Below are 56,825 nucleotides of genomic sequence, written 5' to 3' on the forward strand. Positions count from 1 at the left end.
TCCCCACGCGGTCTACCACGATAACTTCGTCAACAGAGCGCTGTCTGTCGGTTTCTCCGCTTAACCGAACACGGATGGACCTACGGGCTAACACTCGGTTAAATCAGTCCTGAAAGTCGCCTGTATCGAAAAGCGCGCTTTAGTCTAAAGTTGGATGCAGATTAATAGGAGGAGCACTGAACAACTACCCATCAATGGCTGAGCAGAAGGAATCCGATGATCTGTCTGATTTCTTGGACAGGAAGGGAGCCGAAAAGGTATTATTCGAAATTGGGGCCGGTGCAAAACGCTACAATGAGATTGACGAGGCTGTCAGGCTTAGCACGAGAACGCTTGCTAAGCGCCTCGACGAAGGAATAGAACTCGGTCTCTGGAGAGTAGAAACGTTTGACGAACACCCGAGTGAAGTTGTACAAGAAGAGCGAGTATCCCACGGAAGCGGAGATCATGAATCATCTTGGGTTGATCGACGAGAAGATCGGAACCACTCAGGTAATGACCGGACTGCAAGTCGATATACGATAACAGACCGAGGTCGGCGAGTGATGCAGAGAATGCAGGAATTAGGACTTACAGATGCGATAGTTAAGGCTCGGACTTGGGAGACTGAAGTCGAAGAATTGACTGGAGACTTGGTTGACTGGGTCGAGAAAAATGAAATCTGACCAACTAAGAAGCGGCCACGAATAGATCTATACTGGCGATACGAAGGCGTTGACGTCGCTATTACCGTTCACCGAAGGCTTCGGTGAAAATCTGTTCTTGCTCGTCGTCAAGATTTAACCGGAACTGGTACTGGTTATCTGCCCAGTTCGCCTTGATGATCGACCGGCGGAACTCCTCTGAGTGCTTCCGAGTGAGTCCAGCTAAGAGACCCGACGTCGTGCCACTCCCATTCGTTGAGAGTCCGTACTCCTCTTCCATCCGGCGAAGAATTTCCTCATTGCGAACCCAGTCGTCTTCGCTCCACAAGATCCGAAGGAAGGAATCCTGCTTCGCTGTCAACCGCTCGAAGAAATCAGACGGAACGTGCCCAGCCACCTCTTCGGAATGATCGGCTTCAGGTTCTTCGGGTTCTGGGGGCGTGATTACCCACTCCTGTAGCGCAAATTCGACAAGCGCATTCTGCCGCTCTTGGATCGCCGCCCTGTCGAATTGCTCGTACTCAACCAGTTCGCGTTGGACGCGGAGCGCTGACGACGCGTAGTCCTTCTCTCGTCCCTCGCCGGCGTGCTTCTTCTCGTCGAACGGTAGATTCCCGTACGAGCTATTCCAGTACCGACTGGCAATCGTCAGATTCCCCAATCGATGCACGTAGTCGTCGAACTCGTCCTCCAGATCAGCGGGAATATGCGCGTCGTCAAGTTGCCGCGCTAAGATGTGCTCAACCGAGAATTCACTCGAGAGAATCTGTGCGAGATTCTTGAGCACCTCCTCGCCGATCTCCTGTTCCAGTTGTTGGCTGTAATAATAGAGGAGGTATTTGATATCCTGGCTGGAGTTCGTCTGGTAGAATTCCGGGTCCCGGAGATTCCGCTCAAACCGTTCATCCGACGTATACCGATTCGTAATCGCGTCCAGTCGAGACACAATGTCCTCGTAGTCCAGCGATGGCTTAGTATGAATATCGTGAGCGAGGCGAACTAACCGGCCACGACCTGTATCGGCCCGGCGGCTATCAATCGCGTACATCCGGAACACGAGCGTCTCACACGCATCAATGATCGCAGTCAGCTTCTCATCCTCATCACCGAATCGCAGATACGACGCCATGAGCACGGGCAAGATATTCGCTAACCGACCGAGTTCCAAAAGCCGGCGCAACGACGCTTCAACCTCCGCGGAATGCTTGTCCGGCTCGAAGATAGCCGCGAACGCCGATGCTGCCTCTCGTAGATCCTGCACGTAGCTGTCGATCTCCTCTTGTACCGCCTCGTAATCACCAGCCCGGTATTGCTCCCGGAGGCGCGTCTTCAGCGTCTCGAAGCTCTGGAAATACGTATCGGAGTCGTATCCGTCGTACATCCCCCAGTGGAAGCGCTGGAAGCTGTCTTCGTCGAAGTCGCCGACACGCTCGTGCCCGGTCGAGAGAATGAACAACTCCCGGTAGATACTCCCGAACCGTTGCTTAATTTTAGTCTCAAGCGCTCCCGTCTCGCTTGACCGGTCATCCATGTACATGAGGAAGCTCTTCGTTTTGTCGAGCGTAGAGAGTGGCTTCCCCCGGTCGTTCAGGCTCTCGAAAATCGACGCTGCCTCAGCTTCCGCATCAATTTCAACGACATTAACGCGAACATCATACCGCAGCCGTTCTACCAAGTCACGAACCGACGTCTCTTCCGGGAGGTCCGCAAACTCGCTCTCGAAGTACTCGTAGGCCGCCCGGAGACGATTCTGCGACGGTGTCTCCGTCTCGATATCCGCGCTCCCGAACAGACAGTCCCGGAAATACTCCGTATCTTGATCCTGCGGGAGTAGTCGCGGTCGCTCGGTCACCGGAAAGACGAGATTGTCCTCTGCCAGCGTCTCCTCGACGACATCATCGTATTCGGAGGCCACATAGAGGAACAGTAGCGCGGATGTCAGCCGTTGTTGCCCATCGACGACGTCGAAGACCTCGAATCGGCGACCACGGTCGGTACGAAATTGTCTGTCCTGACTATCGAGAATTACGTTTCCGAAGAAGTGCGTCGTGTCTTCGGGCAGATACAGTAAGTCCTCGAAGAGGTCTTGAAGTTGTGATTGTTCCCATGAATAGCTTCGTTGGTACCCTGGGATGTCGAAGAGGCCGTCCTTGAACAGCGAATCCAAGGAAACGGTTCGTGTTTCCATACCCCATAATCAAATTGGGCCCTGTTGGTTGTTTGGCTTGAGGGAGTCCAGTAGGGATGATTCACCCCCTACACTGTTGATTGATCGCGTACGTATCTCGCGTATGAGCAATGAGCTCGGGGAGCAACTAAACGACCTCGACGTCGGGGATGCCATCACGGCCATCGTTGATGACTATCGATACGAAGGGACTGTCATTGAGACCGCCCGCCAGAAGTGCGAACTGAATCAGGGCTTTATGGAATCCGGATACCTCGCAGTCTATTTAGAACTCACCACCGCGACGATCGAGCAATACGACCTTTCAACTAATCACATCGTGATTAGCGCCGAGGAAGCCGTTCCTCGGTCTTGGGATCAGCCAGTAGCATCAGCACATAATCGAACAAATGAAGAGACAACAGCTCGACTGGGAGAGGTCACGACAATCGAGACTGGTGACAATAGCAACGACTCTGGGTGAGATACTCAAAATTACAGTCTCTAAGTAGAGAACAGGATTTTCGGAGGCCCATTCTCTCCAAACAGGTCACTCCTCCTCGAGCGCATATTCGTGGCCCGGCTTAGCGATCGTGAATACCCACACGATGAACAACGCGACGAGGAATCCAGGGAAGAAGCCCGCGAGATGCCCGACCATCGTACCAACATTCGTTCCAGGGAATAGACTGACGAGAGCGGTCCCGAACGTCAGGAGCGCGAACAGACTGGTGACAACGTACTCGCGTCGCTCCAGTGAGTCAACTGCGGGCGTCCGATAGAGGTGAATCCCGATGAGGGCAACCCCGACGGCGCCCAACATCCCGATGAGTATCGTGCTGAGGTCAGTTCCGAAGAGCTGGTTGATCGCCCAAGCGATGCTGCCTGCGTAGAGCAGGAGCGCGGTAATGAACGGCCATCGGAATTCGCTCACGCGGGTACAGTACGTCGTGAGTGCGAGTGGGAGATAGGCCGCCATCGCAGCGATCGGCTCACTGAAGCCGACGGCCTCGTAGCTGTGGAAGAGGGGTTGATGAATCAGGACGAATTGGAGGAACAGGTGACTGAACAACGGTACGACTAGGAGACTGAGGAGGAATATGCCGATATAGTGGGCTCGATAGCCGGCGGCAGTAAGGAGCAGGTATTCGAGACCGCCGATGAGGAAGAACCCGGCGAGATTGCTTCCGAGATGCTGCCAGGATCGGTGCGAGAGGTTCGACGTGTAAATCCCCCACAGGCCAGGGTTGGCGATGTCGTATTCGAACGTCGCGGGGTCCGTCGTGACAAAGATGATCGTCAGTATGAGCGCGGGTGCGACGAAGAGGAGGAGTATGTCTCTGCCGAACGATGGACTCCGGGAGGCGGCGATTTGTGGGAGCCGGAGTAATCGAACGGGTGCTGTACTGTCTGTCTGAGTCACTGTAGCTGAGTCGGACATCCAGGTGGATGAAGCGCAGGGAGTGAATTATAGGGTTGCGCGACTGTCGTTATGACGACAGGGACGATTCGGACGTCGCTACGCCGACATCAGGTATGTCTGACTTAGAATCCGACACGTCGTCACGACGACATTCGCCGAGTCCGTACCAGAAGGAGCAGGATCCGGCGATCATCGAAGTGTTCTCGGAGGCTGACCAGCCAGTCCTGACGACCAAGGAAATTGCCGACGAACTCGAGCACATCGGACTGAAGCAGACGCGGCGGCGACTGTACGACCTCGTTGATGAGGATATTCTGGAGACCCGGAAACCATCTCGGGACCGGATTTGGTGGCTGGTCGCCGAGGTCGAAGAGCCACTCACCGTTCGCTATCCATTATTTCGGCACGTCCGAAATCGGTTCGAGATCCTCATCACTGTTCTCGGTGCGGGATTCGGACTGGTTGGCGCGTTCGCCGTGATGCTCTTTCTCGGTCTCGACGCCCACGGAATGCAACCACCTCTTATCGCAAGGCAAGACATCCTCGTCGTTGGCCTCTATTCGATCGCATTGGGGGTCTCAGGGATGGTCGGCGGGATTATCGCAACTCTCATCTTGTTCATCGGCCAGCGGTACATGGCTGACTATCTACCGGACTGGCCCGGGTAAATCGTGTTCTCGAGGACCGGCAACGATGTGGTCTTCGTTATCACCGAGCCGTTTATTTTCGGTATGGCACGTCGCTGGTGAGGAGCGCGTCGATGTCGCAGTCGAGCCAATAGGCAGTCACGTGAGGAACGATGAGAAACACGAAGATTGCATCCGCTCCGATGATGGTGACGAGAGCGACGGGACTGTGGAGGCCGCCCCATCTGATCGATCCGTAGGTGACGAGTAAGGCGACGAGAGTACCGGCCACTAATGCGATATCGAAGGTTTCGACAGCCGCCGGAGACGGAGCAGTATCAACCTCCTCAGTGCTCCCGGAGGAGGGCTTCGTCGTCATAGTAACTCGGTCACGCAATTCCGAAGCTGACGCGTTGGAAGTCAGCGGTTTTCAGTTCCGATTGGCTCTTCCCTGCTTTGATCAAGGCGATCTAGTTCCCGTCAACGAAATGTTTCGCAACTGCTTCCTCGAGATGCGTCGGGGAGATGGCGGCTGCGCCTTGTTCGACCGCGTTCCGAGCGGCTTCGTCTACGATCGTCGTGAGTGCGGCTGCGGACGCCCCCTCAATTTCCTCTGCAAGTCGTGACAGTTCCGCCTCCGAGACGTGAACCGGACGCTCCTCAAGTTGCTGTTCGAGGATTGCGACTCTGGTCGGTTTGTTCGGGAGGGTGAACCGGAATTTGCGGTCGATCCGACCGTTGCGAACGGCTGCCGGATCAAGGTCATCAGGGCGGTTCGTGGTGCCGATGAACAGCGTATTGTTCTCGTGGCAGCGCTCGAGATACGCGAGCAACTCGGTGACGACCTTGTCGTCTTCCTGATGATTGTTGTCGCCACCGCGCCGCGGAACGAGCGTATCGAGCTCATCCGCGATAATCACCGCGTGACCGTGCTTCTCTCCGATTGTCGCTGCTTCGCGGAAGAGCCGCTGGACGTTATCCGTGCTCTCGTTGACCCAGCGGGACTTGAGGCGGCCAGCCGTCATCATAACGTACGGATAGCCGAGTTCACCCGCGAGGGCGACCGCTGAGTACGTCTTCCCGGTGCCCGGTGGGCCGGCGAACAGCAGATTCGGGACATCGACGCCAAACTGATCGTACTGCTCACGTTTCGGTCCAAGAGGACGGACGATTGAACGTCTGAGTTCGTCTTTGAGAGCACCCATCCCGCCGACATCGTCGAGCGTTCGCTCCGGTGCCGGCTGCCAGGGGAAGGACAGTTCGACGTCTGTCCCCGACAGGTTCTCGTCGGCCTTACCGACGCTAGTCGATTCATCTTCAGAGGTGGAGAACAGCGGTGAGCTCATGGTTAGACTGGGTAGATACCGCGGATCTTGACCTCCGGGCTGGCTCCGTGCGCTTGGAGGGTGTCGGCGACGTCGTCCTGGTGCCGGACCTCGGCGACGAGTTTCGTGATTCGCTCGACGCGCATCGGGACGTTGTACCGCCGGCGCAGGCGCTCAGCATACTCAGGGTCGCCCTCCTCGAGGCCGGGGTCGTGGACGGCGCGGTCTCGGAGCGCGAGGCGGATGACCGCAAGATCGCGGAAATCCGCTAGGCCGAGTTCTTTCGCTCGCCAGTCCTGTTGGTTGGCCTGGTCTCTGTCGTCGTCGCCATGCAGGAAGTCGTGGCAGTCGTGACAGACGCTCGTTCCGACGTCGGTCTCGTACTCCCAGTGGTGGTAGCCGAGATAGTCCTCGTCCAGTTGCGACACCGGGCGGTCACACAGCGGGCACGTGACCTCCCAGTCCCAGCCCCATGCCTCGGCGAGGGCCTGCGCTTCGTCACTGAATTCCCGCGTGTGCGGCAGCGTATCATCAACGACTCCGACGCGTAGCTGCTGCTCCCAATACGACTGGACGACCTCCCGAAGTTCGTCAGTCGGTGCCGCCGTTTTCCGAATCCCCGGAACGACGACAACTGACCAGCGACGAAGCGTCACCCGACAGTTGTCGCAGTCCGACTCGAACCGGACGAACGGCTCCGGGAGTCCTTCGTAGTACCGCTCAATAGACTCGCCGCATCCCGGACAGAGAACAGCACAATCACCGTCTTTGAAGCGCCCCTGTTCAATTGCGTCTTCGAGAACGATTCCGATATCAGATGTTCGGCTCGATGACGCTGGATCCCGATGCGTCTGTGACTTTGGTCCGTTGGATTCAAACGGACGCGAAGCGTGTTTGCTCATGGGTTTCTTGGTTGGTCCTGAGAAACCCAGTCCGGGTGTACCAGCACCCGGGCGTTTCCGAACGCCCCGTGGACCGGATTTCTCGGATGAGTCTAGTGGTTGAACTAGTATAAACGCAGGGAGTTTCGGCTTTCAGGAGTAGCGTGCGTTCTCAAAGCCATGCTCCTCCGATGCCGCGATCTTCAACTCGCTGGTGCCCCCCGCGATTTCCTGAGAGTGAAAATGATGGGACACCTCCCAGTGTTTCCTGAGAGAGGAACTAATAGCCACTCTACCTTCTGAAATCGAAACTAGCGGACCAACCATCGTTTCCTGAGAACCTGGCAGAACCCCCCGCTGTTTCCTGAGAGTACTCCCGCAACCCGTCACTCCTCACTCGGCGTCCTGAATCGTGCGATCGAGCTGTATCAGTGTCCGTTCCGGAACCCACTGACGGAACTCGACCGAACTCTCGTCGAAGTCAATTCGGACGCTCGGATCGGTGGGGATCATATCGGCGGTTCGGAAGTCAATTCGCGCTTGTGCAGTACTCCGATCTGTATCACTCCTGGAGAGCAGGTCGTCAACCACGTCGTCCCCGCGTACGTCTGCACGTCCCGAATCACCCCGTTCCTCGCCGGTGACGTCGATACGTTCTGTTCCGGCCCCGACGGATGTCACCGAGAGAGACAGCTGTTCATATGCCGCGACGGCGGCGTCCTCAAACCGCCCCCGAAATCCGTCGTCGCGGAGCGAGACGGAAGTCCACTCGGACAGGTCGGGGTGATCCCGGAGGGCCTGGACAGTTCCCGCGGCCAGGTCACCGTCGTCTGCCCGGACCGCGAGCAGATCCGTTCCCAGGTCGAAGGTGGCGACAGTCGTGACGCGTGCGTCCTCCGACACGGAGAGCTGTGCCTGCGTTCCGTCCTCCGGGATGCTACAGACGACGTACACGCGGTCGTGCAACTCTTCGACCGCGCGAACCTGGCCGCCGAACCCCCGGGAGTCAATGAGGTCGTCGAGTTCGGACGGAGAAACGTCTGTCAGCCCGGATAGCCGGAAGTAGTGAACCGTTTGTGGGGCGGCGTAGCGAGCCTGCGCGGCCGCTTGGCGGAGTTCGACCTGGGAGAGTTCGTTGAGGAACTGCTCGGCGTCATCATCGTCGTCGAGTTCAGCTGCGATGTCCGCCGCAGCTAGCGTCCGCCGGAGCGCAGCGCGAGAAGGAAGTTCCAACAGCAGTTCTAACGGCGTCACGTCGTCTGCTGGAGGAGCAACTGGAAAGGGCATATCTGGTATCTCTTCCCCACTGCACCTTATCGTTCTGATTTGGCTAGAACTGGTGTCTGTCACGGTCGGACACCTGATATAGAGGCCCGTTTCACGTCAGAACTACCCGATGACCGGCAGGAAACCGGGACGGAGGAATATTTCTGGGACGGATACCTAACCCCTCGCAATGCATCAGGACGAGATCGAGGTCTCTCTTACATCCTCCGAGCCCGCTGTAGATTATGATGCGGAGGTCTCCCTCCGGATTACGGCGTATTTTCGGGATGACGGGACTTTCGACGGGAACACGTTGGTCTTCCACTGCGACCCGATCGGCACGAACTACCGAACTTCGTTTCTCAAGATCACGTTCGACGACTGGTCGAAAGTGGTCGGCATACGCGACTTTCTCGCGGAGTGCTTCGCCGACGACATCACGAGCAGACGGACGCTGTCCGTGGAAGTCGAGGACGGCGTCTCCTCGATTACCCCGTTCAATGAACCGCCTAACGAACGGACCGGTCTGGAAGAGATCACTATCCAAGTGGAGAATGACCGAATCGAGTTCTACCGATCTGGGTCCGTATACCCATACATATTCACCTACGAAGAGAAGATCGACGGGGTACCTCAGGACCGGAACAACGCCGAGAAGCTCCTGAACTTCTTCGACGAGATCATCTCCCTTCACCCCGATTTCGACCTGGAGGGTGACGACTTGGAGAACCCGGAGGTCGGACCGCTGTTCAACCAGTACCGAGTGGAGAGTCTCCTCACCGAGTTAGTCTCTACCGACGACGACCTCTACAGTGACTATCAAAAGGCGGTCCGTGAGTTCGAAGACGGAGAGTACGCGGACTCGATTCGGGATCTCGGGCGAGCCGCGGAGATTCTGGTTGAAGTCATCTGCCTGGACGTTTATGACGAAGATAACTTGCCGGACAAGGTGGCGCGGAGATTGAATAAGCTGGACAAGAGCACGGACGGTCTTCCCTCGTTCATCGGCAAGACCATCTCGCCGCTATGGTGGCTGCGTAACAAGGTCGCCCACGCCAATACGTACGAACCCACCGAAGAAGACGCTCTCTACGCATTGCTTTGTTTCCAGATGGCGGTCGAAAAGCTGATTGACGAACACATCGACAACTGAGTCCGCTCAGCAGGCTTCTCGCGTACCACTTGAGTCCAACACGTAACGGTTACTCCAACGCGATGACCCGGTGTTCCGCATTTTTATATGGCTCGTCTGGATAGAGAGAAACAGCTAATGTCTCAACAGGAACAGAGTGACCGGGAAGAAGGCCGTCCTGATCTTCCTATCGAACGTGGTTTTCCGATTGAGCGCGTGAACGAGATCGCCGAGAAAGAGGGGCGGGCGAAGCAATGGTATCGCCCGACCTATACAATGCACAAATGGTGGGCACGCCGACCTGGCTGTCTCTTCCGCGCGATCTCTCTGTACTCTCTTCTGGACGAAAACACGACTGCGGACGAGGTTGAGGTATACGAACCGGGTGAGAATCAGCAACTCGGAGATAATGGATTGGACAAGGACGACCTCATTGAGGCTATTAATGACGTCGATATGGACGACCCAGAGCCGTTGTGGGACTTCTATTCAAAAGATGTCCGAATTAAGAATAAGAAAATTCTGGATCCGTTTATGGGGGGTGGAACCTCGCTAGGCGAGGCATCCCGTTTCGGCGTAGATTCAGTCGGTATTGACCTCAACCCTGTTGCGTGGTTCATTACTAAGAAGGAACTTGAAGCGGGCGAAACTGATGTCAAAGAACTTGAATCGGCATTTAAGCAGGTCAAACAAAACGTAGCTGACGAGATTCTTGATTATTACAGAACATCCTGTCCTGATGGCGAACATGATGCTGAGGTGATGTACAACTTTTGGGTAAAAGAGATAGACTGTCGTTCATGTGGAACTACCATCCCGCTGCACCAAGACTTCCGTATCGGAAAAGGAAGGTATGAAAACGATGGCAAATACAATGTCTTCTGCCCTGACTGTGAGTCTGTCATTCTAGTTGACGATTGGCGCGAAGAATGTTCATGTAAAGAATGTGGTTACGAGTTTGTACCAGAACAGGGCAATGTTGACTATGGCGATTATATATGTACGGAATGTGGGCAAAAATATTCAATAACTGACCAGATTCAAGAGGGAGATGAATACGATCGTCGTCTATACGCATTAGAATACTACTGCTCCCACTGTGACGAACAAGGAGCCTCGCGGGCAACAGTCAAGGGTTATAAATCGGTCACTGACGCTGATAAAGAACGGTACCAAATGGCAGCAGAGGAATGGGAGTCCTCTGAATCACTTCATGAACTCGTACCCGATAAACCGATTCGGCCTGGTTGGAAGACGGACGCGACTCAATTTGAGGGAACTATGCCGGGGAACGGTAATCTCCCACGTCATGGGATCAAGAAATGGACAGATATGTTTAATGATAGACAGCTTCTGTCCTTAGCCAAGATATTACAAGAGATTGACGATATAGAGGATCAGAATATCCGGGAATATTTACTCTTGACCCTCTCGGGAACCCTCCGAACAAATACCATGATGGTGGGATACGACTATTCCCGCAACGGCATTGTGAACCTCTTTAAATCGAACTCATTCGACCCACCACGCGTTCCATGCGAAGGGAACGTGTGGGGAACGAAATTTGGGCGAGGTACGTTCGAATCTATTTGGGATATGGTGAAGCGAGGTGTAGAATATGCAAATTCGCCAACAGAGCGATTCGTCAGAGATGGTGAGACGTATGAAACCGAGAAATTCAGCCAGCCAGTCGGACAAAACACGACTGTACATCAAGGAGATATGCGGCTTATGGAGGCTGAAGACGAATATGACGCAGTAATAACTGATCCACCATACTACAATAACATACTTTATTCTGAACTATCAGATTTCTTTTACGTATGGTTAAAGCCAATGCTGGAAGACGAATATGACTGCTTCGAAACAGACCACACACCCCGTGCCGAAAGTATCGTAGTCAATCCTGCTTCAAAAAAAGGCAGCGAAGAATTTGAATCGGAACTCAAACAGGCGTTTGCGCGTGTCAATACGGCACTAAAAGAGAATGGGACGGTGACCTTCACGTATCATCATAGTAACTCTGAATCGTGGGGAGAATTGCTTGAATCCCTTTGTGAAACAGGATTCGAGGTCACGGCGACGTACCCTATCAATTCTGACCTGAACAAATTCATGAAGGGTGAGGCAGTCGCGTTCGATATAGTCATCGTTGCCCGACCGACAGAGGTTCGACGACCGATCTCTTGGGACTCGCTCCGTCGCCGCATCGTGCGAACGGCCAGAGAAACCCGCGAAACGCTCGAAGAGAATCGGGAACTCGCAGGCGGAGACATCGGTGTCATTGAGATGGGGAAGTGCTTCCAGGAGTACTCCAAGCACCACGGCGAGGTTCACCGGGCCGGCGAGGTGATGTCGGCAAAGGATGTCGTCGATGAGATCTATGGCATCATCCAAGACAATGACCGCGGCGAGCAGGACGTCTATCGAGACCTACTCGAAGAGTCGAACCCAACGTACAACGACCTGAACAAGCACCTCAAGCGGTCAGACGCGTCGGAGGAACAGATGAAGGACATGCGGCTGTTCCGCACTGAGGGTGGCGACTTCGTCCTGTGCCAGTGGGATGACGAGACGCGGCAGGCGTACGTCCAGAGCAAGGTCGAAGAGGACAACGGCGACCTCACGACGCTCGACAAGGCGCACTTCCTCCGGTACCGCTTCGAGCAGGGGAAGTCCACCAGCGAATATCTCGAAGAGTGGGACATGGACGAACTCCGCGAACTCTGTGAGGGACTGGCCGAAGTGACTGGCGACGAGACGTACTTGAAGATGATCGGCGTCGATACCTCGCTGGCGGAATTTGGAGAGAAATAGCGCTTCGAAAGATCCCTATTGCCGCATAATCGTGTCCTGAAGGGACCCGGGTCGCGCCCCTGACATTCGTTCATACATCTCGACGGCCTGTGTCTCGGTCATGTTCGAGATCATGTCGGCTACGATGCGAGCCCGTGCAGGATCGTCGTCCTCGTCGGTGTTGCTCAACCGTTCACGATACGGTTCCAGTATCGCGGACGTATCGACCGAGTTCGGGGCCGCTTCGTCGTACAGCAGTTCAAACAGCTCGCCGATGACCTGAATTTGTCCTCTCTGCTGTCCTCGGAGAGTCGGATTACTGATGACGTAGTAGAAGGTCAACTGTTTTAGAATCTCGATTTCCTGTCGCAGCTCGGGGTCCACGTCCAGTGTCGGATTACCATCACTGTCGTGCTCTCCGAGTTCGACGTATTCTCTGTCGTCGGGATCATCTTCGGTCGCCTCGAGATACCAACTGATCATGGACGACGAGAACTCGTTCAGGAGGTTGCGTTCTGACTGGGTTCCCTCGTATGGCGTATAGAACTCTTCGACGACCGTCGCAAAGTCGCGGAGTTCTACGAAGAAGGAGAGGACGTCCTCGATCGACGCATCGATGTCGGTGTCGTCGTCGATGTACTGGCCGAAATCGTGGATTTTCATATCGTACGACTCGGCATATGATCGGAGCAAGTCGGTATGCTGCTCGATATCGTCGTCTTCACCAAAGTCGTCCGGGAGCTGATTGCGGAGTTCTCCCGCTTCTCGCAGCAATTGGTCGAAGGGCAGCAGTCCACTTCGGTAGAAATCCTCGACGTCATGAATCGCATACGTCAGGTCGTCCGCGTAGTCCATTATCTCGGCCTCAAGGACCTTGTTCCGGCCGTCGGCGGTCCCAGCTCGCGCAAACTCGAAGTACCCCTCTTCCGACGGATAGTATCCCCACTTGTCGTCTGTGTCTTCGTCCGTATTGGCGTCCGCCGCCCTCGACCAGGGATACTTCTGGATGGCGTTGAGGGTCGCCCTGGTCAGATCAATACCTTCGACACCCGAGCGATGTGATCCCAAGCGGGTCACGGCACGGAATGACTGTGCATTCCCCTCGAACCCCTGCGTCTCAGATTCATCCTGTTCCCCACTGGCGCGGTCTCCGTTGGTCCCCTCCTCTTCATCTCTTCCGTTATGATCTGTGTCTTCGCAGTTGTCCCCTTCTTCGTCTTCACCCGATTTTTCCCGTACTTTGTCGTCGAGGAGTTCTTCGATTTCGTGACCAAACGGGGGATGGCCGATATCGTGGGCTAAACACGCTGTTTCGACGATATCTGGGTCAAGAGCTGTCTCGACGACACCAGAGCTAGGATGCTTCTCGATGTTCTCGAATTCGTCTTCATAGAAGTCCGCGAGCAGTTCTGCGAGCCTTCGTCCGACCTGTGCGACCTTCAGGGAATGGGTTAATCGGTCGTGATAAAGGTACGACTCGCCCGCGCGAGCGACCTGCGTGACGTCCTTGAGCCGACGGAACTCTCGACTGTATAGGATCCGGTCCCTGTCTCGCTCGAAGGGACGCCTCTGATCTTCCGTATCACGGTCTACACTCTTTTCCGACTCTTTTTCTGGGTCGTACCCGGAACTCAAATCCTGATCGAGATCTGATGGGCGGCGATCACGAGGAAAGTCCGCTGTCATCTAAAACGATGCTATGCGGTCGCAGAAACGTCACTTGCGAGCTTATATTTGAAACCAGGAGTAGTCGAGATCATCCCCTCATCGATCATCGTCCGGAGAACCTGCTTCGCTTCTCTCCGGTCCTCAACGGAAGTTTCGTTGAGCAGATAGTCGATGCTCACAGCCTCGCTTCGATCAGAGAGCTTCTCGATGAATTCCGATCTAAGGTCTTCCTGTGAGATCTCTCTTTCTCTGGCACTCATCACATGCAGATTTCTGCCCGGCTATACTTATAATCTGCTACTATCCGGATCCTCAATCACTCTGTTACATCGGGATCGGCAGGGCACTGTTATCGGCACTGACCGCGACAGGATGTTTAGATGTCGCACATTCATAAGGCGATGCCACATCTTACCGGACAACATGAGTGCGGACGCAGTTTCTGAAACGACGATCGACGAGACTCTGACGCTCAGTCGGGAGCTCACGGAAGGGGACAGCCTCGTCAAGGGCCAAATCCGTCTCTACGATGTCGAGAGTGAGGCCGGCACGTTGGAGTCGGATGCGGACCGATTCTTTGACCGAACGCTCTTGACTGAAGGGCTGGGAGACTCGCTGAAACGCCTCCGTGACACCATTCAGGGCGAGGACAACACTCGCATCCACGAGATGTACGGCCCGTACGGGACGGGGAAGTCACACCAGATGGTGGCGATGTACCACTGCTTCGACTCTCCCGAAACCGTCGAAGAGTGGGCCGACGGCCGCATCGAAGGCCTCGACGGGACGCTCCCGCGCGACGCCCTCCCGGTCGTCGTCTCTCTCCAGAAGGAGCAGTACGAGCACCTGTGGGAGCCGCTTTTCGAGGCCCTCGACTACGACCTCGACGAGTCCGAATACGATGACGGTGGCTATCCCGACATCGACACGATCACTGACGCCGTTGGCGACCGCACGGTAGCATTCCTCGTTGACGAACTCGAGGACTGGTTTGGATCACTGGAGGGACGCCGAAAGAGCGCGAACAAGGGCTTCCTCCAAGCGCTCTTAGAAGCGACCTCACGCACGAATCTCTTCGCCATCATCTCTGTTCTGCGCGAGGGGTCGGACGTCCACGACATCCTGTCTCGCCAGGAGCGTGTCGAGGTCAATATGTCCAACCAGGTCGATATCCGAGAGGTCCTGCGTCACCGCCTCGTCGAACCCGGAACCATCGACCAATCGAAGATGCGCGGTCTGGTGGATGAGTACATCGAGGCCTACGCTGAGACCGACTACGTTGACCTCCCGGAGGGGCTGCGGGACGAGATGTACGACACGTACCCCTTCCACCCTGAACTCATTGACGCGCTCAAGACCCGGTACTTCGCCGAAACCGAGTCGGGCGCGACCCGGGGGATGCTCTATCTCTTCGCCAAGGTTCTCGTTGACCGTCACCAGCAGATCGACCTCATCACTCACGGTGAAGTTGACGCCGTCGAGTACAATGACGAACTCACCCGCATCAACGTCGAACACGCCCGCCCGGACCGCTGTTACGACGACATCGTCGAACGCCTCGCCGACGCGGACATCGACTACGGCCGCGACATCCTCAGCACGGTCCTCATCTACTCACTGACCCCCGGCCTCGACGAGGGCGCGACGACGTCGGACATCGTCGTCGGCACGTTCCACGCCGGCGACCGCGTCAACGACATTATCGTCGATCTGGAACGCCTACAGGGCGAGGTATACCACTTGTGGCAGTCCGACGACCGCTTCGTTATCCGGGAAGACGAGAACCCGCGGTCGCTGGTCAGGAACGCCGCCCGTGATGTCGAACCCGAGGATGCTATCGAACTCATTGGCGACGAGGTCGAGCGACTGTTCGGCTCCAGCTCGTACGCGGTCGGGTTCAACGAGGACGGTGAGCTGGAGAGCGTTCCCGACAGCCAGAACATCAAAGTCGTCGTGAAGAACGGGCCGTGGGACGCAGACAGCGTCGCAGAGATTATCAAAAACCAACCCGCTGGACGCCAGTGGCGCAACACGCTCGTCTTCGTTCAGCCGACGAACAATAAGACGATCTCGACGGCCGCCCAGCAGGAGAAGTTCTTGAACAAAGCCAAGGAGGTCATCGGGGCCCGGCTCCGGAAGGACGACCAGAACCTGAGCGAGGAGATCCGCGAGGAAATCGAGGGGCTTCAAGACGAGTACGAAGAGAATCTCCTCGACCGCCTGGAAGGCGCCTACGGCGAGGTCATCGACGGCGACGATCTACTCAACGAATTCGACCGTGCTGCTGAGATGACACTCGAGAACTTCGTCGCCGCGGAGGACGAACTCGACGCCGGGAACATCGCGGCGGCCGCCGAAGCGGATCCCTTCGACCTACAGCGTCACGCCTGGGACATCGTCCGCTCTCGACTCGAGGCCCGTTCCGAGACCTCCGTTGAGGATATTTACGAGCAGTATCTGATGGACCCGACGTATCCCATCCCGGGGAGCGTCCAAGCGGTCGGCAACGCTATCGAGGACGGGTTGGAAGACAAGCCAGTGCTGGCTCACGACGGCAGTCAGTTCAAACACGAACTCCGGAACCTGAACCGCGACACGACGCTCGTTCTGAAAGAGGACGTGGAACAGTGGTCGGTAGACGATATCACGTCCGCGCTCCAGCGCGAGTTCAGCGGCGGCACCACGGAGGTCGATATCGGGTCCTTCGAACTTGAGGTCCTCGGACGGACCGACGTCTGGATCACCGACGACGACCCGCACGATGCGATTATGCGGGCGGTCGGCCGGCTTGCAAACGAAGACCACTACGTCCTCGTGAGCGGGAACGAGATCGTTACCAAGGCGCGGTCCGACGCGAAGCTCCGCGACGTCTCCGACGCACGCGAAATTGGTGCCGCAGAAGTGGCGGAAGGTTTGGAAGAAACGGTTTCTGCTGCCGGAGAGGCGGACACCTCGCAGGTCCTCACCGCGATTCGGAACGACACCGAAGTGTACCTGCCACAGGACGGCACCGAAGGTGCGTTCCACGGAGCCGTGAACACGCTGCTATCGGATGGCTACAAGATCAAAACGGAGGGCGATTACGTCGGTTCGCTCGGGGATCGAGAACCGACGTCCGTCGTCGTTGTTCCGATGGTTCCGGACGACGTCGGTGAACGCATTCTAGCCTATATCAGCGATCTCGACGAGGAGGAGACGTTCCAGGTGGGCGAGATTCAGAAGGAGTGTGCCCCCGACCACGACGAGTCTGCGATTCAACACTTCCTTCTGGACAACCTTGGTGAGGAGGATCCCCACTACGTCGTGGGGGCGACCGGATCGGAAGATCCAGGTGATTGGTTCCCCGGAGCTGGCTTCCGTATCCCCCCGGAAACGGGATGGACGTTCGAATATCAGGGTGACAGTCCAGCGGAGCTCCGTAACGAGTGGCAGGATACACACGAGTCAGGATCGGTCGCTTACGGTTCCGTCTCGTTCACGACCGAAGGGGACAGCGGGGCGCCCGGTTCGGTTCAAGGCATCGCCGAGTTCCAGAAGGCCCATACGGACCTCCAGCTGGAACTTGGCCAGTCGCACGAAACGGTCGCTGATCTCCTTGAGAACATCCCCGAGTCCGCCTCCGGCATCGACGTTACGATCCAGTTCGAGTGACGCGAATATCTAAATACGAAAACGAGCCCATCATCATCCATGTCTGATTCGAACGATCTGCGGTCCGATCTCCCTATTGAGCGCGGCTTTCCGATCGAACAGGTGAATGACCTCGCGGACCGCGAAGGCCGCGCGAAGCTCCACTATCGACCGCTGACGACCATGCACAAGTGGTGGGCTCGACGGCTTGGCAGCGTCTTCCGGGCTATATCGCTGTATTCCCTCGTCTCGGATCCAGACCAAGTTACTGTCCGAGATCCGGATAAGGCGGACCACGACCTCGCCGAGTTCGGTGAGGTATCGGAGGTGGAAGCTGCGAAAGCTGAGCTCAAAGAGATGATCGAGAGGGTCGATCTGTCTGAACCGGATGCAATGTGGGATCTCTATGACAAGGACGTTCGCGTAGATGACGCCGACGTGCTGGATCCGTTCATGGGGGGCGGGACGAGTCTCCTCGAGGCGATTCGATTCGACGCCGACGTCACGGGCGTGGATCTGAACCCCGTAGCTTGGTTCATCACGAAGAAGGAACTCGAGGCAAACACAGTCGATCTCGAAGACCTTCGTAACGGATTTGAGAAAGTCGAGGCCGCCATCGCAGATAAACTCCAGTCGCAGTACGAGACGACCTGTCCAAACAACGGAGAACACATCGCTGATGTAGTCTACGCATTCTGGGTCAGAGAACTCGACTGCACGTCTTGTGGAGAGGTCGTCCCTCTGTTCAAGGATTATCGAGTCGCAAAGGGTCGTTACGAGGACGACGACCGGTACCACGTCTACTGCCCCGACTGCGGCAACGTCTTTCTCACAGACGATTACGAGACGGAGACGATCTGTTCTGATTGCGGTAATGAGTACGTGCCCGAGAACGGTCCTGTCTCGAGCGGCGGGCATTACGGCTGCCCCTCTTGCGGTCTGAAGTACTCCATCGTCGATGCGCTCGCCGACGGTCAGTCCTATGACGAGTCCCTCTATGCGCTCGAGTACTACTGTACGGAGTGTGAAGATGAAGGAAAGGATCGACCGGCGTACAAGGGATTCAAACCTGCGGCCGAGGAGGATGTAGACAGTTTTGAACGGGCATCGGAACGGTGGGCTAACCGAGATAAAATCGACGAATATGCCCCGAAAGGAGATATTCCCCGGGGAGCGATCACGGCCTCGTCGTCGATCAGCGGTAACGACGTCTTCCAGCACGGCTACGAGTCGTGGCGGGACATGTTCAACGACCGCCAGCTCTATTGCCTCTCTACATTACTTGAAGCGATTGATGAAGAGGTAACGGATCAGACTGTCAAGGAGTATCTCCTACTGGCGTTCTCGGATTCGCTGATGTTTCAGAACAACTTCTCGGTCTACAATATCAACGCTACGAAGATCAGAGGAATATTCCGACAGAACTCGTTCATGCCGACGGTCGAGTACGCGGAGAACAACGTCTGGGGGACAAGGGCCGGTCTCGGGACTTTCAGCAACACCTGGGTGAAAATCGTCGATGCCGTTGACTACGCTCATTCACCGACAGAGCGATACATCGAAGATGGCGAGACGCAGGAGACCGCTCCGTTCGAAAAGTCCGTCGGCGGGGAATATACTCTACACCAAGGGGACATCAACGAGGTGGATCTGGAGTCGGAGTACGATGCGATCATCACCGATCCGCCGTATTACGACAACGTCGTCTATTCCGAGGTGTCCGACTTCTTCTACGTCTGGCAACGACTGCTGCTAGCCGACGGGTACGATGAGTTCAAGCCCGAAACGACGCCCCGCGAGGATAGCATCGTGGCGAACCCCGCACAGGGAAAAGGCGCCGATGTCTTTGAATCCGAGTTAAAGAACGCTCTTTCGCGGATGCACGATGTGCTGTCGGACGACGGCGTCCTAGTATTCACTTATCGACATGGGACCCCCGACACTTGGGGGACACTCCTCGAGTCGCTTTGTGAGGAAGGATTCGATGTCACTGCGACGTATCCAATCTCCGCGAACCTCAGTGAGTTTGTTGTCGGTGAGGAACTCAATTTCAGCGTCGTCGTCGTAGCACGGCCGGCGACTGACCGAGAGCCGATAAGTTGGTCCTCGCTGCGCAGACGCGTCCATAGGACGGCGAGTGAGACGCGTGAACGACTCCAGTCGGGACAGACGCTCTCCGAGGGCGATATCAGCATCGTAGAGATGGGTCGGTGTTTCCGAGAGTACTCGAATCACCACCGGAAGGTACATCGCGGCGGATCAGTGATGTCGGCGACAGACGTCGTCAGCGAGATTTATGACATTATCTCGGGAAACGTCACGCCGGACGAGATCTACCTCGACCTCCTCGAATTGGACGAAACCACGCTCGACGACGTGAACCGGTTCTGTAGGGGGACCGACATCGATCCCGAAGACCTTCGTCGACGCGCCCTGTTCGTCGCTGACGAAGAGTTCGCGCTAACGGATTGGAGTACCGAAGAACGACTGGATTACCTACGAGAGAAGGACGTGGACGACCTCTCACCTCTCGAAAAAGTGCAACTGCTCCGGTACGAAGATGAAAAAGATGCGACTGCACCCGGTGAGCAGTTAGACTTGGAAGTGACTTCCGAGATGATCGACATCGCAGAAGAGCTTGCGACAATCACGGACGAAGAGGGATACAGAACTCTCGTCGGGGCCTGATGTACTTTGACAATTCAATAAGTAGAGGACAATAACATGAGTGATATCGACGCCGTCGCCGGGATGTACAATATCGTCGATCAGAGGAAGCGGGAGACAGCTGACTATCAAGTACCGATTGAGGAGTTCGTGACGAAACTCGGGAATCGGAATCTTCCTGGTGAGATTTGTGTCGTCGGACTGAGCGAGGTTCTGGCTAGGGATGAGACACTCCGCGACTCCCTCGTCTCGACGATGCGCCAAGAGATGGATTACCTCAACAGCCACCGCCCCCTGCCAACCATTCAGTTCGCTTTAGATGGTGAATTTCAGAGCGTTGGAGATTCATTCGACGTAGAAATCGATGGGGAGTTCTACGCGCTACGGCCCGTGTTCGGTCGGAAAATAAAACAGCGAGACACGGGTTGGCTGGTTACGTCCTTCAGAATTTAGATGCTGTCCCCTGGGACACTTACATCAGCGCCCATGGTCCTTCTTTCGCTACACTAACGCCTTCTTCGCCCCGTTGGAGGAAGTACAGCGTCACTTGCCCGTGGTCGGCTTTTGCATTCGAGGTGTAAACCGGTACGCAGGTCGTCTCGTGTTGAGGGTAGAGCGGTCGGTCTTCCTCGTCTGTTTTCCCACACGCGTCTTTGATTCGATTCTTCGTCCACTGCCCCTGGTTTTCCAGATCCGGCTTGTTCGGCCCGTATGTCGAGAACGCGATATCGTTGATCACTCGAGCGGCGAACGTCGCGGGATTACTAATGGCGAAGGGGCCTTTAGGGTCGTAGATTTCAGACAGGTTATCCTCCGACACGCCTTCTAAACAGAGCTTGCCCTCGGCCACCGCGTCGAACACGTTTAGTGCGGGATACTCGATTGCGAGGGACTCGAGGAGGTATTCTCGGGTGAGCCGTTCGTATTCATCACAGGTGAACTCGTCATCCGGCGACAAGATTTCGACTTCTCCGCCGGTGTTTGTCACCGGGAGTCGATCACGGTGATACTGCGGGCACAAGAAGGCCATCCGGTCCGACTCAGTCAGATAGGCGTACGCGAACATCCGCGACCGTGAGGCAGAATCGTTCGCGGGGTTCTTTCCCTTGCGGTAGTACTTCGAGTCGAGAACGGCCAGAGTGTTCTCACCGTCAGTGAGTAGATGATCGGGTTCGTGCGCAGCTTCGGCATTGCCCTCAAACGGATGGATTCGAGGCTCATACTGGCACTCGACATCGGATAGTTGGTCGAGGTGGTCCAGCTTCCGTACCTTTTCGACCTCTCGACCGAGAACCCGCTGCGTGTAATCTTGAAACAGCGAGTTCATACTCAGCGCGTAATCGACGAGCAACTCTTCCGGACTTCCGCCAGTTTGGCCCAACAGCGCAGACGATAGGATCGACTGAGACGTGTGGACTGCTCGACGGTAGTAGTGACGCTGTCTGGGGAGGTCGGCCAGAGACAGACGCCGGTACTCACCAAGCCGCTTCTGACTGCTCTGGATCCCACGGTTTTCTATCTCTTTCACCTGCTGATGGACCATCGACAAGAGGAGGTCTTGACGCGGGTGTTGATGCCCATCACGCTCTTGCTGGAGTAGCCGGAGAAGAAGCTTGCCCGCCATATGGATGGCCTCGTTCACTGGGTTTGCGTAGTCTATCTCTGTCTCCACCCAGGTCGGTTCCGGGTTACCTGTCGCATGGTTCATCAGAGTTTGCGAGACATCAACGGAACCGAGGCCCTCGAATCCATCTCGGCGACGAATGTTGAGGTCTCGGATGAACCCTTTCTTCGAGATCGTCTTGACACCATAAACGTAGTTGATCGCTAATATTGCGATAAGTTGAGATGCTTCAATCTCGCCAGAAATCAGCTCTTCGAGTGGGATCCCATAGTACGATTGGGTCCGGTCGATGTCATAAACCGTGAGAAGCATCCGGATGACGTGTTCCCATGTGATTTTGGGTTCGACCTGTACGCTCATCCCAGGTACTAGCTTGACGACCCCGACGACGTCCGACGGTTGGACGTGGAGGGACTCCTCGACAACTCTTGCAGAGAGGACGTGCAGGGCTCCCGCACCATTGTCCCCTGCTTCAGCCCGCAGGCGGGGGCGCTTCTTCACGTACCGACTACCCTCTCGAGTGAAATTCGCTGCGCGAAGTTCATCGTGAATCGTCTCGGGGTCACAGCCATCGACGATGAGCTTCCGGTTTTCCTGGACGGAACAGAGCTCCGTTCCGTAGTTACATCGGATTACGTCACTCATACGCACCGACGCCCATCTCGCGCTCCTCAGCCTCGGCTTCCCTGTTTGCGAGGTTGATCGCGGGAGTCAGATCGAAGGCTCCGAATTGATCGTCAAGCGTTGTGTAATGGGTCGCCAGCTGGTTGATCTGGGGGAGGGACGCGCTGTTCAGCAGTCGTGGCGCGATATACGTCGCAAAAGCCTGGCCGACGGCGACCGACTCTTCTCCCTCGTACGGGCCGCCGTCTTCACACGCACTCTTGAGGAATCGCGTGACATCAACGTAGTGCATTGGACCGAATTCCATAATTCCGCTCTCGCCATTCGTCGTCGTGCCTGAATTGATACCCTCGTGGTGGCTATCGAAGAGGTCGTGGAGTCGATCCTGATCGATGTCGATATCGGGACCGAGTTCTCCAATCCAGTCGTCAAACAAGCCAGCGCGTTGCTCGTCATCGTAGCGGCTGAGTTCCACCATCGCAAACCGTCGAGTAATAGCATTGTCGAGTTCGTTGACCGTCCGATCCGACATATTCATCGTGCAGATGAGTTTCACGTCGTCGTTGAGCGTGAGCCGATTCCCCTCTTCGTCACGGAAAATCGCTTGGTCGTGGTCTTCGATCGCGGTGTAGAGTGGTCCGAACACCTGCGAGATGTCCGCCCGGGTTATTTCGTCGATGATGACGGCCCAGTTGTCGTGATACTCATTCGCTTTCTGGATTCCCTGCGAGACGCAGCCGGCTTGGCGAACGTACTGGATTTCTCCGTCCTCTGTTTCGGGCTGGATGCTCCCGGTGATGTCCGCGGGAGTCCAGCTCGGCGTCGCAGTAGAGATCGAGTAGTTGATACAGCTCTTCAAAGCGAGCTGCTTAGCGAAGTATGTCTTACCAGTACCGGTCGGCCCGTAGAGAACGATTGGCTTTCCGACAGCAAGGGCCGTTTCGGCGTTCTTCCGCACAGTCTCCGGAACGCGAATGTCGCCGAGGTCGTCGTTCCGCTGCGCTACGGTCTGCTTAACCGAAATCGGAGCTGTCTTGGAAGTCAATATTGCCTTCTCAATCTCCGTTCCACTCCCTGGGACATCAACGTCAATATTCCGCTCCTGGACCAGATACCGAATCGCTTCTGGATCGTCCGTTTTGTTGATGAACTCCGTCGCCTGAGCGACTCCGCTCAAAATAAATCCGCTGTATTCTTCCGCCTCTTGTCGATTGTAGTCCTTGAATCGAGGCTTCCCGCTACTCATTGTCCTGAAACTGTCACCGGTGTCTTATAAAATGCCCCCTAGTCAGGTACGGTTAGATCCGGTTTCGGAACCAGCATCGGTGGACTCCATGAGCGTACTAACCTGTCCGAGAACGCAGTCACAAGAAAAAAGAGAGTAACAGTGGTCTATGTCTCCAATGGGCGAGATTAATCTATTCGAGGTTTCGGAAGATGGGAGTATCACAGAGATTTCACCGGATCCCGTGGAATTAGAAAAGGAAGTACAAAATCTCATTGAAGCAAATTTAGAAGAACTACTCGGAATCACTTTTTTAGAGTCGGAATACAGCACTGGCGAGAAACACGGAGGACGGATTGACACTCTGGGGCTGGATGAGAACAATTCACCAGTCATTGTCGAGTACAAGAAGACCCAAAATCAGAATGTAATAAATCAGGGCCTGTACTATTTCGATTGGCTCGTTGATCACAAAGCTGAGTTTGAGAATTTAGTGCACGACAAAACAACGTCGGATCGAGAGGTAGATTGGAGTTCTCCTCGGCTAGTTTGCATCGCACCTGACTTCACGAAATACGACTCACACGCCGTAGAACAGATCGGCCAAAATATCGAACTTATGCGGTTTGAGCAGTACTCTGGGGGGTTATTACTTCTCGAACTACTCAACGTCGTAGAATCATCAGACGATACCGAGCCCGGTCGGGAGTACACGACCGTCGGGGAGAAAGTTCAGCAGGCGAGCGATGATTTACTTCGGCTGTATGAGGAATTGGATGAGTTCATTCTATCACTGGGAGATGATATCCAGAAAAAAGAACTCAAATACTACTTTGCTTACAAGCGCATCCAGAACTTTGTATGCGTGTATATCACTCCCGATAAAGGCGAAATACGCGTATACCTGAAAATCGATCCCGACGAGCTCGAACCTATGCCAGAGATTGGGAGAGACGTCACAGATACCGGTCACTATGGAACGGGGGACTTGGAACTCACTCTCTCTGATGAAGACGACCTAGAGATCAGCAAAGAGTACATAGAACTGAGCTACGAGGGAGTGTGATTTTCTGAGAATCTGCGCTCGCGGTTTCGACCCACAATATTACCGATTACTGTCCTACTGTTTGCCGGATATCTCGTGAATCGCTGAACCGTATCTTCTCGAAGAAACGGAGATATCTACATAACGCCTTTGTCAGTCTGTAGTTTCTATGTGGATATGAGCGACGACGACCTCGTTGATGTCGAGGTCACTCACGAGGAACCCGACAATCTACTTGACTCCTATTCGTCTGGAACCTCCGAGTTTCCACTTCAACGACAGACCGTTATTGCGAACCGACTAAGTGCGGGACAACCGGATACGGGACTCCGATCGCTCTCGAGCGTCGATGGGGAGCAGGTCAAGATGCTCGAACACCAGGTTGACGCTGCTCATCGAGCACTCTTCGAGATGGACGGGAAGGCCTTGCTCGCCGACGAAGTCGGCCTCGGGAAGACCATCGAGGTCGGAATGATTCTGAAGGAAATGCATTACCGGGAGACGGACGATTCCGTCCTCATCCTGACACCCGCTCAACTCGCAAAGCAATGGCAGGGCGAACTCCAGGAGAAGTTCGGCCTTGACTTCGTCTGCAACTACGACGACGACTTCCAGGGATTTGACGCCCACGATCACATCATCTCGAGCATCGACACGGCCAAAAGCGACCGATACCGTCACAGCGTCCTTTCCCGAAACTGGGACGTCCTCGTGATGGACGAAGCCCACTACGTCAAGAACGAGGACACTGATCGGTACGAACTCATCGACAAGCTCACGTACGACTACGCGTTCTTCCTCACGGCCACCCCGATTCAGAACGAGTTGACCGACCTCTATAACATCGTCTCACTGCTACGGCCGGGGTTGTTCGGCAGCCGTGAAACGTTCCATCACTACTTCGTGGACAACGGTCAGGAGACGCTGGTGAACCGCGACGAGTTACAGCAGCGTCTGAATCAGGTGATGATTCGGAACCGGCGGGCCGAGACTGATATCGACTTCACTAACCGTGAGATCGATACACGCACGTTCCAGCCGAGCAGTAGCGAGCGCGAACTATACGACGCGGTGACGGACTACGTTCGGGAGGCGTACAGCGAAGATCGGGGACAAAAATTGGTGTTGATGATGCTGCAAAAGGAGGTTGTGAGTAGTCCTGCGGCCCTCAAGAAGACGATTCGAAGGCAGTTAGACGAGAATAACGAACTTACGCATCGAAGCGAGCTGGAGACGATTCTGGAGAAGATCGATGCTGTCGAGGCGGTCACCAAACAGGAGCGGCTCTTCGACATCGTCGAGGAAGCACGCGAGCACGTCGAGATGGGGCGGGTCATCGTTTTCACGCAGTTCCGGGCGACCCAACAGCAGGTCTTGGAATCACTTCAAGAACAGGGGTATACAACCCACGCCTTCCACGGAGGACACTCCAGTCAGGAAAAGGAAGACATCGTGGACCAGTTCCGGGAGGAAGGCGGGGTTCTCGTCTCGACGGACGCGATGAGTGAGGGGCGAAACCTCCAGTTCTGCAACATCATGGTGAATTACGACCTGCCGTGGAACCCGATGAGAGTCGAACAGCGCATCGGTCGGATTCACCGCATCGGCCAGAAGCGAGAGGTGTTCGTGTTCAACATGGCGCTTGAAGACACGATCGAGGAGTACGTGCTGGAGCGGCTGTATCACAAAATAGACCTGTTCCAACAGACCGTCGGAGAACTGAGCACGATCCTCACCCGGCTCGAAGACTCCAAGCAGGGATTCGAAGACGAAATCTTCGAACGGCTCGTCAACGCGGATTCCGAAGCGGATCTCGAAAACGACTTCGAAGCGATGGCAGTTGATCTCGAGGAACAGCAGGATCTCTCTGAGAAGGTAGAGAACTTCAACAGCGCTGTTTTCGAGAACTTCGACCTAGGTGCGACCGATGACTGATGCCACACTCCCTGTCACGCAGTCGAGACTAACTGTGTTCGCTCGAGAGTATTTGAAAACCATTGGCGCATCCGTCCACGAAGACGGATCTCGATGGCAGGTCAACCTCCCCGACCACGTCGATGTCGCGTTCGGCGACGGGAACGAGTTCGAGGTCGTCCTCGAAACCGGCTCCAGTAGCCATGGAGGACAGGATGAATTCGTTCTGGCCCCCGAGAGTGAATTCGCTCAACAGTTACTTGACGAAGCGATTTCGATATCTCCCGTCGGTCGGTTATCGGTTACCGACGAACTCTCAGGAGACGAGTACCAGTACCCTGACTGGGTCGTAGAAAGCGACCTCCAAGTTGTTGATGCTTCGTTCATGCCATATTACGACCGTGAGGCGGTGTTCGCAGTCGTGCAGATCGGCGTCGAAACGGTGAGCGAATACCAGACACAGTTCCTCGAAGCCGTCGCCATTGACGCTTCGTCACAGGAGGAATTGACCGGGATGGCCGAGACGGTCCTGCAATCCTTCTACGACCCCAAGGACGAGCCCGGAGGCAGCGATTGGGAAGACAACAGTACCGAGTCGGTCGGAACGGAAGTCTTCGAAGCAGCCGTCAGCGAGTGTCAGCAAACTGCGCTTGATAACGTTCGTGAGGCCATCGCCGATATCCGTGAGTCGGCCTCGCGTGCTGCCGATGCCGAGTTTGATGAGTACCGACAGCTACAGAATCAACAACTGAGCGACCTTCGAGATGAAATTGAGTCGGTAACGAACCGCCTTCAGAACGTCGCGGATGACGTCGATACCGCTACGTCCCACGAAGACAGGGTTGATGCCCTGCAAAAACGAGAAGAGCTCCAAGCGAAGCAAGAGGAACTCGAGCAGAAGCGAGCGGCCATCCTCGAGTCGAGACAACAGGGATTCGAAGACAAACGACGCGAGATCTATCAGCGGCATCAGCTCGAAATTCGGACGAAGCCAGTAGCAACTACACTGGTCTCGTACGAGCGTGGCGAAATCGAACTCCAACTGGCTGATTCCGAGCGGAACGAGACTATGCGAGCCCCCTACGCAGCAGGTGTTGGATATACAGATACTGTCACCTGTCCAAATTGCCATGCGACGCTCTCATCCGATAACTCTGTTGAGATGGGGCATACAGGAGTACAGTGTCAGCAGTGTAGATAGACTCGGTTATCGTTCATCCGAATAATTGGGAATACAACGCTCCCAACAGCCCAATAAGTTATTCACCGACCTGGGCCTCAAGAGCCTCAATTCGTTTCCGAAGATCGGCTAACTCGCCTTTGTCCTCGATATCGCCTTCCTCTACAGCACTGGTGAGACGGTCGTCATTACCCTCGCCATACAGGTACAGGTTCCGTCGGTCCTCATCGTCCACGACGCGGTTAAGCGTGCTCTGGGGCACGCGGTACTGGTTCGCTACCGAGTTCACCGACTCGTCGTTGAATAGAACCGCCTCAATCGCTAACTGCATCCGGATGTACTCGTCTGCTTGCACCCGGAGGTATCCAGCATCATCGGTCTCGAATCCGTACGGCGGCCGCCCCACCCATTTCCCCTCGTCTATGGCTTTACGAACGCCGCTCCGAACGCGCTCCCGTGTCATCTCCCTCTCGAACTCCATCATCCATGCCGAGAACTTCGACATGAGCTCGTCCCAGATGTCGTCTTCGCCGCCTCCATGCAGGTTCGGGAACATGTCGTTCAGCGTCTCGAGTGCGGTCCCGGTTTTCGCACAGGTTTCCATGAAGTCCGCCGCTGTGCTGAGACGGCGGGACAGCCGACTCATTTCCCACGTGACTACGCGGTCGATTTCACCCGCTTCGATATCTTGCCACAACTGTTGGAATTCTTCACGGTCGTCTTTCGTTCCGCCGGCGACATCGGCGTACGCTCGTGCGTCTCGAAACGCGGCTTCACCGAGATAGTCATGAATCTCTTCGACCTGTCGATCTGGATCCTGACTATCGGTCGAAACACGGGTGTAGTAGGCAGTTGTCATCGGGTAGTTCTGGATACGGAGGTGTGACTGAAAAAGAATCGAAGTTTTGGGTGACTGACCCAGAACAGTTGATTTTGGGATACACAACCAGGCGCTTCAGTATGGTTGTGTGTGCGCAATTTGAGACTTGAACGTATTCTAAAGGCATCTGTTGAATATCTTATTCAACTGAAACTTCGTCCGATCTTCGATTTCGCTGGTGCTCTTGAGAGTGGGGAATATAACGATCAGAACCAGCCTGGATCTGGACGATTACCAGCGGCTTCGATTCGCTTGATTCGTTGACTGCGTTCAAGTGCGTCGTCCGCTTCTGAGAGTACTGCAATTTCGTCGTAGACTCCATTTTGCTTGAGAAACTCCACACCTTCTGGAGTCACTGCCCAGTACGTGTCCGGCAGATCTGGGTCTCCACCGGCGACTGAGAGCGGGGTAACGAGGTTCTCTTCGTCAAGCGAATGTAGACTCTCACGGATTGTATTTTCCTCAACGTCCGTATTTCGGTAGTTCAATTCTTCAATAGAGAGAACTCCTGAATCGTGTGCGAGGATCTGCTGTAGGATATTGAGGTGAGACATAGTCATCGTGACTTGGGACTGCTGAGCTCGTATTCAAATTGGAGCTGTATCTCGAATTTGTATCCGTCGCCGAATAACCGAACCGTATGAAGATATTTATCGAGAGAAACCAGGCTGTCGTTCGGAAGCGAACATTGAGTAGGCACGATCATAGGCTATGGTAGTTTCCTGAGGAAAATAATGGCCCGGAGTTTGGAGTGTAGTAGACGGATCATAGCAATACAATTTGATTAGTTAAAAGGAAGGTGCGAATGTCAGAAAGCGGGTTTATTCCCCGCTTTTAGAGAGGCGTGTCATCCACTTCCTCTTCGTCGTCGTAGGCGTCCGTAACCCCACGCTCCCGTTCTTCTCGGTGCTCTTCCCAGCTGTCACGCCACTCCTGAGTTGCAGCGAGGCTCTCGGCTCCGTGTCGAGTGTGGCGTTTACGAATGCGCGCCAGAACGGGGGTGTTCATCGAATCGCCCGCGATGACTCCCTGTCCCGGCGTTAGCCCCGGGAGTTCGTCGAGCACGTCTTCACCCGCGCTCTCGACGGACTGCCGTATCGCCTGCTGATCGTTCGGATTCTGAATCTGCATAATGATCTGCGTGCCACACTGCGAAAGCACGTCAGCATCAAGCTTGGATGGTCGCTGTGAAATGATACCGACACCGAATCCGAACTTTCGACCCTCCGAAAGGATCGTTCTCAGGATACCGAGTGAACGTGCGCTTCCGTCAGGAGCGAATCGATGCCCTTCCTCTAGAAGCGTGAACAAGGGGAAATCGAGCCGATCGTCATCGCCGCGCATCGCCCGCTCGCGCGCCTCGTAGAGCTTCCGAAGGAGCGCGGCGGCGAGCATCTGCTGGTCCTCCTTGGAGAGCCGATTCAGCTTGAGTACGGTGACCTGCCCCGGTGCGACGAGATCAGTCAGGTCATCTCTGGCCGCACGCACGAATAGGTCACGACCGAGCGCGCGCTGGAGCCGCCACTCAAGTGCGCTCGCCGTACTACTGTCCTCGCCATCAACGCTGTAACACTCGGTGACGATGTCGTGGGCGCTGATGTCGTTGCTTTCCTCTTGGAGGTTCCGCCAGGCCTCGTGGAGCACGTACTTCATTTTGTCACTCGGGCCGTCGAGCAAGGCCAGCAGATCGCCGTAGTTGAGGTCGGGGATGGCGATGCTGATCTCGTCCGGTTGGACGATGTTGACCTCGGGCGTGTATCCGCCCTCGCTGAATACAGACGCATGGTCGTCTTTTCGCATATCCGGGAGCGTGTCGTACTCGCCGTGAGGGTCGAAGACCAGCATCGCAGCCCGCGACTGCGGGCGCATCATCTCCTCGATGACGACACTGGCGGTGTACGACTTCCCGCTCCCCGTGGACGCGAGGATGGCGAGATGAGTCGAGGAGAACGCGTCGATCGGGAGGAAGACGTTCGCGTCACCGGCCGGCCGGTTCAGCAGCCACCCGACGTGCGCGAGTCCGCTGTCGCTCTGCCAGTCCGCGTTCGGGAGTACGGCCTCAAGGAACTCGTCGTCCGCGAGGTGGACTCTCGCCCCCGGGTCGGGTAGCGAACGGGGGTTCGTGAACGTCTCCAAGTCCTCATCGAAGTAACCGACTGTCCGGGCAGTGACGCGGTCGATCTCGATATCTCCGCTCGGGACCCCGAGTGCCCCCGCAATTTCGCTCAGTTCGACGGCGGGGTCCGCGAGGAAGTCACCCGGTAGACCACGCGCCTGTTCGGTGTTCGTGACGCGCGCGAGGACGTCACGCTGTTCGCCTTCAACGACAGTGTCGTAGACGACAAACTCGCCCGTCCGAACATCGATATCGTTCGGAACGATGAACTGGAACTCGTCGGCCGAGTCTCCGGGCTTCTCGACCGTTCCGACGACCATCTCCGACGCAGCGGCGACATTGCGGCTCGTCGGGGGCGAGGGCACTTCGTCGCTCATCGTACGACCCCCCGATCCGACTTCGCTTCCCACCGGACCTTCTGCTCGATGACGTCCAGCATATTTTCGTCCGCCGGCGTGTCGTTGCGGAGGCGTTCGATCAGCGAGAGGGTTACTTCGGAACCAAAGCGGTCAGCGGTAGAGATGAGTCGGTCGTAGTACTGCACCTGGAGCGTACCGTCAGAGAAGTGGAACTGCCGGAACCCATCAGTCGAGAGTTTGGACACTGGATCGTCGATGTCAAGCGTCCATCGGGGCATCTCTTGTTCGATGTCAGCGAGGTCGTAGCCGTCCGAATCAGAGTGAGGAGACAACCGAGCGAACCCGAGGAATGCGACGCCGAGAAGCGTCCGCTTCTCATCGACGTAACCGGGGACGAACATCTCTTGGTCGGGGTTCGAGAGGCGGGGCCCGTCGCGTCCTTGGTCTGGATCAACGAGCTGAGAGTCGTACACGACGCCAACGAGGCCATACTCGTCGCCTCTGACCGTCGTTGTGGCGTAGACCGGTTGGCCGAATTCGTAGTCCTGTTTCTCCGGTGGTCGTTCTCGTTCGCGTTCCCGGTACACTTCGACGACATAGTCCATCTGTGAACGCGACTGCGCGACTGTTCCGAGCGTGAGGTCGCTCTCCGTGAGCGCGGGTCCGTCTGCGATTGAATCGTTCTGTGTCATGGTAATGAGTTTCGGGTGAAATGGTCGGGCTGTCTGTTCATCGTCGGCGTCGTTCTTTGCTCAGGTTCTTAGCGTTCCATTCGATAGGTAGGCCTTCCTCCTCGGCGAAGTTCTGGACGAGCGCTAGGAACCGTCGTTTCGCTTCAGTATCGAGGACGGCGTTCGCGTCCGCTTGTTGGACGATTTCGGGGTACCCTCGACCGACGCCTGCTTCCGCGCGCACGATGTCGAACACGTAATCAACGAGCCCCGTGCGGAGAACCCATCCCGGGAACTCGAGGTAATCCATCGCGTCACCGTCCGGGATGTCGAGGTAGCCGAACAAGACGTCGGTAGCGAACTCGTACTCCTCACCGCGATACTCGGCCTCCATAGCGTCGATCGTCCCGTCCTGCCGGTGGGTGAAAACCTGCGAGCGGTCTCCCCAGTGTTGCGTGAAGCCCTCGAGGATGCGGGAGTCCGGGACGAACGGCTCGTCCCCGAGCCGGCTCCGGTACGTTCTGCGGAGCAGTTTCGCAATGTTCGTCCGACTGCTGCCGGCCGAATAGCCCACGACTGGGACCCCATGATGCTCGCTCGCGGCGAGGACACGGGACATGGTCTGTCGGTAGTAGTCGTCGCGCACCTCCGGCGAGTAGGTGTTAGCGAAGGTGGGAACGAGCGGACCGTCGTAAATGACCACCGGCGGCGGATCGAGATCGGCGAACTCCTCTATACAGGCGATGACAGTCTCTCCCTCGTCGCGGTAGCGTTCGTGGCCGGGCGCCCGTCCGTCGGTGTACCGGACGCCGTCTTCCTCCTCCGATTCCTGAGTGACTGCGTGGGGGCCGAGGATTCTGGTATTGAGGCCCTCGTCGTAATCCCCATCTTTGTGATGGTGGTTGGCGTTCCACGCGACTTGGACAAGTCCGAGGGGAACTGTGAACTCGTCTGTCGGGCCGAGCTCCGACCCGTCTGCGGCGATTGTCGTCACGCCCTCTAAGATGTCCTTCGCGTATCCGTTCACCGCTTCGTGGTTATCCCAAGAGGCGGACTCCTCGAACGGTATGACCGGTGAGCTGTTCTCGTCCCACTCCTCGGTCGGCAGTGCGCCTGGATATCGATCCGGACCCAGTTCACGCCGGAGTGGGTTTGTGTCGTACTCAGCGAGGGCGTCGCGTAAGGCCCGCCGGTACCGCTCGACTGTCTCTTCATCGTCTTCGGCGAACTCTCGAATTTCCGTGGCGTGATCGCGGAGATCATCGAGAACCGCTTCGGGGTGAAATGGCATTACTCCGACACCACCCGCGTCACCTCCCGGTCTTCGTCCTTTTCGAGTTCGATCGTCCGCTCAGTCATCGACTCGAACGTCCGGTCGTGACTGACGACCATAAGCTGGTTGAGCTGATCGAGATCGTCCAGTTGGTTCACGAGATTCTGCTTCTTCTGTTGGTCGAGGTTGGCGGTCGGCTCGTCGAGGAACGCTACACCGACGGAGGCTAACTGTTCGAGGATAGCGAGCCGGACGGACAGGGCCGCAGCCATCTTCTCTCCACCGGAGAGTGTGTCGAAGGGCTTGTTCTGGCCGCGGACGCGAACACGCAGGTTGTACGTCTTGTCCCAGACGAGCGTCTCCGTCGGGTTCCCGCGGAGCTGCTGGAAGATGGCGTTCGCGCGGTCACCGATCTCGCTGGTGATGAGGTCGCGCAGGTCTTCGGCACCCTGTTGGAGGCTGTTCCGCGCCCAGCGAGCGAACTCCTGATCGCGCTCTAACTCGGTGACTTCGTCTTCGAGGTCCTGCTTGCGCTCCTGTTTATCTTTGAGTTCGTCAAGTTCTTTCTTAGCGTCCTTCAGGTCGGACTGCGCACTTTCGAGCTTCCCATTTACTCCACCTCTTTCTTCTCTCAGCCCCTCAAGCTCTTCCTGGACTTCGTTGAGCCGTTCAGCGTCGAACTCGTCCTGAAGCGAGTCAACGCGATCCTCGACGCCATCGCGTTCCGATTTCAGCTCCTCCAACTCCTCCTGTTTGTCTTCGACTTCCTGCCGTCGGTCGGGGAGCTTCGCTGCTTCGTCCTCGTTTTTGACGTAATTCGTGTGGGCGTCCTCGGTTTCATCGATAACGTCCTTTAGACGGTCGATTTCGTCATCGAGCCCCTCGTACTCCGCGAGTTCTTCCTGAATCTCGCGGTACTCGACTCGTTTCTTACCCAGTTCGTTCCGAGTGTCACGGAGTTCCTCTGGGACGTCGTCCGCGCTTTCGACCGTGGCCCTCGCCGTATGGTAGTCATCGACGACTCCTTCGAGGTCATCCAGTTCTGCTCGCTTCTCCGGCAGTGCTGCGACTTCATCCTCAAGTTCTTCTTGCTCGTCTCGGAGCTGTCGTTTCTCCTCACGGAGATCATCAATCGCTCCTTCGACATCGTCGAGTTTGTCTTCCAACCGCGGGATTTGTTCGACCACATCCTTGGCGGCCTGGGCGGACTCGATTTTGTCCTCTATCTGCTCGATTTCGTCCTCTACGTCGGGGAATTCTTCCTCGGAGATTTCCTCGATACGCCCCTCGTTTCGCTCGATAACCTTCTCGCGGTGATCAGGAGTGACCGGCCGGTCACACGTCGGGCAGGACACTTCCGACACCTCCTCCAAGTCGAGTTCCCGGAGTTCCTGGTTCTGATCGCGGAGATCGTTCTTTTCGTTCTTCAGTGTCTGCTTATGAGCGAGGAGCTCTTGCCGTTCCTCCTGAAGGTCAGACAGTTGTTCGGCTTCCTCGCGCTGCGCCTCCGCGTCTTCTATCTCCGCTTCGATCCCGTCGGCTTCCTCGTCTAATTCCTCTATCTCGTCGTCGATATCCTCGACCCGCTCTTCGATCTCCTCGATACGCTCCTCGTCGTCATCGAGGTCACTGATCCGCTCCTCAAGCGATTCGTACCGCTCTTTCTTTGGTTCCAATTCCTCGACCGTCTCCCGTGCCTCCCGTGCTTCTCGTAAGTCCCCCTTGTGGCGACTGATCTGGTCTTTCAAACGGTCGATCTGGCTCCCGACATCGGAACGCTGATCCTTTAGCTGGTTGCGCTCGTCACGTTCCTCCTCGAGTTCGTCGAGTCGGTCCTGTGCGTCCTCGTAGCGCGTATAGTCCTCCTCGACATCCTCAATGATCTCCTTCGCTCTTTTCGCGTCCTCAAGCCGTTCCTCCGCATTTTCGAGAGCATCCCGGTGCGCGGGGATTTTTGTCTCTTCGAGGGATTCCAGATCCTGCTTGGCGTCTCGGAGCCTCTGGTTCAGGTCTTCTAATTCCTCTTCTTCCTCATCGAGTTCTTCGATCTCTTCGTTGAGCGACTGGAGTTCCTGCTCCAGTTCTTCGACGGCCTCCTCTTGTTCCTCTACATCGGCCTGCACTTCGGGGAGATCTTCCAGCTTTGCCTCGAGTCGCGTTATTTTCTCTTCAAGTTCGTCGATGTCGTCCTCGAACTCCTCTTCCAATCCACTCAGCGACTTGTATGCCTCTCGGTACCGTTCGATGTCGAAGAGCGGGTCGAACGTATCGATCCGTTCGGTTTCCGTCTTCGTGAAGTCTGAGAGGAAGTCCGTCTGCGGCACGCCCACGCTTCGCTCCCACGCTTCGGACAGGTCGTCTGGATTGTCGATCCCGAGCTGGTTGCAGATCCAGTCCTTGACGTCGCTGTTGGTATCTAGCCCGAGATTGTCGCCGTTCTCGTCCAGTACGTCGTACTTCGACCGACCTGCCCAGCGTCGGACTGTATATGTCTCCCCGGTGACCCGGTTAGTGAACGTAACCTCGACATGTCCGGAACTCTCGCCGTCGCGGATCAACCGCTTCTGATTTCGGAAGGGGTGAGTATCGAAGAGGGCGTAGCCAACTGCCTCCTGAATGGTACTCTTCCCCGAGCCATTGTCGCCGAGAATCGCCGTCACTCCGTTCCCCAACTCTATCGTCGTCTCCTCGCCGTAGCTCTTGAATTTCTCCAACGTGACTTGGTCGATAGCGATGCTCATTCAGAGTTCACCCCGTTCGCCGCTCCGTCTGCTTCTCCCTGCTCGTCTCTCGCTCCCGGCCCTTCTGGGAAGAGTTCCCGACGCCGCTGCCTGAGGTAATCCGCAATTTCTCCGACGCTCTGTTCGTCCTCGTTGACCAACCCCTCCACCTGATCTAACGTCTCTGCGACAGCCTCTGCCTCGGCGCTGTATCTGGACTCCCCGGCAATAGTCGTGAACACGCGCTCCTGGAGAGCGTCCGTGTTGACGGTCCCGTCCGGATTGAACGCCTCGTCGCGTTCCAGGTCGCCGAGCAGTTCCTGAACCGCCTTCCGCTCCGTGTGATTCGTCGGTTGAACGTACAGTGCGTCGAGTTCCTCTTCGGCGAGGCCGGTAAGGACCTCAACGTCGAATGTGGTGTGGTCGAGCAGGAGCGTGCCTTCGAAGCGAACATTGACTATCGGCTCCCGGCGGTTCCCCCGACCGTCGAGGTGAATCTCGCGTTTACAGACCTCCTCAACTTCCGGCCGTGCGTTTTCCAGTTCGGTCTCGAAGTCAGCGCGGAGATCTTCGAAGGTGCGATACCCTGAAACGTCGAAGTTTAGCGTGTGGTAGGGGCGGCGCTTGGAGAGGTGGTGTTCGGCGGCGCCAGAATCCGTCTCGTAAATGTAGTACCCGTGGCTGTCATCCCAGCGCCCTTCTTGGATGTCGAAGGCTTCGAGGCTGCCCGGGTTACGGGCCATCCTCCCGCTCTCGAATCGTTTGTGGATGTGGCCGAGAGCGATGTAATCGATGAGATCCTCAATGTCCGTAAGGGCCGCGCGCGCGACGTTCGCGCCCAGGTCTGGGACCGCGTCGTCAACGCCGAAATGAGCGAGGAGAATCGTCTTGTCCGGCTCTCCTTCACTATGGTTTACGGCCTGGATGCCCTCCGCGACGTTGGGAAGGTCTCGTTCGATGTACGCGCCTCGATACTGAAGCCCGAAACAGCGGATAAGCTCGTCGTCACGTTCGAGGTCTACGTAGCCACCCCCACCCTGCCGCGGATCGGCCGCGTCGGTTGGCGCGAAGGTCGCTCGGTCGCCGGATAGGTCCGCTGATAGAAGTGTTAGCAAGCCTTTGTTGTTCAGATACTCCAGCCACGTTAGATCTCGCCGGCGGCTCATATTTTCCTCGTGATTCCCGGGCGAGACGATGACGGGCTGTTGAACGTCCTCTAGCAGTTCTTCGGCTTTCTGGAGCGTCTGCGGACGAATATCCCGAGAGTCGAACAGGTCGCCGGGGATGAGAATGGCATCGGTATCTTGCTCGTGGGCCTGCGACAGAAAATGCTGGAAGCTGAGGCCGGCGTCGGTCTCCCGTTGCTTGAGTCCGTACTGTCGGCGACCGAGGTGGATGTCAGCTGCGTGTGCTAAACGCATTATTTCAGACCCCACCGGTAGTTACCGCCACGATGCTCAAACTCAGATCTACTACTGATACAGTCTGCCGCATGTATCCGATAATTATGTCGTATTCTACAGGAGTGTTAAAGGTAGTCACGGCGGAGTGAAAGTAGTGACTCAGTCGGGTGGCTGCTAGTGAATCCCAACCATTATACCTGCCCGCTGCAATCTAAATCCTAGCGAATCGCGTGATGGCGGCGACCCCCATTCGGAATTCGAATGAAATGTTGCGCGGAAATAGCGTCTTCTTTAAAAGAGACGCTACGCTGTACTGCGAATGTGGATCGTTCGGAAAACGAATGGGCGCTGCAGGATTTGAACCCGCGACAACTTGGTCCGAAGCCAAGCACTCTGTCCAAACTGAGCTAAGCGCCCTCGTTTCTGAATACCGACGTGCGGCGGTTTAAACCCACGGATTCGGGGCGGAGCCGCCGACTACCGCTTTTCTCGCTGTTCGACCTTGTTCAGTTCGATGAGGAGGCGGAACACGGCCTTCACCAGATTCGAGTCGACGTCGAACTGCTCGGCGTTCCGGCCGGCGCGTTCCATTACGCGCTCTTCTTGCCCTTCGTCGGTCGTCGGGAGGCCGCGATCGGCCTTGACCTGTGCGACCGAGTCGGCGACGTAGGTCCGCCGGGCGATCAGCTCGACGATCTCGCGGTCGATGTCTTCGATCTCGGCGCGGAGTTCGTCGAGCGACATCTCCTCGGTCTCGACGGCCAGTTCCATCTCGGTTCGCTCGGGGCTGCTGTCTCGATTCCGGTCTCGGTCTCGGTCTTGGTCTCGGCTCATACCAGTCGTGCTCCGTCGTTCCGCGTCGTGGTTCGCCAGGTCCGGCCGCTCCGCCGGTCCCAGCGGTCCTGTACCGCGTCCAGTCCGTCCGCGTCGCCGACGGCGACGACGCTCGGGCCGGTGCCCGACAGCGACACGCCGGCGACGTGGGGCATCGCCTCGACGGCCGGATCGGGCGAGAAGCCGAGCGCCGCCGAGAAGGCGAGGCCGTTGACCGTCATCGCGTCGGCGTAGCGACCGTCGAGCGCGAGGTCGGCGACCAGTTCCGCCATCGGCGCGACGTTCGCACACCGCTCGACGTCGGCGTCGGCGGTGTAGGCGCGCTCGGCCGGCGTCCAGACGAGGACCTCCCAGTCGACCTCGTCGCGGGCGAGCAGTTCGTCGGCGTCGTTGTCGGTGATGGTGACGCCGCCGAGCATCGAGGCCGAGGCGTCGTCGAACGCGCCGGTGACGGTGACGCCGACGTCGCGGGCGGCCTCGACGCCGAGGCGACACGCCTCGATGGGGTCCGGGTCCGCGCCCAGGGCGTCCGCGGTCGCCAGAACGGTGGCGTTGGCCGCGGCGCTCGAACTCTTGAGGCCGGCGGCCATCGGGACGTCGCTCTCGGTTCGGACCGTCCCGCCGGAGACGTCCCCGCTCCCGCCGCCGTAGGTCTCGATCGCGCGTTCGACACAGCGTTCGATCAGCCGGGTGTCGGCCTCCGGGTCCTCGGCGACTTCGCCCTCGACGGCGCCCGAGTCGTCGAGGTCGACCGAGGCGGTCGTCTCGGCGTCGATAGCGAACGCCGAGCCGGTACCCGTCGAGAGGGCGTTCAGCACCGTTCCCGCCCCGAGGGCGACTGCGCGGCCGTGCATACAGGAGTGCTCTCGAGCGGCGTGAAAGGTGTAGCGATCGACGATGAGGGATCGGTGCGGGCGCGGGGCACCTACGCGTCGGCGCATTCGCGGCGGACGAGTCCGAGCACGCGCCAGGTCACGATCGTCTCGCCGTCGGGAGCGCGTCCCGTCACGTCGCCGGGACGCGTCACCGCGCTCTCGACAGCCGGCGAGGTCCGCTGGCGGCACCCGGTCGGGAGCGCTGTCTCTCAGGTCGTTCCGGTCGGCGACCGGGTGTTCGTCGGAACCGACGACCTCGACTACGGCGACCGAAGCGGCGCCGCGGGTCGGGTCGTCGCGCTCGAATAGGGCCGGCCCCGGTCTTCCTCGCAGATCGGTCATCGCGTCCCTTTTGAGCGCGCCGACCGAATCGCGAGGTATGAGCGCCCGAAACGACGTCCCGCCGGACACCGTCGGCGTCGACCTCCTCGACCACGGCGTCGAGGTGGAGTACACCGACGGCCGCACGACGCTGTACCGGGGCGTCCCAGAGCCCGTCACCGACACCCTCACCACGCCCCCGAAGAAGGAGACCCACGTCCTCGTCACGGACCCGACCGAGTCCGAGGGCGTGATGCTCTACGTGAACGACCTCAAGACCCACGACGACGTCCTCGACTCGACCGGCGTCGGCCGGGTCATCCTCGACGAGGGCGAAGAAGAGGAGATCTTCCCGGGAGTCACCGTCCGCCGCCTCGGCGGGATGCGAAACGAGATCGAGGCCAACCCCGCGGTCGCCCGCGGTCGCGTGTTCGTGTTCGTCGAGGACGACTGGAGCGAGTCCTCCTACGAGTTCGTCGCGGAGGACGCAGTAGACGACACCGAGGCCGACGCGAACGAGGCCTGACGATGGCGCTCAGAAAGGCCTGGAACTCGCTGGACAGGAGCACGGTCGGGAGCGTCCCCGACGCCTACGGGCTCGTCGAGTTCGGCGACGGGGAGGGAACCGTCGTCCGGGCGGAGGCGGGCTTTCTCCCGGATCTGCTCCGCGAGGAACTGGCCTACGGCGACGCCGAGCAGGTGCGCTGGGAGCGCGCGCAGTCGAAGGACCACGCCGAGCGGTTGCTGGACGAGCGGTAGCGAGAGAGAGAAAGACGGCGAATGGGGCGCGACTCAGTGGCCGTGGCCGTCCCCGTCTTCGTCTTCGTGGCCCTCGGGGTGCGTCGGCGTCCCCGAGAGATTCTCGCCTTCGAAGCGCTTCGCGCGGAGGTACCGCGCCCGGTAGCGGTTCGCGCCCTCGTAGACGTCGGCCTCGCGGATCTCGTCGACGCGGCCGTCCGCGACGGCGTCGATGATCGCTTCGACCTGCTCCTTCTCCGAGGGGGTGAGCTCGAACTCGTACGTTCTGGACTCTTCCTCTTCGAGCTTCGTCCACTTGCGCGCGGCGGCGACGACGAGGGAACACGGCTCCCGGCACGGGAACGCGCCCGCGCCGCCGTCGGCCGCCAGCTCGTCGCCCGCCTCGTACTGCCACTCGCGGCGCTTCAGACACTGGGAGTCCACACAGCAGGCCTCGGCGATCCACTCGACGCCCTCCCGGGGGAGCTCCTCGATGACGTCGTAGATGCCGGTCTGGCGCTCGGCGGTCTCGCGCCAGTGGGTGACGTCGAGTTCGCCCTCGCGTTCGAGGTTCCAGTTGGGGATCGACGCGGGATAGAGGATATCGAGCGTCTCGACGGCGTCGCGGCCGTCCAGTTCGGGGAACACCCACCCCGAGACGAGCGAGGGCGCGCTCTTGAGCGGGCGGTAACGTCCCCGGTCGTCGTAGGTGGCGAGCTCCCGCGCGTCGAGGGGGTCGTCGCGGACGTCGAGTTCGTCGGGGTCGCGCCCCTCGTCGTCGGCGTGGCGGATCTCGTAGGCGCGGCGGTCGTCCTCGCCGAGCGTCGCGGTGACGACGATCTCGCCCCACTCGGTCTCCATTCCGTCCCGGAGCGCGTCGTACCGCTCGGGGACGGGATGTTCGTGGGCGGCCTCCGCGTGGCGGAGGAACGCGCGCCGGTGGCGGCCGCGGTCGCCGACCGCGACCGCCCAGTAGTGCCAGTTCGTCACGTACGGTGCGACGCCTTCGGAACGAGCGACTTCGCGGAACGCCGACTCCGAGAGGCCGTCGTGACGGACTTCGTCGTCGCCGTTTACGTCTTCGATCGCGAGCGCGTAGCCGTCGTCCGTCGCCTCGACGTGGAGTCCGTCGAGGGCGACCGCGCCGCCGCTTTCGACCGCGTCGAGGAGCGCATCGAGCTGTTCGTCCCGCACGTCAGTCACCCGCCGCCTGCGTCTCGGTGTCTGTCTCGGCCTCGGCCTCGCGGGTCGCCTCGCGCACGGTCGCGATGGCCTCCCCGATGTCGGCGCCGGCGTCGGCGGCGCGTTCGAGGATCACGTCGGCCATCAGGCCCTCGGTCCCGACCGCGCCGGCGTACCAGATCCGGTGGCCGTCGACCTCCGCGGGCACGTCGTAGCCCGTCCGGTAGTCGTCTGTGAGCCCCATATCCTCGGGGATGTCCTCCTGGGTGTGGAAGCCGTCGGCGATGAAAAGCGGCACGACGACGACGTCCTCGCTCTCGAAGTACTCCGTCACGTCGTCGACCTCCGGCTCCTCGTCCATGTAGAGCGCCTGCACCTCGTCGAAGCGGTCCGTCTTGCGGACGCGCTCGGCGTGGTACTCGATCGCCTTCGCGGAGTTCTCGTTGCGCTCGGTCCCGTGGCCGACGACCGCGAGGCCGAACCCCTCCCCGACGTCGGGATCGCCGGTCACCGTCTCGGCGCGGCGGACCAGGACGTCCGTCATCGCCTCGTGGGTGCCGACCGGGCCGCAGTAGTGGACGGTCTGGCCGGTGTCCGTGGCGGTCAGCGTGGCGGTGTCGGCGCTGAGGCCGTCGGAGTCCCACTCGGAGACGTCCCAGCCCGACAGCCGGAGCTCCCGCGGGATCACCTGCTCGGTGAAGTACCCCTCGCTGATAAAAAGCGGGACGACGTACGCCTCGTCGGACTCCACGGTCCGGAGGACCTCCCTGAGAGAGGGTTCCTCCTTCCAGAAGCCCGTCTTCACCTCGTCGAACGCGCCCGTTTCGCGGATGGTGTCCGCGTGGTGGTGCGTCGGCGCCGACGAGTCGGGGTTGAGGTGCGACCCGTGCGCGACGATGACCAGCGCTTGCATAGGGGAAACTGAGAGCGGAACGCCCTTAGTGACTTCGGGTTCCGCGAACGAATGTTTCGATTTCCGAAGGCGGACCTCGCGCTCGCGAAAAGGATCCCCGAGACTTTTGGTTCCGACCGCCGAGCAACGGGATATGTCACTGGCCGCCGAGACGCGGGCCGCCGTGCGCGCCCGCCCGTGGCTCCTCCGGGCGCTCCGCGCGGGCGCGGTGAACTACGCCGCCGCCGCGGAGACCCTGGACGTCGACGGCGACACGGACTCGATCGCGACCGCGCTCCGACGGTTCGAAGCCGATCTCGACCCGCTGGACGAGGGGAGCCGCGAGGCCACGGTCCGGATGCGGAGCGGCGTCGGCCTCGCGGGCGTCGACGTGCTCACCGGCGAGAGCGCCGCCGACTCGGGCGCCGAAACCGACGACGCCGACGTCCTGCTCGCGGTCGGCGAGGAGGCGATCGTCACCACCGACGAGAGCCTGACGGCGATCCTCGCCGAGGGCGACGTCGACACCGCGGCGCTTTCGGCCGTCGTCGACCGCCTCCGGGCGGAGAACGTCGTCGTCGACGCCGCGGGGCTCGCGGGCGGGACGCTCGTGGTGGTCGTCCCGCGGAGCGACGGCGCGAACGCGCTCCGCCACGTCGAATCCGCGCTGGAGTCGGTGCCGGCGTAGCGCGTCGTACTCCCGGCGGATCCATACTCCGGCGGAGCGGGCCGAACGGCCTCACCCGTCGAGATCGACGTCGAGATCCAGCTTTTCGACCGACTCGCGGACGACCGCGGCCGAGTCGTCGAGGGCCTGTCGCTCGTTCCCCGAGAGATCGAACTCCAGGACCTCGCGGACGCCGCCGCGGTTGACGACGCACGGGAGGCTCACGTACACGCCGTCGAGGCCGTGCTGGCCGTCGACGAGCGTCGAGACGGTGAGGATGGCGTCGTCGTCGCCGAGGATCCGCTCTACGGTCGCCGTCACCGAGCGCGCGACGCCGTAGTTGGTCCGGCCCTTGCGCTCGATGATCTCGTAGGCCGCGTTCCGGACCTCCGTCTCGACGCGCGCTCTGAGGTCGGCCACGTCGCCGACGCCGTGGAGGTCGCAGTAGGTCTCCAGCGGGACGCCGCCGAGGTTCGCCGAACTCCAGACCAGCACCTCGCTGTCGCCGTGCTCGCCGATCACGTAGGCGTGGACGTTCCCCGGCGCGATGTCGAACTCGCGGCTCAGCGCGTGGCGGAACCGCGCGGTGTCGAGGACGGTCCCCGACCCGATCACGCGCTCGGCCGGGAGGTCCGAGACCGCCCAGGCCACCTGCGAGAGCACGTCGACGGGGTTCGTCACCACGAGGACGACGGCGTCGTCGTCCATCCCCGCGGTCACTTTCGGGATCAGCTCCGCGAAGATCTCCGCGTTGCGCTCCAACAGCTCCAGTCGCGTCTCGCCGGCCTCCTGGCTCGCGCCCGCGGTGACGACCACGACGTCGGCGTCCCAGCAGTCCTCGTAGTCGCCGGTCCGGACTCGTACGGGGGAGGTGAAGAACGCGCCGTGGTCGAGGTCCATCGCCTCGCCCTCGGCGCGCTCCTCGTCGACGTCGACGAGGACGATCTCGCCGACCAGGCCGCTGTCCATCAGCGCGAAGGCCGTGCTCGACCCGACCGCGCCCGCTCCGCCGACGACGGCGACCGTTCCGGTTCCACGGCTCCCTGACATACCAGATAATTACTTCCGTATCGAGTAATCTTTTGTGGCACCAGCGCGCCGCGGCGTCCACAGAGCGAGCGCCCGCAGGGTGCCGCGTCGCGCGTTCCGACGGCTTGAAAAACGCGTCTGCAGTAAGAACCGTTAATGACGCTGTCCGTGACCAACACCCTGACGGGCGAGCGCGAGGAGTTCGAGCCGCGGAACGACGACGAGGTCCTGCTGTACGTCTGCGGGCTGACGGTCTCGGACGACGCGCACCTGGGCCACGCCCGGCTGTGGGCGCACGCGGACGTGATGCACCGCTGGCTGGAGCACGAGGGCTACGACGTCCGGCACGTCGAGAACTTCACCGACGTCAACGAGAAGATCGTCGCGCGGATCGGCGAGGAGTACGGGGAGAGCGAGCCCGAGGTCGCAGAGCACTTCACCTCACACGTCATCCGCGACATGCGCGGGCTGAACCTCAAGCGGGCGGAGGTCTATCCCCGCGTCTCCGAGCACGTCCCCGAGATCATCGACCTCGTGGAGACGCTCGTCGAGAAGGGCTACGCCTACGAGTCGAACGGCTCGGTCTACTTCGACGTGACCGCCTTCGAGGAGTACGGGAAGCTCTCGAATCAGCGGCTCGACGAGATCGAGACCCAGGGCCCCGAAGACGAGCGCTCCGAGAAGCGCCACCCCGCGGACTTCGCGCTCTGGAAGGCCGGCGCCGTCGACCCGGAAGACGTCAAAGCGCACCGCGATCCCGACCTCGACCCGATCGAGGAAGCCCGCGGCGAGACCTGGGAGTCGCCGTGGGGCGAGGGGCGGCCCGGCTGGCACATCGAGTGCTCGGCGATGTCGATGACGCATCTGGACGACACCATCGACATCCACGTCGGCGGCCGCGACCTGGTCTTCCCGCACCACGAGAACGAGGTCGCCCAGAGCGAGGCCGCGACGGGCCAGCAGTTCGCGCGCTACTGGCTCCACGTCGGCCTGCTCCAGACCGCCGGCGACAAGATGTCCTCCAGCCTGGGGAACTTCCTCACCGTCGACGACGCCCTCGACCGGTACGGCGTCGACGTCGTCCGGACGTTCTACTGCTCGACCGGCTACCGCGGCGAACAGACCTTCGGCGAGGCCGAGATGAATGAGGCCGAAGAGCGCTGGGAGCGGCTCGAACGCGCCTACGAGACCGCCGTCGCGGCCGCCGACAGCACCGACGCGTACGCGAAGGTCGAAGACGAGTCGTTCCGCGACGCCGTCGCGGCGACCCGCGAGGACTTCCGCGCGGCGATGAACGACGACTTCAACGTCCGCGAGGCGATGGCCGCGCTGCTCGAGCTCGCGACGGCGGTGAACCGCCACGTCGACGAGCGCGAGGCGTACGACTTCTGGGCGCTCCGGGAGGCGACGGAGGCCTTCGAGGACCTCGGCGGCGACGTGTTCGGGCTCTCGCTCGGCGAGTCGGGCGACGGCGAGGGCACCGTCACGCTCGCCGAGGAGCTGGTCGAGCTCGTTCTCGACGTCCGCGAGGCCGAGCGCGAGGCCGGCAACTACGAGCGCGCGGACGAACTCCGCGACGAACTCACCGCGCTCGGGGTCGAGATCCAGGACAGCGACGACGGACCGACGTACCGCTTCGAGTAGCCCCGGAGTCGCCGCCGGGGCCTACGCCATCGTGAACAGGTCCGAGTCGTCCGGGATCTCGAACAGCCCCAGTCGGACGCCAGCGTCGAGCCAGCCGTAGCCGTAGGAGAAGGCCGCCAGCGCGTTCACCGGGTCGTCGTTCTCGCGGAAGTGTCGCCCGTCTTCGAGATACGACAGCGCCATCTCCCGCACCTCTCCGGCGGCCTCGCCGAGGGGCGTCGACTTGGGGACGGCGACCTCGGCCGCCGCGAGCGCGTCGGCGAACATCTCCTCGTAGCGGTCCGTCTTCTCGTCAAAGTCCGCGGGCATATCGGTAGGCTCCGACGCCCGAGTACGTATGCCTCACGACGGCGACCCGGCCCCGGCCGCGAGCGCTCGCGAGCGGAACGAACGTTTATGATGGTGTTGGTGCTTGTTGTGGACGGTTTGGTTGATCTACTCGGTGGCGCCGTCGTCGTCTCGGCGTTCGCGGCGGGCGCCGGCACGCTCGGGCTGATGTGGTATCTGCGGCAGTACCGCGAGACGGTCAGCGCCACGTGGTTCATCGCCACGCTGGGCGTGCAGGCCCTCATCGCCTTCGCCTACGGGCTCGGCCTCCTCGTGTTCGACCCGGCGCTCCGCGCGCACGCCGAGGCCGTCGTGTGGGTCGGACTGGCGTGGCTCGGACCGCTGTTCCTGGGGTTCGCCCTGAGCTACACGGGCCGCCGGGACCTGTTCCGCTCGCGGCGCTTCCGGACCCTGTTCGCCGTCCCAGCGGTCGGCAGCCTCCTGGCGCTCACCCACCCGCTGCACGGACTGCTGTGGCAGGAGTTCCGGATTACGCCGCTGTTCGGGCTCGCGACGGTGCGCTACGAGATCCAGCCGCTCGGGTTCGCCGTCGCGGCCATCGCGCTCGCCGCCGCAGCCGTGGCCGTGTTGCTGTTGGTCGAGACGATCGTCGCGTACGGGCCGCTGTACCGCCGCGAGGCGATCGCCGTCGCTGTCAGCACGCTCCCGCCCGCCGCGGCGTTCGTCGTGTGGCTCGCCGGCGTCGGTCCCTGGCCCGAACTCAACCTCGGCGTGGCGATGCTGGTCCCGCACGTGCTCTTCGACGCGTACGCCTTCGTCGGCACCCACATGTTCGAGACGAACCCGACGACCCAGCGGGCCGCCGCCCGGAGCGCGCTCGACGACCTCGACAATCCGCTGTTCGTCGTCGACGCGGACGGGCGGGTGGTGAAGCGCAACGACCGCGCCGAGTCGCTGTTCGACGCCGAGACACCGCCCCGACAGCCGATCGCGCTCGACCGCCTCGTCGGGGTCGACCTCGCGACGCTCCTGGAGGCGGGCGAGATCGAGGTCGACCGGGAGGGCGGCCGGGTGTTCTCCGTCTCCTACACCCCGCTTACCGACTCGGCCGACACCGAGGTCGGGGGGCTCGTGGTCCTGTACGACATCTCGACCGAACGCCGACAGAATCAGCAGCTCGACGTCCTCAACCGCATCCTGCGGCACAACCTCCGCAACGAACTGACGGTCATCTTGGGGCGGGCCCAGCTCATCGAGTCGGCCGCGACGGACTCCGATCTCGGGTCCCAGGCCGGCACGATCCGGAAGGCCGGCGAACGGCTGCGGTCCATCTCCGAGAAGGCGCGCGACTTTTCCCGCGTCGCCGACCGGGAACCGCGGTGGGTCGAGACGGACCTCGCGTCGCTCGTCGCGTCCGTGGTCCACGAGGCCCGGGAGGCCCACCCGGAGGCCGAAGTCGACGTCGAGGTCGACGTCGGGGCCGAGGAGTCGCCGTCCAGCGTCCGCGTCGATCCCGACCTGCTGTCGCTGGCCCTCTCGAATCTCGTGGACAACGCGATCGTCCACGCCGTCGACGAACCGACGGTGAGGATCCGCGTCTCCGACCTGGCCGCGAGCGGTCGGGAGCGCGAGATCGAAAGCGGCCCTGAGGGAGGGAATGACCCCGAACGCGGCGGAATACGCATCGCGGTCAGCGACGACAATCCGGAGATCGAGGCGGCCGAACTCGCGCCGATCCGGAGTGGCGACGAGACCGACCTCCAACACGGCAGCGGCATCGGCCTCTGGATCGTGAAGTGGTGCGTCACCGCCCTCCGGGGCGAACTGCGGTTCGAGTACGACGGCGGCAACGTCGTCGTGATCGAACTCCCGCCGGTAGAACCGACGGACGGGTCCCGGTAGCGGCGCCGGGGGATGACGCCGTGTGACAGTATTGCACACATCGGACAATTAGTGTGGCGGGCCTCGCGCACGACAGCGGAATCTAAAAGGGTCCTTCTCCCGAACAGACGGATATGACAGCAGACGCCGACGACGTCGTCGAACACCGACCGCTGATCGTGGCCGGGTCCGGCATCGCCGGGCTCTCGGCGGCGATCTACGCCGGGCGCTCGAACAACGACCCCCTCGTCTTCGAGGGCGACGAGCCCGGCGGCCAGCTCACGCTCACGACCGAGGTCGACAACTACCCAGGCTTCCCGGAGGGCATCTCGGGGCCGGAGCTCGTCCAGAACATGAAGGAGCAGGCCCAGCGCTTCGGCGCCGAGATCAAGAACGGCATCATCGCGAATGTCGACGCCGACGAGCGGCCGTTCACCGTCGAACTCGAAAACGGTGACGTCTACACGGCTGACGCGGTCATCGCCGCCTCGGGCGCCTCCGCGCGGACCCTCGGCGTCCCCGGCGAGGACGAGCTGATGGGCTACGGCCTCTCGACGTGTGCGACCTGCGACGGCGCGTTCTTCCGCGACGAGAAGATCCTCGTCGTCGGCGGCGGCGACGCCGCGATGGAGGAGGCGAACTTCCTGACCAAGTTCGCCTCGACGGTCTATCTCGTCCACCGCCGCGAGGAGTTCCGCGCCGAGGACTACTGGATCGAGCGCGTCGAAGAGAAGGTCGACGAGGGCGAGATCGAGATTATGCGGAACACCGAGCTGACCGAGATCCACGGGAGCCGCGAGGAGGGCGTCGACCACGTCACCCTCGTCGAGCACCCCGAGGGCCACCCCAAGGAGAAGCTCGACGACCCCGAGACCGAGGAGTTCGACTTCGACGTCGGGGCGGTGTTCTACGCCATCGGCCACACGCCGAACACGGGCTACCTCGAAGGCACGGGCGTCGAACTCGACGACGACGGCTACCTCAAGGCGAAGGGCGGCGAGGGCGGCGGCCAGACCGCCACCGACGTCCCCGGCATCTTCGGCGCGGGCGACGTCGTCGACTACCACTACCAGCAGGCCGCCACGGCCGGCGGGATGGGCGTCAAGGCCGCCCTCGACGCCGACGACTACCTCGAAGAACTGGACCGAGGGGCGAAGGCGGAGGTGGGCGGCGAGGTCGCGGCCGCCGAGAGCGACGACTGATTCACCTTTTCGGGCGTTCCCGGCCGCGCTCCGTGCGGTTCGGTTCGTGACGCGGGCCGGTCGACCGTCACGCTGAATGGCAGTCCCCCGCTGTGGCCGCTATGCGACTTGTACACGCGGCGCTGTGGGTCTCTGATCTCGATCGCTCCCTGGCGTTCTACGAGGCGCTCGGGATGGAGGCGGGCTTGTCCGACACGATGGACGGCGTCGAGAAGGTCTACGTCGGCGATGGCGAGGGGTCGCTCCAACTCAAGCACGACCCCGACTGCGAGCGCGAGATCGCGCCGGACCGCACCGCCGTCGATCATGTCTCCTTCTCCGTCGAAGACCTCGATGCGACCGTCGACGCGGCGGTCGAAGCGGGCGGGTCGATCGTGAGCGCGCCGACCCACGTCGCGGAGGCCGACTCCGCGTTCGCGTTCGTCGCGGACCCGGACGGTCACACCCTCGAATTCATCGAGGGCCTGTGAGCGTGCAGCCCAATTGGAGTTATCAGAAGAAAGAACGACAGTCAGTATGAGCGTGTTATTCTGTACCGCGACGGCCAGTAGATAGTTAATTGAGCCCTGACAGCGGGAGATACGATGACTCAGATCGCGGAGTCCGGTCAACACGACGACGCTCGATACGAAATCAGAACTGATACCGGCGACAACGTGCTCTACCTTCGGTTCAGCGGATCCCTCACCGCCGACGAGATGCGGGTCGCCGCCGAGGAGACGGTCGCCGCGGCCGAACGGCTCGACGACGGCTTCGGCATCATCAACGACATCTCGACGTTCACGCCGCCGTCGCCCGACGCGGCAGAGCCGATCAAGGAGGCCCAGGTCGAACTCAAGCGGATGGGCGCCGGCGACGTCGTCCGGGTGGTCGCAGACGAGACGAGCGCCGTCACGGAGAACGCGTTCCAGCGGCGCTCGCGGCAGGCCGGCTACGCCGGCAAGACCGCGAGCTCGCGCGCCGAGGCCGAACGGAAGCTCGACGTCTGATCACCGGAGACGGCAGCGGACGCCGGAGAACGGAACCCCTTAGCCGCGGGACGTGTTTGTCTCCGATGTGTCTCGCTCCCGCCGTTTCGGATCGACGCTGGCCCGCACGCTGGCCGACGCGGGCGTCATCCAGGAGCCGCACTTCCACGCGACCGTCCACCTGGCGTGGCCGCGGGTCGTCACCGGCTTCGCGATTATGTCCAAGCGGACGGTCGACCTCGCGCTCGTCGGCCTGGTGCTCGGGCCGACGGCCGTCGCCGGGCTGACGCTCGCCAACGCCTTCTGGATGGTCGCGAAGTTCCTCGCGATCGGCCTCGCGGGCGGGACCGTCTCGCTCGTCTCCCAGAACTACGGCGGCGGCGACGAGGCCCGCGCGACCGCCGTCGTCCGGATGAGCGTCCTCCTCTCGGTGATCGTCGGGATTCCGGTGGTGGCGTTCTTCGGGCTCGCCGCAGAGCCGCTCGTCGCGCTGCTCGGCGGCGACGCGGCCAGTATCGGCTACGGCGCGACCTACCTCGCGGTCGTCGCCCCCGGGCTGTTCTTCGAGTACCTGAACCTGATCGCCAGCCGGACCTACGCGGGCGTCGGCGACACCGTCACCCCCATGGCGATCCGGGCCGGCGGCGCCGTCGCCAACATCGCGCTGTCGGCGACGTTCGTCCTCGGCCTCGATATGGGCGTCGCGGGCGCGGCGCTCGGCACCGCGCTGGCGACGGCGCTCGTGACGGTCGTCTTCGCGTGGGGGATGACCGGCCGCTCGTACGTCCGCGGGCGCGGCGCCAGCCCCGTTCCGCTCGCGCTCTCGCGGCCGCTCTTCGACCGCGACCTCCTCGGGCAGATCGCCGAGGTCTCGACGCCGCTCGTGGCCCGCCGGGCCGCCCAGGGGCTTGTCGTCTTCCCGCTTCTCGCGATCGCGGCGACGTTCGGCCCCGTCGCGGTCGCGGCCATCGGCGTCGGCCGCCAGGTGCGGTCGCTCCTCGGGAGCTTCACCTGGGGCTTTTCGATCGCGGCCTCGACGCTCGTCGGCCAGGAGTTGGGCGCGGGCGAGGAGGGCGAAGCCGAGGCGTACGGCTGGGGGATCATCCGCCTCTCGCTTCTTGTCTACGTCGTCGCCGCCGCCGCGGTCGTCGTCTTCGCGGACCCGATCGCCGGCATCTTCGTCGACGAGCCCGCCCATCGGGCGCTGTCGGCGCTGTTCGTCCGCGTCGCGGCCGTCAGCGTGATCGCGCTCGGCATCGACGGCTCGGTCACGGGCGCGCTCCGCGGCGCGGGCGACACCCGCGTTCCGTTCCTCTCGGCGCTCGCCGGCCTCTACGCGGTCGCGCTTCCCGCGGCGTGGCTCGGCACGGTCGTCCCGGCGCTCGGCATCGGCGGCCTGCTCGTCGCGCTCCTGGCCGAAAAGGCGGTCCCGATGGCGGTGAACCTCTGGCGGTTCCGCACGAACCGCTGGAAGGCCGTCAGCCGGGGGTACCGGCCGGATCCGAGCGACTGATAGTGATTACTCTCACTGTGTACCGCCGAACGCGACGCCCGGTGACGGCGCTCGGCGGGAAGAGACGAGAGTAATCACTATGACACCGGCTCTCGAACGGTCGCCGCCGTATCCGTCGCGCCCAATTCCCACAGACCCTTATGTGGAGCCGCCCCAGATAGGCTATGGTCGACACCGAGACCTACACCATCGAGGCACCGAACGGCGACACCGAGGAGATCGAACTGCCGGCGGGACTCGCGGACGTCTTCACAGAGCAGGGCGAGTCGACGACGGCCGTCGTCGGCGACCTCCTCGTCCAGTCGTTCGCCCAGCAGGCCCACGCCGTGGTCCACCACAGCCAGGGCGAGACGCCCGCCGACCTGGAGGCGCTCAACGGGAAGATGGAAGAGCTCTTCGAGGAGCGCTTCGGCGTCTCGCTCGACGAGGCGATGGGCCACAGTCACTGAGTACCGTCTGCTCTGCGGTCAGACGAACAACAGCGGGATCATCGCGAGCACGCCCGCGGCGACGCCCGCAGACAGTTCGCGCCGGCCGCCGCCCGGGAGTCCGGCGCCGGCTTCGAGCGCCTCCGGGATGAACTCCGTGAGAACGAGATAGATCATCGCTCCCGCGGCGAAGCCGAAGCCCGCCGGCAGGAACTCCCGGGCGACGCGGACGAAGTAGAACGCGAGCACCGCGCCGATCGGCTGCGGCAGGCTGGAGAACACGGACCACCAGACGAGCTTCCAGTCGGCGACGCCCATCGTGCGGAGCGGGATCGAGATGGCGAGGCCCTCGGGAACGTTGTGGATCGAGATGGCGATCGTCATAAAGATCGCGAGCAGCGGGACGACGAAGCCGAAGAGCCGAGTCCCCCCCGCCAGCCCCAGGTCGGCGAAGGAGACGCCGACGGCGACGCCCTCGGGGAACGAGTGGACCGTCAGGACCCCGAGGATGAGAACCAGCTTCTTGAAGTCGGCCTCCTCGTACTGCCGCGGGTCGACCTCCGCGGCCTCGATGACGTCGTGAGCGACGTAGACCAGTGCGACGCCGGCGAGGAGGCCGGCCCCCAGGAGGAGCAGCACGCGGTCGGGAATCGGGTCGATGGCGAGGCCCGACAGCGACACGCGGACGTACGCGCCCAGGGCTTCCAGCACGAGGCCGAACACCGACGCCGAGAGCATAATCCCCGAGGCGATCCCCCACAGGGCGACGTTCCAGCGGTCGCTCACCTCCGAGACGAAGAAGAAGGGGACCGCGCCCAGACCCGTGGCGAGGGCGGTGACGAACCCCGCGACGAAGACGAACGCGAACGCGGCCAACTCGACCATACCGGAGGTACGCCGCCGACGGGCATAAATATTTCATATTTCTGATCTTTTTTGGCACGCCTAAAACGCTCCCCCGTTTCGACGCGCCGAAACCGCACGCGCTATCGTATCGAGATCAGAACACTTTCGTCGGTCCGCGCCGAGCGCTCCCACGATGGACGACGCTCAGCGACGCGTCGCCGACTTCCTCGCGGCGGCGGACCTGCACGCGCACCCGGCGTACCGACTGCTCGATCTGACCGCCGAGGTCGGCGAACTGGCCGCCGACGCGACCGCTTCGAGCGACTACGGCGCCGACCCCGAGTCGCTGTCGGTGAACCGCGACGAGCTCGGGGACGCGCTCTTCGCCCTGCTGGCGCTCGCGGACGAACTCGACGTCGACGCCGGGGCCGCCCTGGACGAGTCGCTGGCGAAGTACGAGGCGCGGATCGACGAGACGGGAGCGCCCGGCTCCGGATCGGGACACGAGTCCGGCTCGGAGTCGGATCCCGGCGCGTGACCGTCCCGGCGGGACCGCCCCGCGATCGGCCGCGGGTCGAAGCGCTCTTGCGAGTCGCTCTCGACGTCAGCGTATGCACGACCGCGCAGTCGACTTCCGCGAGCGGGTCCGCGACCGCCACGGGCTCGACGTCGAAGTCGAGACCTTCCCCGAGGGGACGAAGACCGCCGAAGACGCCGCCGCCGCAGTCGGGTGCGACGTCGGCCAGATCGCCAGCAGCCTGATGTTCGACGCCGACGGCGACCTCGTCGTCGTGGTGACGAGCGGCGCCAACCGCGTTGACGAATCGAGGCTCGCCTCCAGGCTCGGCGCGTCGGCGGCATCGATGGCCGACCCCGAGACGATCCGGGAGGTCGTCGGCTGGTCGATCGGCGGCGTCCCGCCGCTGTGTCACGACGCCGACCTCCCCGTCTACCTTGACGATTCCCTCCTCGCCTACGACACGGTCTGGGCGGCCGCGGGCGCGCCGACGGCCGTCTTCCCGATCGCGCCGTCCGATCTGGAGGCGCTCGCCGGGGCGACGGTCGTCGAGGTCTGACGCGCGAACCCGACGACGCCATTCGCAACTCAGGGCGCGAACTCGACGTCCGTGAACTCGAACCGGGCGCCCGATCCGACCTCGCTCTCGACCGCCCGGACGTCCCACCCGTGGGCCTCGGCGATCCAGCGCACGATCGCCAGCCCGTAGCCGGTGCCGTCGGCGGCCGTCGAGAAGCCGAGGTCGAACACCTTCTCGCGCTTGTCGGCCGGGATCCCCGGCCCGTCGTCTTCGAGGTAGAAGCCGTCGTCGAGGACGCCCACGCGGACGGTCAGGTCGGGCCTGTCGGGGTCGGTCCCGTGGTCGATGGCGTTGCGAAAGAGGTTCTCGAAGAGGCTGCGGAGCCGGTCCGGGTCGGCCAGTATCGTGGCGTCGCCCTCGGTCTCCAGTGCCGCCTCGCGGGTGTCGACGATCGTCCAGCACTGGCCGACGAGCTCCGAGAGGATCACCGGCTCCGTCTCGCCGACGTGGCGCCCCTGCTTTGCGAGTTCGAGAGTCTCCTCGACGATGGTCCGCATCCGGTCGACGGCGTCCCCGATCGCATCGAGGTGCGGCGAGTCGCAGTCCTCACGCGCGATTTCGAGGTTCCCCTCGACGATGTTCAGGGGGTTCCGGAGGTCGTGGGCGACGACGCCCGCGAACTCCTCCAAGCGGTCGTTCTGCCGCTCGAGCTGTCGTTCGTACGCCTTCCGCTTGCCGATGCGGCGGAGGGAGACGATCGCGCCGATCCGGGCCCCGTCGTCGTAGATCGGCGTCACGCGGGCCTCGGAGGGGAGCCGACGCGGCACGGGCGCGCCCTCGGGGTGGTGCATCGACAGCTCGACGCGCTCTTCCTCGGCGTCGCCCGCGAGGACCGCCTCGACGGCCGCCCGGAGCTCCTCGAATCCGGATTCGATGATCTCGCAGAACCGCGCGTAGTCGTCGCCTACGACTTCCGATTCGCTGAACTCGCCGATGTCGCAGAAGCGCTGATTGGCGAACGCGATAGTCCCGTCGGCGTCGATGGCGATCGTCGGCTCCATCTGATTGCGGGAGACGACTTCGAGGTCGATGTCCCCCTCGCCACGGGCCATAGCTCCTGTACAGGAACGCAGTACGTAAAAGGTTATAGTAGCGTTTGCAAGACTTCACTCACTCGATCGCACGCCGTCGTGCAATCGGATGTGTAACCAGTTGCAAACGCCACTATAGTATCTGCCCCTTAATCTGACGTCTCCGAAGAGACAGATGCTCGGGTCGAGATCGACGTACGGCGGGGCAGTCGTAGAGATACGCCGGCTGGGATATATACCGGCCAGCAGTAAACTCGGAATCGAGTAGTCGGTGGCGGGATTTAAGCGGAGCCACCGAGTAGGTCCGGACGATGGGAGAGTTATCCGAGTTGTTCGCGCCCGAGCGCATCGCCGTGGTCGGCGCGACGGACCGCGACGGCTCCGTCGGACGGGCGATTATGGAGAACCTCCTCGATTCGTTCGCCGGCGAGGTCGTCCCCGTGAACCCCAAGCGCGAGTCGGTCTTCGACCGGCCCGCGCGCGACGGCGTGGGCGAGACCGACGCCGATCTCGCCGTGATCGTGGTCCCGCCCGACGTCGCCGTCGAGTCGGTCCGCGAGGCCGGCGAAGCGGGGATCGGAAACGTCGTCGTCATCACCGCCGGCTTCGGCGAGACCGGCAGCGAGGGCGCGGCGCGCGAACGCGAACTGAAGGACGTCGCCGAGGCCTACGACCTGAATCTGGTCGGCCCCAACAGCCTCGGGATTATGTCGACGCCGGTCGGGATGAACGCCACGTTCGGCCCCGAGGACGCCGACGCGGGCCGGATGTCGTTCATGAGTCAGTCGGGGGCGTTCATCACCGCGGTGCTGGACTGGGCGAACGAACAGGGCATCGGCTTCAAGGACGTCGTCTCGCTGGGCAACAAGGCCGTCCTCGACGAGTCGGACTTCGTGGACGCGTGGGGCACAGACCCCGATACCGACGTCATCATCGGCTATCTGGAGGGGATCGACGACGGTCAGCGGTTCATCCGCTCGGCCCGCGAGGTGACCCAGGACACCCCGATCGTGCTCGTGAAGTCCGGCCGGACCGACGCCGGCGCGCAGGCGGCCTCCAGCCACACCGGGACCATCGCGGGCTCCGACGAGGCCTACGAGGCCGGCCTCGAACAGGCGGGCGTCATCCGCGCCGAGACGGTCCAGGAGCTGTTCGACGCCGCGCGCGTCCTGGAGAGCCAGCCCGTCCCCGAGCGCGACGGCGTCGCCGTGATCACGAACGCCGGCGGTCCGGGCGTGATGACCACCGACGCCATCGGCGACTCGCGGCTCTCGATGGCGACATTCGCCGACGACACCCTGGAGGCCTTCCGCGAGGCGCTCCCCGCCGGCGGCAACGTCTACAACCCCGTCGACGTCGTCGGCGACGCCGACAACGAGCGCTTCCGGGACGCCGTCGACGTGGCACTCGGCGACGAGAACGTCGGGAGCGTGATCGTTCTCGCGTGTCCGACGGCCGTCCTCGATTACGAGCAGTTGGCCCGCGACACGGTCGCGCTCCAAGAAGAACACGAAAAGCCCGTCGCGGCCTGCTTTATGGGCGGCGCGCGGGTCGAGGCGGCCGAGGCGCCGCTCGCGGAGGCCGGGATCCCGAACTACTTCGATCCCGCCCGCGCGGTCGACGGGCTCGACGCGCTCTCGCGCTTCCGCGACATCTCCGAGCGGGAGTACGACGAGCCGACGGCCTTCGACGTCGACCGCGAGCGCGCCCGCGAGATCCTCTCCTCCGTGGAGGACCGCGCAGACACCCGCCTCGGCGTCGAAGCGATGGACCTCCTCGACGCCTACGGCATCCAGACGCCCGACGGCGACATCGTCGACGCGCCCGCCGACGCGCTGGAGGTCGCCGAGGGGATCGACGGCGACGTCGTGATGAAGATCGTCAGCCCGGACATCCTCCACAAGTCCGACATCGGCGGCGTCAAGGTCGGCGTCCCCCACGAGGAGGTCTACGACGCCTACGAGGACCTGGTCTCGCGCGCGCGGAACTACCAGCCCGACGCGACGATCATCGGCGTCCAGGTCCAGGAGATGGTCGACCTCGACGACGGCGTCGAGACCATCGTCGGGATGAACCGCGACCCGCAGTTCGGCCCGCTCCTGCTCTTCGGCCTCGGCGGCATCTTCGTCG

General features: G+C 60.7%; 50 protein-coding genes and 1 tRNA gene (1 of these 51 running past the window's edge). 25 read left to right on the plus strand and 26 right to left on the minus strand.

Annotated elements, in window-relative coordinates; translation table 11 throughout:
• The first annotated feature begins 194 nt into the window (after nt 1-194).
• On the plus strand, nt 195-665 hold the full coding sequence (locus ACQUQ0_RS11300) for a hypothetical protein (RefSeq protein WP_435185114.1): 471 nt from the start codon (nt 195-197) through the stop codon (nt 663-665).
• Nucleotides 666-726: 61 nt separating this feature from the next.
• Here ACQUQ0_RS11300 and ACQUQ0_RS11305 read toward each other — a convergent pair whose 3' ends face one another.
• Complete coding sequence (locus ACQUQ0_RS11305; protein ID WP_435185115.1) at nt 727-2,832, minus strand: DUF262 domain-containing protein; 2,106 nt, start codon at nt 2,830-2,832, stop codon at nt 727-729.
• A 103-nt stretch (nt 2,833-2,935) separates the two neighbouring features.
• Here ACQUQ0_RS11305 and ACQUQ0_RS11310 point away from each other — a divergent pair, with 103 nt between their 5' ends.
• Nucleotides 2,936-3,295: a hypothetical protein gene (locus ACQUQ0_RS11310; protein WP_435185116.1), complete on the plus strand. Its 360-nt coding sequence runs from the start codon at nt 2,936-2,938 to the stop codon at nt 3,293-3,295.
• A 66-nt stretch (nt 3,296-3,361) separates the two neighbouring features.
• On the opposite strand, the gene ACQUQ0_RS11315 is transcribed toward ACQUQ0_RS11310, so the two are convergent.
• Nucleotides 3,362-4,234 (minus strand): hypothetical protein, encoded by an 873-nt coding sequence (locus ACQUQ0_RS11315; protein WP_435185117.1) that lies wholly within the window; start codon nt 4,232-4,234, stop codon nt 3,362-3,364.
• A 113-nt stretch (nt 4,235-4,347) separates the two neighbouring features.
• Here ACQUQ0_RS11315 and ACQUQ0_RS11320 point away from each other — a divergent pair, with 113 nt between their 5' ends.
• Nucleotides 4,348-4,902: a hypothetical protein gene (locus ACQUQ0_RS11320; protein WP_435185118.1), complete on the plus strand. Its 555-nt coding sequence runs from the start codon at nt 4,348-4,350 to the stop codon at nt 4,900-4,902.
• A gap of 52 nt (nt 4,903-4,954) precedes the next feature.
• On the opposite strand, the gene ACQUQ0_RS11325 is transcribed toward ACQUQ0_RS11320, so the two are convergent.
• The 4 genes from ACQUQ0_RS11325 to ACQUQ0_RS11340 all read right to left on the minus strand — a co-directional run bounded on the left by ACQUQ0_RS11325 (nt 4,955) and on the right by ACQUQ0_RS11340 (nt 8,416).
• On the minus strand, nt 4,955-5,239 hold the full coding sequence (locus tag ACQUQ0_RS11325; protein WP_435185119.1) for a hypothetical protein: 285 nt from the start codon (nt 5,237-5,239) through the stop codon (nt 4,955-4,957).
• 91 nt (nt 5,240-5,330) lie between these two features.
• Nucleotides 5,331-6,206 carry an AAA family ATPase gene (locus tag ACQUQ0_RS11330; RefSeq protein WP_435185120.1) on the minus strand — a complete coding sequence of 292 codons (876 nt, stop codon included), beginning with the start codon at nt 6,204-6,206 and terminating at the stop codon, nt 5,331-5,333.
• Between the two features lie 2 nt (nt 6,207-6,208).
• The gene (locus tag ACQUQ0_RS11335) at nt 6,209-6,841 is read right to left on the minus strand and encodes a hypothetical protein (protein ID WP_435185121.1); all 633 of its coding nucleotides are present in this window, start codon (nt 6,839-6,841) and stop codon (nt 6,209-6,211) included.
• Nucleotides 6,842-7,459: 618 nt separating this feature from the next.
• Nucleotides 7,460-8,416: a hypothetical protein gene (locus ACQUQ0_RS11340; RefSeq protein WP_435185122.1), complete on the minus strand. Its 957-nt coding sequence runs from the start codon at nt 8,414-8,416 to the stop codon at nt 7,460-7,462.
• Nucleotides 8,417-8,522: 106 nt separating this feature from the next.
• Between ACQUQ0_RS11340 and ACQUQ0_RS11345 the strand changes: the two genes are divergently transcribed.
• Together ACQUQ0_RS11345 and ACQUQ0_RS11350 are read left to right on the plus strand one after the other, a co-directional pair.
• Nucleotides 8,523-9,485: a hypothetical protein gene (locus ACQUQ0_RS11345; protein WP_435185123.1), complete on the plus strand. Its 963-nt coding sequence runs from the start codon at nt 8,523-8,525 to the stop codon at nt 9,483-9,485.
• A gap of 117 nt (nt 9,486-9,602) precedes the next feature.
• Nucleotides 9,603-12,281: a DUF1156 domain-containing protein gene (locus ACQUQ0_RS11350; protein ID WP_435185124.1), complete on the plus strand. Its 2,679-nt coding sequence runs from the start codon at nt 9,603-9,605 to the stop codon at nt 12,279-12,281.
• Nucleotides 12,282-12,296: 15 nt separating this feature from the next.
• Here ACQUQ0_RS11350 and ACQUQ0_RS11355 read toward each other — a convergent pair whose 3' ends face one another.
• Complete coding sequence (locus ACQUQ0_RS11355; RefSeq protein ID WP_435185125.1) at nt 12,297-13,946, minus strand: deoxyguanosinetriphosphate triphosphohydrolase family protein; 1,650 nt, start codon at nt 13,944-13,946, stop codon at nt 12,297-12,299.
• Between the two features lie 11 nt (nt 13,947-13,957).
• Nucleotides 13,958-14,188, minus strand: coding sequence for a hypothetical protein (locus tag ACQUQ0_RS11360; protein WP_435185126.1), 231 nt, complete (start codon nt 14,186-14,188; stop codon nt 13,958-13,960).
• 163 nt (nt 14,189-14,351) lie between these two features.
• On the opposite strand from ACQUQ0_RS11360, the gene ACQUQ0_RS11365 reads away from it, so the two are divergent.
• Genes ACQUQ0_RS11365 through ACQUQ0_RS11375 form a run of 3 tightly spaced genes read left to right on the plus strand, consistent with a single transcriptional unit; the run spans nt 14,352 to nt 20,678 of the window.
• Nucleotides 14,352-17,579, plus strand: a complete 3,228-nt coding sequence (locus ACQUQ0_RS11365; protein WP_435185419.1) for a DUF499 domain-containing protein — start codon at nt 14,352-14,354, stop codon at nt 17,577-17,579.
• 39 nt (nt 17,580-17,618) lie between these two features.
• The gene (locus ACQUQ0_RS11370; RefSeq protein ID WP_435185127.1) at nt 17,619-20,246 is read left to right on the plus strand and encodes a DUF1156 domain-containing protein; all 2,628 of its coding nucleotides are present in this window, start codon (nt 17,619-17,621) and stop codon (nt 20,244-20,246) included.
• 36 nt (nt 20,247-20,282) lie between these two features.
• Nucleotides 20,283-20,678 carry a hypothetical protein gene (locus tag ACQUQ0_RS11375; protein WP_435185128.1) on the plus strand — a complete coding sequence of 132 codons (396 nt, stop codon included), beginning with the start codon at nt 20,283-20,285 and terminating at the stop codon, nt 20,676-20,678.
• Between the two features lie 19 nt (nt 20,679-20,697).
• On the opposite strand, the gene ACQUQ0_RS11380 is transcribed toward ACQUQ0_RS11375, so the two are convergent.
• Nucleotides 20,698-22,494: a 5-methylcytosine restriction system specificity protein McrC gene (locus tag ACQUQ0_RS11380; protein WP_435185129.1), complete on the minus strand. Its 1,797-nt coding sequence runs from the start codon at nt 22,492-22,494 to the stop codon at nt 20,698-20,700.
• Complete coding sequence (locus tag ACQUQ0_RS11385) at nt 22,487-23,719, minus strand: AAA family ATPase (protein ID WP_435185130.1); 1,233 nt, start codon at nt 23,717-23,719, stop codon at nt 22,487-22,489. Before ACQUQ0_RS11385 ends, ACQUQ0_RS11380 begins: the two co-directional genes overlap by 8 nt.
• A 157-nt stretch (nt 23,720-23,876) precedes the next feature.
• Here ACQUQ0_RS11385 and ACQUQ0_RS11390 point away from each other — a divergent pair, with 157 nt between their 5' ends.
• The 3 genes from ACQUQ0_RS11390 to ACQUQ0_RS11400 all read left to right on the plus strand — a co-directional run bounded on the left by ACQUQ0_RS11390 (nt 23,877) and on the right by ACQUQ0_RS11400 (nt 27,858).
• A complete protein-coding gene (locus ACQUQ0_RS11390) occupies nt 23,877-24,764 on the plus strand; it encodes a DUF5655 domain-containing protein (RefSeq protein ID WP_435185131.1) in 888 nt (295 codons plus the stop codon).
• A 156-nt stretch (nt 24,765-24,920) separates the two neighbouring features.
• Entirely contained in the window at nt 24,921-26,678 is a 1,758-nt protein-coding gene (locus tag ACQUQ0_RS11395) for a DEAD/DEAH box helicase (RefSeq protein ID WP_435185132.1), read from the plus strand.
• Nucleotides 26,671-27,858: a hypothetical protein gene (locus ACQUQ0_RS11400; RefSeq protein ID WP_435185133.1), complete on the plus strand. Its 1,188-nt coding sequence runs from the start codon at nt 26,671-26,673 to the stop codon at nt 27,856-27,858. Before ACQUQ0_RS11395 ends, ACQUQ0_RS11400 begins: the two co-directional genes overlap by 8 nt.
• A gap of 58 nt (nt 27,859-27,916) precedes the next feature.
• Here ACQUQ0_RS11400 and ACQUQ0_RS11405 read toward each other — a convergent pair whose 3' ends face one another.
• The 10 genes from ACQUQ0_RS11405 to ACQUQ0_RS11450 form a co-directional block, all read right to left on the minus strand.
• Nucleotides 27,917-28,696 carry a recombinase family protein gene (locus ACQUQ0_RS11405; protein ID WP_435185134.1) on the minus strand — a complete coding sequence of 260 codons (780 nt, stop codon included), beginning with the start codon at nt 28,694-28,696 and terminating at the stop codon, nt 27,917-27,919.
• A 227-nt stretch (nt 28,697-28,923) separates the two neighbouring features.
• Nucleotides 28,924-29,271 carry a winged helix-turn-helix domain-containing protein gene (locus ACQUQ0_RS11410; protein WP_435185135.1) on the minus strand — a complete coding sequence of 116 codons (348 nt, stop codon included), beginning with the start codon at nt 29,269-29,271 and terminating at the stop codon, nt 28,924-28,926.
• A gap of 280 nt (nt 29,272-29,551) precedes the next feature.
• On the minus strand, nt 29,552-31,210 hold the full coding sequence (locus ACQUQ0_RS11415; RefSeq protein ID WP_435185136.1) for a helicase HerA domain-containing protein: 1,659 nt from the start codon (nt 31,208-31,210) through the stop codon (nt 29,552-29,554).
• A complete protein-coding gene (locus tag ACQUQ0_RS11420; RefSeq protein WP_435185137.1) occupies nt 31,207-31,884 on the minus strand; it encodes a hypothetical protein in 678 nt (225 codons plus the stop codon). The genes ACQUQ0_RS11415 and ACQUQ0_RS11420 overlap by 4 nt, the downstream gene beginning before the upstream one ends.
• Nucleotides 31,885-31,921: 37 nt before the next feature.
• Nucleotides 31,922-33,154 carry a DNA double-strand break repair nuclease NurA gene (locus ACQUQ0_RS11425; RefSeq protein ID WP_435185138.1) on the minus strand — a complete coding sequence of 411 codons (1,233 nt, stop codon included), beginning with the start codon at nt 33,152-33,154 and terminating at the stop codon, nt 31,922-31,924.
• On the minus strand, nt 33,154-35,877 hold the full coding sequence (locus tag ACQUQ0_RS11430) for an AAA family ATPase (protein ID WP_435185139.1): 2,724 nt from the start codon (nt 35,875-35,877) through the stop codon (nt 33,154-33,156). Before ACQUQ0_RS11430 ends, ACQUQ0_RS11425 begins: the two co-directional genes overlap by 1 nt.
• Complete coding sequence (locus ACQUQ0_RS11435; protein WP_435185140.1) at nt 35,874-37,277, minus strand: metallophosphoesterase family protein; 1,404 nt, start codon at nt 37,275-37,277, stop codon at nt 35,874-35,876. The genes ACQUQ0_RS11430 and ACQUQ0_RS11435 overlap by 4 nt, the downstream gene beginning before the upstream one ends.
• A 324-nt stretch (nt 37,278-37,601) precedes the next feature.
• Nucleotides 37,602-37,676 (minus strand) — tRNA-Arg (locus ACQUQ0_RS11440).
• Nucleotides 37,677-37,736: 60 nt separating this feature from the next.
• Complete coding sequence (locus tag ACQUQ0_RS11445; RefSeq protein ID WP_435185421.1) at nt 37,737-38,030, minus strand: chorismate mutase; 294 nt, start codon at nt 38,028-38,030, stop codon at nt 37,737-37,739.
• Nucleotides 38,031-38,089: 59 nt separating this feature from the next.
• Nucleotides 38,090-38,947, minus strand: a complete 858-nt coding sequence (locus ACQUQ0_RS11450) for a shikimate kinase (RefSeq protein WP_435185141.1) — start codon at nt 38,945-38,947, stop codon at nt 38,090-38,092.
• Nucleotides 38,948-38,968: 21 nt separating this feature from the next.
• On the opposite strand from ACQUQ0_RS11450, the gene ACQUQ0_RS11455 reads away from it, so the two are divergent.
• The 3 genes from ACQUQ0_RS11455 to ACQUQ0_RS11465 all read left to right on the plus strand — a co-directional run bounded on the left by ACQUQ0_RS11455 (nt 38,969) and on the right by ACQUQ0_RS11465 (nt 40,048).
• The gene (locus ACQUQ0_RS11455; RefSeq protein ID WP_435185142.1) at nt 38,969-39,277 is read left to right on the plus strand and encodes a PQQ-binding-like beta-propeller repeat protein; all 309 of its coding nucleotides are present in this window, start codon (nt 38,969-38,971) and stop codon (nt 39,275-39,277) included.
• Nucleotides 39,278-39,347: 70 nt separating this feature from the next.
• On the plus strand, nt 39,348-39,815 hold the full coding sequence (locus ACQUQ0_RS11460; protein ID WP_435185143.1) for a DUF5796 family protein: 468 nt from the start codon (nt 39,348-39,350) through the stop codon (nt 39,813-39,815).
• Between the two features lie 2 nt (nt 39,816-39,817).
• Nucleotides 39,818-40,048 (plus strand): DUF7508 domain-containing protein, encoded by a 231-nt coding sequence (locus ACQUQ0_RS11465; RefSeq protein ID WP_435185144.1) that lies wholly within the window; start codon nt 39,818-39,820, stop codon nt 40,046-40,048.
• A gap of 33 nt (nt 40,049-40,081) precedes the next feature.
• Here the strand turns inward: ACQUQ0_RS11465 and ACQUQ0_RS11470 are convergent, their stop codons facing one another.
• Together ACQUQ0_RS11470 and ACQUQ0_RS11475 are read right to left on the minus strand one after the other, a co-directional pair.
• Complete coding sequence (locus ACQUQ0_RS11470) at nt 40,082-41,230, minus strand: DR2241 family protein (RefSeq protein WP_435185145.1); 1,149 nt, start codon at nt 41,228-41,230, stop codon at nt 40,082-40,084.
• On the minus strand, nt 41,223-42,122 hold the full coding sequence (locus ACQUQ0_RS11475) for a CbiX/SirB N-terminal domain-containing protein (RefSeq protein WP_435185146.1): 900 nt from the start codon (nt 42,120-42,122) through the stop codon (nt 41,223-41,225). The genes ACQUQ0_RS11470 and ACQUQ0_RS11475 overlap by 8 nt, the downstream gene beginning before the upstream one ends.
• Before the next feature lie 133 nt (nt 42,123-42,255).
• Between ACQUQ0_RS11475 and ACQUQ0_RS11480 the strand changes: the two genes are divergently transcribed.
• Nucleotides 42,256-42,789 (plus strand): DUF7523 family protein, encoded by a 534-nt coding sequence (locus ACQUQ0_RS11480; protein ID WP_435185147.1) that lies wholly within the window; start codon nt 42,256-42,258, stop codon nt 42,787-42,789.
• A gap of 51 nt (nt 42,790-42,840) precedes the next feature.
• Here the strand turns inward: ACQUQ0_RS11480 and ACQUQ0_RS11485 are convergent, their stop codons facing one another.
• A complete protein-coding gene (locus tag ACQUQ0_RS11485) occupies nt 42,841-43,818 on the minus strand; it encodes an L-lactate dehydrogenase (RefSeq protein ID WP_435185148.1) in 978 nt (325 codons plus the stop codon).
• 135 nt (nt 43,819-43,953) lie between these two features.
• Here ACQUQ0_RS11485 and cysS point away from each other — a divergent pair, with 135 nt between their 5' ends.
• Nucleotides 43,954-45,441, plus strand: a complete 1,488-nt coding sequence (gene cysS, locus ACQUQ0_RS11490) for a cysteine--tRNA ligase (RefSeq protein WP_435185149.1) — start codon at nt 43,954-43,956, stop codon at nt 45,439-45,441.
• A 21-nt stretch (nt 45,442-45,462) separates the two neighbouring features.
• On the opposite strand, the gene ACQUQ0_RS11495 is transcribed toward cysS, so the two are convergent.
• On the minus strand, nt 45,463-45,750 hold the full coding sequence (locus ACQUQ0_RS11495) for a DUF357 domain-containing protein (RefSeq protein WP_435185150.1): 288 nt from the start codon (nt 45,748-45,750) through the stop codon (nt 45,463-45,465).
• A 117-nt stretch (nt 45,751-45,867) separates the two neighbouring features.
• Between ACQUQ0_RS11495 and ACQUQ0_RS11500 the strand changes: the two genes are divergently transcribed.
• The 6 genes from ACQUQ0_RS11500 to ACQUQ0_RS11525 all read left to right on the plus strand — a co-directional run bounded on the left by ACQUQ0_RS11500 (nt 45,868) and on the right by ACQUQ0_RS11525 (nt 51,742).
• A complete protein-coding gene (locus ACQUQ0_RS11500; protein WP_435185151.1) occupies nt 45,868-47,631 on the plus strand; it encodes a histidine kinase N-terminal 7TM domain-containing protein in 1,764 nt (587 codons plus the stop codon).
• Between the two features lie 113 nt (nt 47,632-47,744).
• Nucleotides 47,745-48,812, plus strand: coding sequence for an NAD(P)/FAD-dependent oxidoreductase (locus ACQUQ0_RS11505; RefSeq protein ID WP_435185152.1), 1,068 nt, complete (start codon nt 47,745-47,747; stop codon nt 48,810-48,812).
• 101 nt (nt 48,813-48,913) lie between these two features.
• Nucleotides 48,914-49,282, plus strand: coding sequence for a VOC family protein (locus ACQUQ0_RS11510; protein ID WP_435185153.1), 369 nt, complete (start codon nt 48,914-48,916; stop codon nt 49,280-49,282).
• A gap of 114 nt (nt 49,283-49,396) precedes the next feature.
• Entirely contained in the window at nt 49,397-49,801 is a 405-nt protein-coding gene (locus ACQUQ0_RS11515) for a hypothetical protein (protein ID WP_435185154.1), read from the plus strand.
• Nucleotides 49,802-49,868: 67 nt separating this feature from the next.
• Nucleotides 49,869-51,293: an MATE family efflux transporter gene (locus ACQUQ0_RS11520; RefSeq protein WP_435185155.1), complete on the plus strand. Its 1,425-nt coding sequence runs from the start codon at nt 49,869-49,871 to the stop codon at nt 51,291-51,293.
• A gap of 164 nt (nt 51,294-51,457) precedes the next feature.
• Nucleotides 51,458-51,742, plus strand: a complete 285-nt coding sequence (locus ACQUQ0_RS11525; RefSeq protein ID WP_435185156.1) for a DUF7545 family protein — start codon at nt 51,458-51,460, stop codon at nt 51,740-51,742.
• An 18-nt stretch (nt 51,743-51,760) separates the two neighbouring features.
• Here the strand turns inward: ACQUQ0_RS11525 and ACQUQ0_RS11530 are convergent, their stop codons facing one another.
• Complete coding sequence (locus ACQUQ0_RS11530; RefSeq protein WP_435185157.1) at nt 51,761-52,606, minus strand: ZIP family metal transporter; 846 nt, start codon at nt 52,604-52,606, stop codon at nt 51,761-51,763.
• Between the two features lie 154 nt (nt 52,607-52,760).
• On the opposite strand from ACQUQ0_RS11530, the gene ACQUQ0_RS11535 reads away from it, so the two are divergent.
• The gene (locus ACQUQ0_RS11535; RefSeq protein ID WP_435185158.1) at nt 52,761-53,105 is read left to right on the plus strand and encodes a nucleotide pyrophosphohydrolase; all 345 of its coding nucleotides are present in this window, start codon (nt 52,761-52,763) and stop codon (nt 53,103-53,105) included.
• A 73-nt stretch (nt 53,106-53,178) separates the two neighbouring features.
• Nucleotides 53,179-53,643, plus strand: coding sequence for a YbaK/EbsC family protein (locus tag ACQUQ0_RS11540; RefSeq protein ID WP_435185159.1), 465 nt, complete (start codon nt 53,179-53,181; stop codon nt 53,641-53,643).
• A gap of 29 nt (nt 53,644-53,672) precedes the next feature.
• On the opposite strand, the gene ACQUQ0_RS11545 is transcribed toward ACQUQ0_RS11540, so the two are convergent.
• Nucleotides 53,673-54,716: a two-component system sensor histidine kinase NtrB gene (locus ACQUQ0_RS11545; protein WP_435185160.1), complete on the minus strand. Its 1,044-nt coding sequence runs from the start codon at nt 54,714-54,716 to the stop codon at nt 53,673-53,675.
• A gap of 290 nt (nt 54,717-55,006) precedes the next feature.
• On the opposite strand from ACQUQ0_RS11545, the gene ACQUQ0_RS11550 reads away from it, so the two are divergent.
• A protein-coding gene (locus ACQUQ0_RS11550) for an acetate--CoA ligase family protein (RefSeq protein WP_435185161.1) crosses the window boundary here: on the plus strand, nt 55,007-56,825 show its 5' portion. It continues 275 nt past the right edge of the window; only the first 1,819 of its 2,094 coding nucleotides appear in the window; its start codon is at nt 55,007-55,009; its stop codon lies off the right edge, out of view.

The organism is Halobellus sp. EA9, assembly GCF_051195055.1.
Taxonomy (GTDB): domain Archaea; phylum Halobacteriota; class Halobacteria; order Halobacteriales; family Haloferacaceae; genus Haloquadratum; species Haloquadratum rubicundus.

What these genes read in the sequence shown, in the direction of transcription:
- ACQUQ0_RS11525 (WP_435185156.1), top strand. Translation starts at nt 51,458, where the DNA reads ATGGTCGACACCGAGACCTACACCATCGAGGCACCGAACGGCGACACC.
- ACQUQ0_RS11395 (WP_435185132.1), top strand. Translation starts at nt 24,921, where the DNA reads ATGAGCGACGACGACCTCGTTGATGTCGAGGTCACTCACGAGGAACCC.
- ACQUQ0_RS11445 (WP_435185421.1), bottom strand. Translation starts at nt 38,030, where the DNA reads ATGGAACTGGCCGTCGAGACCGAGGAGATGTCGCTCGACGAACTCCGC.
- ACQUQ0_RS11355 (WP_435185125.1), bottom strand. Translation starts at nt 13,946, where the DNA reads ATGACAGCGGACTTTCCTCGTGATCGCCGCCCATCAGATCTCGATCAG.
- ACQUQ0_RS11430 (WP_435185139.1), bottom strand. Translation starts at nt 35,877, where the DNA reads ATGAGCATCGCTATCGACCAAGTCACGTTGGAGAAATTCAAGAGCTAC.
- ACQUQ0_RS11405 (WP_435185134.1), bottom strand. Translation starts at nt 28,696, where the DNA reads ATGACAACTGCCTACTACACCCGTGTTTCGACCGATAGTCAGGATCCA.
- ACQUQ0_RS11350 (WP_435185124.1), top strand. Translation starts at nt 9,603, where the DNA reads ATGTCTCAACAGGAACAGAGTGACCGGGAAGAAGGCCGTCCTGATCTT.
- cysS (WP_435185149.1), top strand. Translation starts at nt 43,954, where the DNA reads ATGACGCTGTCCGTGACCAACACCCTGACGGGCGAGCGCGAGGAGTTC.
- ACQUQ0_RS11425 (WP_435185138.1), bottom strand. Translation starts at nt 33,154, where the DNA reads ATGCCATTTCACCCCGAAGCGGTTCTCGATGATCTCCGCGATCACGCC.
- ACQUQ0_RS11435 (WP_435185140.1), bottom strand. Translation starts at nt 37,277, where the DNA reads ATGCGTTTAGCACACGCAGCTGACATCCACCTCGGTCGCCGACAGTAC.
- ACQUQ0_RS11465 (WP_435185144.1), top strand. Translation starts at nt 39,818, where the DNA reads ATGGCGCTCAGAAAGGCCTGGAACTCGCTGGACAGGAGCACGGTCGGG.
- ACQUQ0_RS11475 (WP_435185146.1), bottom strand. Translation starts at nt 42,122, where the DNA reads ATGCAAGCGCTGGTCATCGTCGCGCACGGGTCGCACCTCAACCCCGAC.
- ACQUQ0_RS11540 (WP_435185159.1), top strand. Translation starts at nt 53,179, where the DNA reads ATGCACGACCGCGCAGTCGACTTCCGCGAGCGGGTCCGCGACCGCCAC.
- ACQUQ0_RS11505 (WP_435185152.1), top strand. Translation starts at nt 47,745, where the DNA reads ATGACAGCAGACGCCGACGACGTCGTCGAACACCGACCGCTGATCGTG.
- ACQUQ0_RS11420 (WP_435185137.1), bottom strand. Translation starts at nt 31,884, where the DNA reads ATGACACAGAACGATTCAATCGCAGACGGACCCGCGCTCACGGAGAGC.
- ACQUQ0_RS11480 (WP_435185147.1), top strand. Translation starts at nt 42,256, where the DNA reads ATGTCACTGGCCGCCGAGACGCGGGCCGCCGTGCGCGCCCGCCCGTGG.
- ACQUQ0_RS11485 (WP_435185148.1), bottom strand. Translation starts at nt 43,818, where the DNA reads ATGTCAGGGAGCCGTGGAACCGGAACGGTCGCCGTCGTCGGCGGAGCG.
- ACQUQ0_RS11385 (WP_435185130.1), bottom strand. Translation starts at nt 23,719, where the DNA reads ATGAGTAGCGGGAAGCCTCGATTCAAGGACTACAATCGACAAGAGGCG.
- ACQUQ0_RS11345 (WP_435185123.1), top strand. Translation starts at nt 8,523, where the DNA reads ATGCATCAGGACGAGATCGAGGTCTCTCTTACATCCTCCGAGCCCGCT.
- ACQUQ0_RS11410 (WP_435185135.1), bottom strand. Translation starts at nt 29,271, where the DNA reads ATGTCTCACCTCAATATCCTACAGCAGATCCTCGCACACGATTCAGGA.
- ACQUQ0_RS11535 (WP_435185158.1), top strand. Translation starts at nt 52,761, where the DNA reads ATGGACGACGCTCAGCGACGCGTCGCCGACTTCCTCGCGGCGGCGGAC.
- ACQUQ0_RS11325 (WP_435185119.1), bottom strand. Translation starts at nt 5,239, where the DNA reads ATGACGACGAAGCCCTCCTCCGGGAGCACTGAGGAGGTTGATACTGCT.
- ACQUQ0_RS11300 (WP_435185114.1), top strand. Translation starts at nt 195, where the DNA reads ATGGCTGAGCAGAAGGAATCCGATGATCTGTCTGATTTCTTGGACAGG.
- ACQUQ0_RS11380 (WP_435185129.1), bottom strand. Translation starts at nt 22,494, where the DNA reads ATGAGTGACGTAATCCGATGTAACTACGGAACGGAGCTCTGTTCCGTC.
- ACQUQ0_RS11365 (WP_435185419.1), top strand. Translation starts at nt 14,352, where the DNA reads ATGAGTGCGGACGCAGTTTCTGAAACGACGATCGACGAGACTCTGACG.
- ACQUQ0_RS11530 (WP_435185157.1), bottom strand. Translation starts at nt 52,606, where the DNA reads ATGGTCGAGTTGGCCGCGTTCGCGTTCGTCTTCGTCGCGGGGTTCGTC.
- ACQUQ0_RS11390 (WP_435185131.1), top strand. Translation starts at nt 23,877, where the DNA reads ATGGGCGAGATTAATCTATTCGAGGTTTCGGAAGATGGGAGTATCACA.
- ACQUQ0_RS11310 (WP_435185116.1), top strand. Translation starts at nt 2,936, where the DNA reads ATGAGCAATGAGCTCGGGGAGCAACTAAACGACCTCGACGTCGGGGAT.
- ACQUQ0_RS11515 (WP_435185154.1), top strand. Translation starts at nt 49,397, where the DNA reads ATGACTCAGATCGCGGAGTCCGGTCAACACGACGACGCTCGATACGAA.
- ACQUQ0_RS11370 (WP_435185127.1), top strand. Translation starts at nt 17,619, where the DNA reads ATGTCTGATTCGAACGATCTGCGGTCCGATCTCCCTATTGAGCGCGGC.
- ACQUQ0_RS11545 (WP_435185160.1), bottom strand. Translation starts at nt 54,716, where the DNA reads ATGGCCCGTGGCGAGGGGGACATCGACCTCGAAGTCGTCTCCCGCAAT.
- ACQUQ0_RS11330 (WP_435185120.1), bottom strand. Translation starts at nt 6,206, where the DNA reads ATGAGCTCACCGCTGTTCTCCACCTCTGAAGATGAATCGACTAGCGTC.
- ACQUQ0_RS11460 (WP_435185143.1), top strand. Translation starts at nt 39,348, where the DNA reads ATGAGCGCCCGAAACGACGTCCCGCCGGACACCGTCGGCGTCGACCTC.
- ACQUQ0_RS11400 (WP_435185133.1), top strand. Translation starts at nt 26,671, where the DNA reads ATGACTGATGCCACACTCCCTGTCACGCAGTCGAGACTAACTGTGTTC.
- ACQUQ0_RS11305 (WP_435185115.1), bottom strand. Translation starts at nt 2,832, where the DNA reads ATGGAAACACGAACCGTTTCCTTGGATTCGCTGTTCAAGGACGGCCTC.
- ACQUQ0_RS11510 (WP_435185153.1), top strand. Translation starts at nt 48,914, where the DNA reads ATGCGACTTGTACACGCGGCGCTGTGGGTCTCTGATCTCGATCGCTCC.
- ACQUQ0_RS11360 (WP_435185126.1), bottom strand. Translation starts at nt 14,188, where the DNA reads ATGAGTGCCAGAGAAAGAGAGATCTCACAGGAAGACCTTAGATCGGAA.
- ACQUQ0_RS11375 (WP_435185128.1), top strand. Translation starts at nt 20,283, where the DNA reads ATGAGTGATATCGACGCCGTCGCCGGGATGTACAATATCGTCGATCAG.
- ACQUQ0_RS11320 (WP_435185118.1), top strand. Translation starts at nt 4,348, where the DNA reads ATGTCTGACTTAGAATCCGACACGTCGTCACGACGACATTCGCCGAGT.
- ACQUQ0_RS11495 (WP_435185150.1), bottom strand. Translation starts at nt 45,750, where the DNA reads ATGCCCGCGGACTTTGACGAGAAGACGGACCGCTACGAGGAGATGTTC.
- ACQUQ0_RS11415 (WP_435185136.1), bottom strand. Translation starts at nt 31,210, where the DNA reads ATGAGCGACGAAGTGCCCTCGCCCCCGACGAGCCGCAATGTCGCCGCT.
- ACQUQ0_RS11450 (WP_435185141.1), bottom strand. Translation starts at nt 38,947, where the DNA reads ATGCACGGCCGCGCAGTCGCCCTCGGGGCGGGAACGGTGCTGAACGCC.